General features: G+C 61.7%; 51 protein-coding genes and 1 pseudogene (1 of these 52 running past the window's edge). 32 read left to right on the forward strand and 20 right to left on the reverse strand.

The window, feature by feature from the left end:
- Window positions 1–267, forward strand: a 267-nt coding sequence (locus FHX03_RS15415; RefSeq protein WP_281413123.1) for a formyltransferase family protein, incomplete at its 5' end; no start/stop codon positions are given.
- A gap of 118 nt (window positions 268–385) precedes the next feature.
- Here the strand turns inward: FHX03_RS15415 and FHX03_RS15420 are convergent.
- From FHX03_RS15420 to FHX03_RS15435, 4 genes are all read right to left on the reverse strand, one after another.
- Window positions 386–1,207 carry an oxidoreductase gene (locus FHX03_RS15420; protein WP_097629702.1) on the reverse strand — a complete coding sequence of 274 codons (822 nt, stop codon included), beginning with the start codon at window positions 1,205–1,207 and terminating at the stop codon, window positions 386–388.
- 362 nt (window positions 1,208–1,569) lie between these two features.
- A complete protein-coding gene (locus tag FHX03_RS15425) occupies window positions 1,570–2,205 on the reverse strand; it encodes a TetR/AcrR family transcriptional regulator (protein ID WP_183778287.1) in 636 nt (211 codons plus the stop codon).
- Between the two features lie 18 nt (window positions 2,206–2,223).
- Window positions 2,224–5,334 (reverse strand): efflux RND transporter permease subunit, encoded by a 3,111-nt coding sequence (locus tag FHX03_RS15430; protein WP_183854416.1) that lies wholly within the window; start codon window positions 5,332–5,334, stop codon window positions 2,224–2,226.
- Window positions 5,334–6,449 (reverse strand): efflux RND transporter periplasmic adaptor subunit, encoded by a 1,116-nt coding sequence (locus tag FHX03_RS15435; RefSeq protein WP_183854418.1) that lies wholly within the window; start codon window positions 6,447–6,449, stop codon window positions 5,334–5,336. The genes FHX03_RS15430 and FHX03_RS15435 overlap by 1 nt, the downstream gene beginning before the upstream one ends.
- 98 nt (window positions 6,450–6,547) lie before the next feature.
- On the opposite strand from FHX03_RS15435, the gene FHX03_RS15440 reads away from it, so the two are divergent.
- The 12 genes and pseudogenes from FHX03_RS15440 (at window position 6,548) to minE (ending at window position 16,399) form a co-directional block, all read left to right on the forward strand.
- Window positions 6,548–7,135, forward strand: coding sequence for a TetR/AcrR family transcriptional regulator (locus tag FHX03_RS15440; RefSeq protein ID WP_097629706.1), 588 nt, complete (start codon window positions 6,548–6,550; stop codon window positions 7,133–7,135).
- Between the two features lie 99 nt (window positions 7,136–7,234).
- Entirely contained in the window at window positions 7,235–8,158 is a 924-nt protein-coding gene (locus FHX03_RS15445) for a helix-turn-helix domain-containing protein (protein WP_246699254.1), read from the forward strand.
- Window positions 8,159–8,213: 55 nt separating this feature from the next.
- Window positions 8,214–8,300 (forward strand): annotated as a pseudogene (purU, locus tag FHX03_RS35095) (formyltetrahydrofolate deformylase); the annotation flags it as partial.
- Window positions 8,301–8,414: 114 nt separating this feature from the next.
- Window positions 8,415–9,548 (forward strand): aminomethyltransferase family protein, encoded by a 1,134-nt coding sequence (locus FHX03_RS15455; protein WP_097629708.1) that lies wholly within the window; start codon window positions 8,415–8,417, stop codon window positions 9,546–9,548.
- A gap of 11 nt (window positions 9,549–9,559) precedes the next feature.
- Complete coding sequence (locus tag FHX03_RS15460; protein ID WP_183854420.1) at window positions 9,560–10,165, forward strand: dimethylamine monooxygenase subunit DmmA family protein; 606 nt, start codon at window positions 9,560–9,562, stop codon at window positions 10,163–10,165.
- On the forward strand, window positions 10,162–11,127 hold the full coding sequence (locus FHX03_RS15465) for a PDR/VanB family oxidoreductase (protein ID WP_183854422.1): 966 nt from the start codon (window positions 10,162–10,164) through the stop codon (window positions 11,125–11,127). The genes FHX03_RS15460 and FHX03_RS15465 overlap by 4 nt, the downstream gene beginning before the upstream one ends.
- Before the next feature lie 31 nt (window positions 11,128–11,158).
- Window positions 11,159–12,199: a heme-dependent oxidative N-demethylase family protein gene (locus FHX03_RS15470; RefSeq protein WP_018448675.1), complete on the forward strand. Its 1,041-nt coding sequence runs from the start codon at window positions 11,159–11,161 to the stop codon at window positions 12,197–12,199.
- Between the two features lie 50 nt (window positions 12,200–12,249).
- Window positions 12,250–13,587 (forward strand): NAD(P)-binding domain-containing protein, encoded by a 1,338-nt coding sequence (locus FHX03_RS15475; protein ID WP_183778277.1) that lies wholly within the window; start codon window positions 12,250–12,252, stop codon window positions 13,585–13,587.
- Between the two features lie 126 nt (window positions 13,588–13,713).
- Window positions 13,714–14,316 (forward strand): PAS domain-containing protein, encoded by a 603-nt coding sequence (locus tag FHX03_RS34925; RefSeq protein WP_097629712.1) that lies wholly within the window; start codon window positions 13,714–13,716, stop codon window positions 14,314–14,316.
- A 210-nt stretch (window positions 14,317–14,526) separates the two neighbouring features.
- Window positions 14,527–15,249 (forward strand): septum site-determining protein MinC, encoded by a 723-nt coding sequence (minC, locus tag FHX03_RS15485; protein WP_097629713.1) that lies wholly within the window; start codon window positions 14,527–14,529, stop codon window positions 15,247–15,249.
- Window positions 15,250–15,326: 77 nt separating this feature from the next.
- Window positions 15,327–16,142 carry a septum site-determining protein MinD gene (gene minD, locus FHX03_RS15490; protein ID WP_003594851.1) on the forward strand — a complete coding sequence of 272 codons (816 nt, stop codon included), beginning with the start codon at window positions 15,327–15,329 and terminating at the stop codon, window positions 16,140–16,142.
- A complete protein-coding gene (gene minE / locus FHX03_RS15495) occupies window positions 16,139–16,399 on the forward strand; it encodes a cell division topological specificity factor MinE (protein ID WP_097629714.1) in 261 nt (86 codons plus the stop codon). The genes minD and minE overlap by 4 nt, the downstream gene beginning before the upstream one ends.
- 41 nt (window positions 16,400–16,440) lie before the next feature.
- On the opposite strand, the gene FHX03_RS15500 is transcribed toward minE, so the two are convergent.
- The 4 genes from FHX03_RS15500 to FHX03_RS15515 form a co-directional block, all read right to left on the reverse strand.
- Window positions 16,441–16,821 carry a DUF6481 family protein gene (locus FHX03_RS15500; protein ID WP_097629715.1) on the reverse strand — a complete coding sequence of 127 codons (381 nt, stop codon included), beginning with the start codon at window positions 16,819–16,821 and terminating at the stop codon, window positions 16,441–16,443.
- Between the two features lie 144 nt (window positions 16,822–16,965).
- Window positions 16,966–17,190: a hypothetical protein gene (locus tag FHX03_RS15505; protein ID WP_097629716.1), complete on the reverse strand. Its 225-nt coding sequence runs from the start codon at window positions 17,188–17,190 to the stop codon at window positions 16,966–16,968.
- Between the two features lie 225 nt (window positions 17,191–17,415).
- Window positions 17,416–17,625, reverse strand: a complete 210-nt coding sequence (locus FHX03_RS15510) for a cold-shock protein (RefSeq protein ID WP_003548109.1) — start codon at window positions 17,623–17,625, stop codon at window positions 17,416–17,418.
- 294 nt (window positions 17,626–17,919) lie between these two features.
- Window positions 17,920–20,289, reverse strand: a complete 2,370-nt coding sequence (locus FHX03_RS15515) for a DUF1989 domain-containing protein (protein ID WP_183854424.1) — start codon at window positions 20,287–20,289, stop codon at window positions 17,920–17,922.
- Between the two features lie 252 nt (window positions 20,290–20,541).
- Here FHX03_RS15515 and FHX03_RS15520 point away from each other — a divergent pair, with 252 nt between their 5' ends.
- Complete coding sequence (locus FHX03_RS15520; RefSeq protein ID WP_183854426.1) at window positions 20,542–22,326, forward strand: APC family permease; 1,785 nt, start codon at window positions 20,542–20,544, stop codon at window positions 22,324–22,326.
- 98 nt (window positions 22,327–22,424) lie between these two features.
- Here the strand turns inward: FHX03_RS15520 and FHX03_RS15525 are convergent, their stop codons facing one another.
- Together FHX03_RS15525 and FHX03_RS15530 are read right to left on the reverse strand one after the other, a co-directional pair.
- Entirely contained in the window at window positions 22,425–23,456 is a 1,032-nt protein-coding gene (locus tag FHX03_RS15525) for an aldo/keto reductase (protein ID WP_097629720.1), read from the reverse strand.
- 227 nt (window positions 23,457–23,683) lie between these two features.
- Window positions 23,684–24,952 carry a flavin monoamine oxidase family protein gene (locus tag FHX03_RS15530; RefSeq protein ID WP_183854428.1) on the reverse strand — a complete coding sequence of 423 codons (1,269 nt, stop codon included), beginning with the start codon at window positions 24,950–24,952 and terminating at the stop codon, window positions 23,684–23,686.
- A gap of 115 nt (window positions 24,953–25,067) precedes the next feature.
- On the opposite strand from FHX03_RS15530, the gene FHX03_RS15535 reads away from it, so the two are divergent.
- The 5 genes from FHX03_RS15535 to FHX03_RS15555 all read left to right on the forward strand — a co-directional run bounded on the left by FHX03_RS15535 (window position 25,068) and on the right by FHX03_RS15555 (window position 29,511).
- Window positions 25,068–26,048: a 3'-5' exonuclease gene (locus FHX03_RS15535; protein ID WP_131710790.1), complete on the forward strand. Its 981-nt coding sequence runs from the start codon at window positions 25,068–25,070 to the stop codon at window positions 26,046–26,048.
- Between the two features lie 189 nt (window positions 26,049–26,237).
- A complete protein-coding gene (locus tag FHX03_RS15540) occupies window positions 26,238–26,384 on the forward strand; it encodes a DUF1127 domain-containing protein (RefSeq protein ID WP_011428254.1) in 147 nt (48 codons plus the stop codon).
- A 605-nt stretch (window positions 26,385–26,989) separates the two neighbouring features.
- Window positions 26,990–27,826 (forward strand): 5-dehydro-4-deoxy-D-glucuronate isomerase, encoded by an 837-nt coding sequence (kduI, locus tag FHX03_RS15545; protein WP_097629723.1) that lies wholly within the window; start codon window positions 26,990–26,992, stop codon window positions 27,824–27,826.
- Window positions 27,823–28,587: a 2-dehydro-3-deoxy-D-gluconate 5-dehydrogenase KduD gene (gene kduD / locus FHX03_RS15550; protein ID WP_269465997.1), complete on the forward strand. Its 765-nt coding sequence runs from the start codon at window positions 27,823–27,825 to the stop codon at window positions 28,585–28,587. Before kduI ends, kduD begins: the two co-directional genes overlap by 4 nt.
- A 177-nt stretch (window positions 28,588–28,764) precedes the next feature.
- Window positions 28,765–29,511: a FadR/GntR family transcriptional regulator gene (locus tag FHX03_RS15555; RefSeq protein WP_131710792.1), complete on the forward strand. Its 747-nt coding sequence runs from the start codon at window positions 28,765–28,767 to the stop codon at window positions 29,509–29,511.
- Window positions 29,512–29,515: 4 nt separating this feature from the next.
- On the opposite strand, the gene FHX03_RS15560 is transcribed toward FHX03_RS15555, so the two are convergent.
- The 3 genes from FHX03_RS15560 to FHX03_RS15570 all read right to left on the reverse strand — a co-directional run bounded on the left by FHX03_RS15560 (window position 29,516) and on the right by FHX03_RS15570 (window position 35,578).
- Window positions 29,516–32,818 (reverse strand): cellobiose phosphorylase, encoded by a 3,303-nt coding sequence (locus FHX03_RS15560; RefSeq protein ID WP_183854429.1) that lies wholly within the window; start codon window positions 32,816–32,818, stop codon window positions 29,516–29,518.
- 101 nt (window positions 32,819–32,919) lie between these two features.
- Window positions 32,920–34,458: a DHA2 family efflux MFS transporter permease subunit gene (locus FHX03_RS15565; protein ID WP_183854431.1), complete on the reverse strand. Its 1,539-nt coding sequence runs from the start codon at window positions 34,456–34,458 to the stop codon at window positions 32,920–32,922.
- 211 nt (window positions 34,459–34,669) lie between these two features.
- Window positions 34,670–35,578, reverse strand: coding sequence for a flagellin (locus FHX03_RS15570; RefSeq protein ID WP_183854434.1), 909 nt, complete (start codon window positions 35,576–35,578; stop codon window positions 34,670–34,672).
- Between the two features lie 337 nt (window positions 35,579–35,915).
- Here FHX03_RS15570 and FHX03_RS15575 point away from each other — a divergent pair, with 337 nt between their 5' ends.
- Genes FHX03_RS15575 through FHX03_RS15600 form a run of 6 tightly spaced genes read left to right on the forward strand, consistent with a single transcriptional unit; the run spans window position 35,916 to window position 43,335 of the window.
- Window positions 35,916–37,607, forward strand: a complete 1,692-nt coding sequence (locus tag FHX03_RS15575) for an ABC transporter substrate-binding protein (RefSeq protein WP_246699255.1) — start codon at window positions 35,916–35,918, stop codon at window positions 37,605–37,607.
- An 18-nt stretch (window positions 37,608–37,625) separates the two neighbouring features.
- On the forward strand, window positions 37,626–38,606 hold the full coding sequence (locus tag FHX03_RS15580; protein WP_097629728.1) for an ABC transporter permease: 981 nt from the start codon (window positions 37,626–37,628) through the stop codon (window positions 38,604–38,606).
- Entirely contained in the window at window positions 38,606–39,508 is a 903-nt protein-coding gene (locus FHX03_RS15585; protein ID WP_097629729.1) for an ABC transporter permease, read from the forward strand. Before FHX03_RS15580 ends, FHX03_RS15585 begins: the two co-directional genes overlap by 1 nt.
- Complete coding sequence (locus FHX03_RS15590; RefSeq protein WP_183854435.1) at window positions 39,505–40,320, forward strand: ABC transporter ATP-binding protein; 816 nt, start codon at window positions 39,505–39,507, stop codon at window positions 40,318–40,320. The genes FHX03_RS15585 and FHX03_RS15590 overlap by 4 nt, the downstream gene beginning before the upstream one ends.
- Window positions 40,317–41,261, forward strand: a complete 945-nt coding sequence (locus tag FHX03_RS15595) for an ABC transporter ATP-binding protein (protein WP_131710797.1) — start codon at window positions 40,317–40,319, stop codon at window positions 41,259–41,261. The genes FHX03_RS15590 and FHX03_RS15595 overlap by 4 nt, the downstream gene beginning before the upstream one ends.
- 52 nt (window positions 41,262–41,313) lie before the next feature.
- Complete coding sequence (locus tag FHX03_RS15600) at window positions 41,314–43,335, forward strand: beta-N-acetylhexosaminidase (RefSeq protein WP_097629732.1); 2,022 nt, start codon at window positions 41,314–41,316, stop codon at window positions 43,333–43,335.
- A 174-nt stretch (window positions 43,336–43,509) separates the two neighbouring features.
- Here the strand turns inward: FHX03_RS15600 and FHX03_RS15605 are convergent, their stop codons facing one another.
- A complete protein-coding gene (locus FHX03_RS15605; RefSeq protein ID WP_097629743.1) occupies window positions 43,510–44,178 on the reverse strand; it encodes a haloacid dehalogenase type II in 669 nt (222 codons plus the stop codon).
- Between the two features lie 304 nt (window positions 44,179–44,482).
- Here FHX03_RS15605 and FHX03_RS15610 point away from each other — a divergent pair, with 304 nt between their 5' ends.
- A complete protein-coding gene (locus tag FHX03_RS15610; protein ID WP_183854437.1) occupies window positions 44,483–45,505 on the forward strand; it encodes an SAM-dependent methyltransferase in 1,023 nt (340 codons plus the stop codon).
- Between the two features lie 13 nt (window positions 45,506–45,518).
- Here FHX03_RS15610 and FHX03_RS15615 read toward each other — a convergent pair whose 3' ends face one another.
- The 5 genes from FHX03_RS15615 to FHX03_RS15635 all read right to left on the reverse strand — a co-directional run bounded on the left by FHX03_RS15615 (window position 45,519) and on the right by FHX03_RS15635 (window position 50,302).
- Window positions 45,519–46,721: an ROK family transcriptional regulator gene (locus FHX03_RS15615; RefSeq protein ID WP_183854439.1), complete on the reverse strand. Its 1,203-nt coding sequence runs from the start codon at window positions 46,719–46,721 to the stop codon at window positions 45,519–45,521.
- 75 nt (window positions 46,722–46,796) lie between these two features.
- Complete coding sequence (locus FHX03_RS15620) at window positions 46,797–48,020, reverse strand: MFS transporter (RefSeq protein ID WP_183854441.1); 1,224 nt, start codon at window positions 48,018–48,020, stop codon at window positions 46,797–46,799.
- A gap of 205 nt (window positions 48,021–48,225) precedes the next feature.
- The gene (locus FHX03_RS15625) at window positions 48,226–49,002 is read right to left on the reverse strand and encodes an SDR family oxidoreductase (RefSeq protein ID WP_131710803.1); all 777 of its coding nucleotides are present in this window, start codon (window positions 49,000–49,002) and stop codon (window positions 48,226–48,228) included.
- A 25-nt stretch (window positions 49,003–49,027) separates the two neighbouring features.
- Window positions 49,028–49,891, reverse strand: coding sequence for a MurR/RpiR family transcriptional regulator (locus tag FHX03_RS15630; protein WP_097629737.1), 864 nt, complete (start codon window positions 49,889–49,891; stop codon window positions 49,028–49,030).
- A 21-nt stretch (window positions 49,892–49,912) separates the two neighbouring features.
- Window positions 49,913–50,302: a RidA family protein gene (locus tag FHX03_RS15635; RefSeq protein ID WP_054184612.1), complete on the reverse strand. Its 390-nt coding sequence runs from the start codon at window positions 50,300–50,302 to the stop codon at window positions 49,913–49,915.
- Between the two features lie 111 nt (window positions 50,303–50,413).
- Here FHX03_RS15635 and FHX03_RS15640 point away from each other — a divergent pair, with 111 nt between their 5' ends.
- From FHX03_RS15640 to FHX03_RS15665, 6 genes are all read left to right on the forward strand, one after another.
- On the forward strand, window positions 50,414–50,896 hold the full coding sequence (locus FHX03_RS15640; protein WP_183854443.1) for a hypothetical protein: 483 nt from the start codon (window positions 50,414–50,416) through the stop codon (window positions 50,894–50,896).
- Between the two features lie 30 nt (window positions 50,897–50,926).
- Window positions 50,927–52,402, forward strand: coding sequence for a M81 family metallopeptidase (locus tag FHX03_RS15645; RefSeq protein ID WP_183854445.1), 1,476 nt, complete (start codon window positions 50,927–50,929; stop codon window positions 52,400–52,402).
- Window positions 52,403–53,503, forward strand: a complete 1,101-nt coding sequence (locus FHX03_RS15650) for a D-TA family PLP-dependent enzyme (RefSeq protein WP_183854446.1) — start codon at window positions 52,403–52,405, stop codon at window positions 53,501–53,503. It begins immediately after the preceding gene.
- Window positions 53,504–53,757: 254 nt separating this feature from the next.
- A complete protein-coding gene (locus FHX03_RS15655; protein WP_183854448.1) occupies window positions 53,758–54,429 on the forward strand; it encodes a DUF938 domain-containing protein in 672 nt (223 codons plus the stop codon).
- A 190-nt stretch (window positions 54,430–54,619) separates the two neighbouring features.
- Window positions 54,620–55,729, forward strand: coding sequence for a sulfite oxidase (locus FHX03_RS15660; protein ID WP_246699256.1), 1,110 nt, complete (start codon window positions 54,620–54,622; stop codon window positions 55,727–55,729).
- A gap of 156 nt (window positions 55,730–55,885) precedes the next feature.
- Window positions 55,886–56,677 carry an SDR family NAD(P)-dependent oxidoreductase gene (locus tag FHX03_RS15665; RefSeq protein WP_097629063.1) on the forward strand — a complete coding sequence of 264 codons (792 nt, stop codon included), beginning with the start codon at window positions 55,886–55,888 and terminating at the stop codon, window positions 56,675–56,677.
- A 364-nt stretch (window positions 56,678–57,041) separates the two neighbouring features.
- Here FHX03_RS15665 and FHX03_RS15670 read toward each other — a convergent pair whose 3' ends face one another.
- On the reverse strand, window positions 57,042–57,671 hold the 3' portion of the coding sequence (locus FHX03_RS15670; protein ID WP_097629062.1) for an ABC transporter ATP-binding protein. It continues 504 nt past the right edge of the window; only the last 630 of its 1,134 coding nucleotides appear in the window; its start codon lies off the right edge, out of view; it ends in the stop codon at window positions 57,042–57,044.

Raw genomic sequence — 57,671 nt, forward strand, 5'->3', positions numbered from 1 at the left:
TATGGCCGCGGCGTCAAACTGATCGGCGCCACCGCCCATTACGTCACCGCCGACCTCGACGAAGGCCCGATCATCGAGCAGGATACGGCGCGCATTACCCATGCCCAGTCGCCCGACGACTACGTCTCGATCGGCCGCGACGTCGAAAGCCAGGTGCTGGCCCGCGCCATCCACGCCCATATCCACCATCGCACCTTTATCAACGGCAATAGAACCGTGGTCTTCCCGGCAAGCCCCGGCAGCTACGCTTCCGAACGCATGGGTTGAGCGCCGCCGGCCAGCCGAAAATTTATGCAAGCCTATTCCGCCAGTCGCTCGGGCGCGCTGAACTTTTCGAGCTTGGTAAAGGAGGCCGGCCGACGACATCCGCAAGTTTGGGCAAGACTTAGGACGCAGTACGCTTTCCGAAGCCGAACGTCTTGCGCAGGCTGCTGTCGACCGCGTTTGCCGGCATGAACCTGCGCAACCGGCTTAGAAGCGTCGCCTGGCCGCCGGCCGGTTGACGCATTTTGTATGGTCCGTTGATTGCCGCCAATATCTTCTCCGCAACCTTTACAGGCGACGGCGCGGTTTTGATCTGGGCCTGCACCGTCTTGATGGTCGCGTCCGCCTGCGCTGCGTAGGCTCCCAAGGGTGCCTCGGTCTGTGCCGCGTTTACATCGAGCTTGGTGTTTGTGAAGGTCGGCTCAACCAGCACGACGCGCACGTTGAACTCACGAATCTCATGATCCAGCGACTCCGACAATCCTTCGAGCGCATGCTTGCTGCTCGCATATATTCCCATGAACGGTGCCGGCAGGAATCCGAGGACCGAGCTGATATTGATGATCAGCCCGCTGCGGGCGGCGCGCATGGAGGGCAAGGCAGCGCGGATCATGCGCAAAGGGCCGAAAACATTGGCATCGAATACCGTTTGCGCTTCGGAAGGCGACGTGTTCTCGACAGGGCCGACCAGCGAAACGCCGGCATTGTTGACCAGGATGTCAATCTTGCCTGCCTCGGACAAAACCCATTGAACAAAATTTGAAACCGAGACGTCATCGGTCACGTCGACAGTCCCATAGCGCACACCGGGAATGGCGTTGACACGGTTAGGGTTGCGTACGCCCCCAAAGACCTGGAAGCCGTGTTGTGCGAGAAGGCGGGCTGACGCTTCACCTATTCCGGAGGATGCTCCGGTGATAACGACAACTCTGTTTTGGGACATGCATGCTCCTTGGCTTTGGCGCGACTGGTTGATGACGTACTTCAACAGTAGGTTGGAACTTTCACCCCTGTCGCCAAGGGGCAGTTCCTCAGAACCTGGCATTTCAGCACGTAAGATTTCGATCGCCATCTATTCGCGCTTTAGATGTCAATCGAAATATAAAATCAAGTGTTTTTTTGCTTTACGGAGATTTTTTCCGATGATCGCGCCTCCAAGCGCGCAAGGGCATGGCGCCGAGCCGGACGGCCCGCCGACATTACGGCTCGGAGCAGCATGAGCCTCAACGAGGTCAGGATTTCGGAGCGGCGGTCCCCGCTCGGTTTCGCGCGACCATTTCGTCCCAAAGCCCGTCACGCAGGGTTTCACGCCTTCAGGGACGTCTCGAGGTCCGCTGTGCCGAGCGCTTTCATGATGAAGCGGATTTGGGCGTGGAGGCTGACTGCGGCGGCATCACCCTCCTGGACGCGCTGCTCAACCAGAAGCGGATGGAAGAACGGCAGGAAGGCGGTGATGATGCCGCGCGCGGCTTCGTCAACGTCTTCGACATTGAACTCTCCTGTCTGCAGACCCTCGCGGACAAGGGCTTTGAGGATTGCTAGGATCTGCTCATTATGCGCGCTGATCGTTGACCAACTTCCATCCATGGCGGCGACGAGCAGCTCGTGCATCGGTCTGTCCTCCGCAAGCCTTCTCGTGCTGTGCCGGTGAATGGCGACCAAAAGATCAGCCAGCCTTTTGCTCGCCGGCGCATCCGATCGTGCAATCGCCAGAGCGATTTCAGCAACCTCTTTGACCACAAGTCCGCAGACGGAACTGTTGATCGCTGTCCTCGAGGGAAAGAAGCGATAGATATTGGCGCGGCTCATGCCGAGTTCGGCGGCGATGTCGGCGACCGACGTCTTATGATAGCCGATCCGCCGAAAATATCTTTCCGCCACCTCGAGAATCCGCGTCCGTGACTGCTCGAGATCACCTGCTATCGGATCCGCAAAAGTCATCGCCGCCTCCGGAGAATATCACTCGGCAGCAATTGCCGTCGGTAACTCCACCTCCTTCGATGAATTTTCATGGCTCTCGTTTTTCGTCGGCTTGATGCGGAACCAGGTGGCGTAGAGAGCGGGAAGGAAGAGCAGGATCATCACCGTGCCGACCGCCGTTCCGCCGATCAGCGTGTATGCCATCGATCCCCAGAACACCGAGTGCGTCAGAGGAATGAAGGCAAGCACGGCGGCAAGGGCGGTCAGGATCACCGGGCGCGTCCGCTGCACTGTCGCCTCGATAACGGCGTGATAATCGTCGAGACCGGCGGCCTTATTCTCCTTGATCTGTTCCGTCAGGATCAGGGTGTTGCGCATCAGGATTCCGGCCAGCCCGATCAATCCGAGAATGGCATTGAAGCCGAAGGGTTTGTCGAAGAGCAGCAGGACCGGGACCGCGCCGGCAAGACCGAGTGGCCCCGTCAGCATGACCATGGTCATCGTCGACAGGCTACGAACCTGCAGCACGATAACGATCAGCATGGCGGCAATCATCGTCGGGAAGATTTTCACCAGGGCGTTATTGGCCTTGAGCGATTCCTCGATGTTCCCGCCCATCTCGATCCGATATCCCACGGGAAGCGAGGCGATCAGCGGCTGAAGCGCCTTGAGAATCTGCTCTGATACTTCGGGCGGTTGTGACGCCTCGTTGATATCGGAGCGGATCGTGATGACCGGCGTGCGATCGCGGCGTTTCAGGATCGGTTCTTCAAAGCGGATTTCCGAGTGGCCGATCTGATCCAGCGGAATCTGCCGCCCATCCCGGCTCATCAGCGAGAAGTCTGCCAATCGTGAAGGGTCAAGCCGGTTGCCGCCGGCACTGCGGGCAACGACAGGCACGTTGCGGATATTCTCGCGAACCTCCGTGACCGGAATTCCGCTCAGCAGCAATTGCAGTTGCTGACCTGCCTCGGCCGGCGACAGGCCGATTAGGCCCAACCGATCCTGGTCGGGAACGAAGCGCAGCACCGGCGTGCGGTTGCCCCAATCGCGGTTTGCCTGGCGTACATCCGGCACGCTCTTCATGATCTCGAGGGCTTTGTCGGAAATCTGGTACAGCTGCTCAGGATCCGGGCCGGCGATCCGGAATTCGACCGGAAACGGCGTGTAAGGACCGAAGACCAGCTGCGTGACGCGGACATAGGCTTCAGGCGCGAGCCCGTCGGAAACGGCCGCGCGCAGCCGAAGCTTCAAGACTTCGCGTGTGTGGGCGTCGGGGGTCAGCACGACGATCTTGGCGAAAGACGGATCCGGCAATTCCGGCGCCATGGCAAAGAAGAAGCGGGGAGCGCCCTGGCCGACATAGCTGGTCACGGTCTTTGCCTCCGGCTGTTTCTGCAGCCACCCTTCGAGCTTCGCAACGGTCGCCGTCGTCGTCTCGATGCTGGTGCCTTCGGGCATGCGGACTTCGACGAGGACTTCGGGACGGTCCGACGTCGGGAAGAACTGCTTTTTCACCGATCCCATTCCAACGACGGAGGCCCCCATGGCGATGCCGACCACCGCACAAGTGAGGAACTTGTGGCGCACGGTCAACTCGATCAGCCGCCGCAGGCGCCTGTAATTCGGGGTGTTGTAGATAGCGTGATGGCCACCTTCGACCGGCTTGATCGCCGGCAGCATCTTGACGCCGAGATAGGGCGTGAAGACCACCGCGACAATCCAGGAGACGATCAGGGCAAAGCCGACGACCCAGAAGATGTTGCCGGCATATTCGCCGGCGGTCGACCTGGCAAAGCCGACCGGCATCAGCCCGATGATCGTCACGAGCGTGCCCGACAGCATCGGGGCCGCGGTATGGCTCCAGGCATAGGCAGCCGCCTTGATGCGATCCATCCCCTCTTCCATCTTCACCACCATCACTTCGATGGCGATGATGGCGTCGTCGACCAGAAGGCCGAGCGCCAGGATGAGCGCACCAAGGGTGATGCGATCGAAGAACCGGCCGGTCTCCAGCATGATGAGGAAGACGACGGCAAGGGTGAGAGGAACGGCCAGAGCCACGACGATGCCGACACGCCAGCCGAGGCTGACAAGGCTGACGAACAACACGACGCCGAGCGCCATGGCGAATTTCAGCATGAACTCGCCGACGGCTTCCTCGATGTTGACGGCCTGGTCGCTGACCTTGGCGAGCGTCATGCCGAGCGGCAAGGTCTTTGCAATCGCGGCGGATCTTTCTTCCAGCGCCTTGCCGAGGTCCAGACCGTTCCAGCCCTGCTGCATCACAGCAGCCAGCATGATCGCCGGCTCGCCGTCATGGCGAATGAGATAGGTGGCCGGATCTTGATACCCGCGCCGCACGTCGGCAAAATCCGAGAGCTTTAACGTCCGCCCGGCCGCAACGATCGGCGTGTCTGATATCGCCTGGATGCTGTCATAGGCGCCGTCGAAGCGAATGAACACCTGGGGCCCACGCGTATCGATCGACCCCGCCGGCGTCAGGGTGTTTTGCCGCTGCAAGGCGGCCGCGATGTCTTGGGCCGAAATGCCGAGTGTTGCGAGCTTGGCATAGGAGAATTCGACAAAGATCTGTTCGGGCCGCTCTCCGAGGATGTTGATCTTCTTGACTCCAGGAACATGCAGAAGATCCTGGCGGATCACCTCGGCCTGGCGCACAAGCTCGCGCATCGGCATGCCCTTGGCCTTCAGGGCATAAAGCCCGAAGCTGACATCGGAGTACTCGTCGTTGACAAAGGGACCGAGCACGCCCCTGGGCAGGTTGCCGGCCTCGTCTCCGAGCTTCTTCCGGGCCTGATAGAATTCCTCCTCGACGGCCGTGGCCGGCGTACTGTCCTTCAAAGTGACGGTCAAAAAGGCGTAGCCGGGCCGCGTTGTCGTCTCGACACGATCGTACCAGGTGAGTTCCTGGAGACGCTTCTCGAGCGGCTCGGCGACCAGATCCTGCATTTCACGCGCTGTCGCGCCCGGCCACACCGCTGTCACGGTCAGGGTTTTGATGGTGAAGGAGGGGTCTTCGGCGCGCCCGAGCTTGACAAATGCATAGGCGCCGGCGGCGGCCAGCAGAACGATGAAGAACAGGGTGACGGCCCGCTCGCGAACGGCGAGCGCGGAAAGATTGGAGTTCATCAGTTTGCCGCCTCTGCCTGTTCAACCTTGGTGCGCACGCTGGCGCCGTCCTGCAGCAGATGGGCGCCGAGAGCGACGACCGGCTCGCCTGCTTTGACGCTGGAAACCACCGCGACCTCCTCACCCATCCGTTCGATTTTCACGTGCCGGAAGTGGACGGTCGACGATGTCTGATCGAAAACCCAGACGCCAGTGCGGCTGCCATCGTCCAACACGGCGCCGACCGGCACCGCGGCATGCGATTGGCCACTGCCGTTGGAGATCCTGATCGTTACCGTCGCGCCCAGCGGCGCCGACGCTGCAGCGCCATCCAGAACCCAACGCGCCTCGTAGGTGCGGGTTTGCGGATCGGCAGCGTCGGAGATCTGGCGAAGCTGCGCCTTGTCCTGCCGGCTTTCGTTTCCGTAGAGACTGGCATCGGCGATATCGCCGAGCTGCGGCCTGAGGAATTCCGGAAGCCATACCAGCGCTTCACGCGGGCCGGCCTGTGCGAGCCGGACCACGGTTTGCCCCGCCGTCACGACCTGCCCCGGCTCGCCCAGCGTTTCGACGACCGTTCCATCGGTATCGGCAACCAGGACGGAATAGACCGTTTCGTTTTCCGCGACCTTGGCGTCCGCTTCCGCCGCGGCAAGCTGCGCGGTGGCGGTGTCGAGCGCTGCCTTGGCCTGCTCGTAGCGCTGCGGCGTCGCCGCCAATCCGTTTTTCACCAAGGCGGCGTAGCGTCTCTCGTCTGCCTGCGCCTGGGTCAGCACCGCCCCAGCGGCAGCGACCGCGTTTCGTTTCGCAGTCAGCGCGAGACGCAGATCGGTCTCGTCGATGCGCATCAGCGGCTGCCCGGCCTTGACCTGCACCCCGACGTCCACATAACGCTGCACAATCTTGCCGGGCACACGAAAACCAAGGTTACTTTGCACCCGCGCGGCGATCGTGCCCGTGAAGCTGCGCTCGGCTGCCTCCGGCTTCTTTGCCTCGACCAGTTTGACGAATGGCGCTGCCATTCGTGGATCGGCGGCTTGCGGGCTTTTTTCTGAGGAGGCCCCGACAAAGACGAATGCCGTGGCGCCTGCAGCCGCCAGAAGGCAGAAAGAGGCGAGGAGGATTTTGCGGTTCATATCAGTAAGCCTTATTGACGGGCGCAGCTATTTATTTAGATTGCGATCTAACTCTAATTGGCATATAGATGTCAAATGAAATCTAATTGGAGATCGCTATGAGAGTCAGTCGCGCTCAGGCCGAGGCCAATCGTGAAACCGTGATCAATGTCGCAAGCCGGCTTTTTCGGGAGCATGGCTTCGACGGCATCGGATTGAAGGACCTGATGAAAGGAGCCGGCCTCACGCAAGGCGGATTCTATAAGCAGTTCGAATCGAAGGACGATCTTGTGGCGCTGGCATCGGGGCGAGCCATGGAAAGCGCGGTCCGCAGATGGTCGAGAGTTGCCGCCGGAAGTCCGGATCCGCTTGAAGCGGTTGTCGACCTATATCTTTCCCCCGGCCACCGGGAGGAGAAAGGGGATGGTTGCCCTTTGGCAGCACTGGGCTCCGACGCGGCGCGTCAGAGCGAAGAGGTACGCCTTCCATTCCAGAACGGCATTGAAGCCCATCTTCAGATTCTCGACGAATTAATCCCCGCGTCGGCCGGCTCGAAACCCTATGACAAGGCGATGGTCATCCTGTCCTTGATGGTGGGCGCTGTGACCATCTCCCGCATCATGACCGATCAAGAGATGTCGGAGCGTGTGCTCGAAACCGCGACCGGTGCCGTCAAGCGCATTGCGGGCGGTGCAGACGAAGAATGAGATCGCGCTTCTCAAGCCTCTCGCCTATGAGTTCACCAAACTCTCATGATCCATAACACCGCACGCACTCCACGATGGTCCGGCGCCGACTTCGACGGAATGCAGGAGACCTTCCTCGGACCAGCCCACTTCGACGCATCGCCTGATCATCGGGTTGGTGGCTTTCGTTGGTCCGCCGATGCACGATCTCAGGGTGCGGTGACGGTTGCCGATCTGGAATGCAACGGGGAGTGGAACCTCTGGGCAACCGCAGAGACACCGGAATGGCTTACCATTCACGTGCCGCGCGAAGGTCTCTCCGGCATGACGCGACGGCAAACCACGATAACAGCGTCACCGGGCCAGATACTGCTTGGCCAAAGTCGCGAGGCGGATCGCTTCCTGGTGCGGGGGACGCTGCATCGGTCGCAGAAACTCTTCCTGGATTGGGGTCAGATTTGCCAGACGTTCGGGCAGCTGTTCGAAGCCCCCCTTGTCGGATCGCTGGACCTGTCACCCCTCGTTGAGGGATCGACCCCCTCAGGATATCTCGTCAAGAACCTTGTCGAGACGATAATCTCCGGCATGCTCGGCGACGGTATCTTGCTTCATTCGCCGATAGCCATGGCCAACCTCACCCAGGCTCTCGCTGATTTACTGATCAGACTGGTGCCGCATCGCTACGCTCAGCGACTGGAACAGGCTGCGTTTACACCCGCTCCACGGCACGTTCGCCGGGCAATCGATTTCATGCACGCAAATATTGCTGCGCCGATCACGATCGGGATGATCGCTCGATCCGCCAACGTCTCGGTTCGCTCCTTGGAAACCGGCTTCCGGACTTTCAAAGGCGCGACACCGGGCAGCTACCTGAGAACCCTAAGACTACGCGCCGCCAGAAAAGACCTTCTGGATCGGTCGAACCTGCAGAGCATCAGGGATATCTGCCTGAAATGGGGTTTCGTCCACCCCGGCCGCTTTTCTGCACTATACGGGTCGGTCTACGGTGAAAGTCCGCGGGAAACCCGCAGGCGGAAAACCTAATCTGAAGCCAGCTGACCTGAGTTTCTCCATGTGGCGTAGAAGTCCGGGAATGCTCTCAGCTTCGAGCGCCAACCCTTACAAGCAGGCCTACGGCTGCGGCGTCAAGCTGATCGGGGCAACCGCGCATTACGTCACCGCCGATCCCGGCGGCTACAGAAGTTTTGGGGAAATGCATGTCGGACGGGCTTGCCACGGCGCGAAAGACTTATATAGTCAAGAAATAAATATTCCGTAGAGGAAATAAGAGGGAACGGTAATGGCATTATCATGGCGTTTCTCCGTCTTGGCGGATCGGCACCGCGCTCTGGGATCGAAGCTCGAGGACTGGAGCGGTATGGGAACCGCCTGGACCTACGACAAGGACATGTCGGAAGAGCATGTCGCCGTCCGCACCAAGGCCGGCATCATGGATGTCTCGGGCCTGAAAAAGGTGCATCTGGTCGGCCCGCACGCCATCGCCGTGCTCGACGCCATCACCACCCGCGACCTGACGAAGATTTATCCCGGCCGCTCGGTCTATGCGACCATGCTCAACGACCGCGGCCACTTCACCGACGACTGCATCGTCTATCGCACCGGCCCGAATTCCTGGATGCTGGTGCATGGCTCCGGCTCCGGGCATGAAGAGGTCGTCAAGCAGGCAGCGGGCCGCAATTGCGCCGTGCTCTTCGACGACGACCTGCACGATCTGTCGCTGCAGGGTCCGATCGCGGTCGACTATCTTGCCAAATATGTGCCTGGCATCCGCGATCTCAAATATTTCCACCACATGCAGACGACGCTGTTCGGCGCGCCGGTGATGATCTCGCGCACCGGCTATACCGGCGAGCGCGGCTACGAGATCTTCGTGCGCGGCCAGGACGCGGTCATGGTCTGGGACCGGATCGTCGAAGAAGGCAAGGAGATGGGCATCATTCCCTGCTGCTTCTCCGTTCTCGACATGCTGCGGGTGGAAAGCTACCTGCTCTTCTATCCCTATGACAATTCGCAGATGTATCCCTTCGCCGATCAGCCGCCCGGCGACAGCCTCTGGGAACTCGGCCTCGACTTTACCGTCAGCCCCGGCAAGACGGGCTTCCGTGGCGCCGAGGAACATGCTCGCCTGAAGGGCAAGGAACGCTTCAAGATCTTTGGCATGCTGATCGATGCCGACGGACCGGCCGATCTCGGCGACGAAGTCTTTGCCGACGGCAAAAAGGTCGGCGTCATTACCTGCCCGAGCTATTCGTCGCTGACGCAGAAATCCATGGCGATTGCTCGTCTGGACGTTGACAAGGCAGTGCATGGGACGAAACTCGAAGTCCGCGGCAAGACCGTGATGGCAGGCGCCACCGCCCATACGCTCCCCTTCGACGATCCGGAGAAGAAGAAGAGGACCGCCGTAGGTTAAGGAGCACGCGAATGCTCGTTGCAGGCATCAAGAGCCGACCAGTCTACACGGGCCTGACCATCCAGCCGCGCGCCCGGCGGCACATTTTCGCGCTCGAAGGGGAGGGCGCCAAGGCTCTCCTCGATCAGCAGCCGGCGCTTGACGAAACGGCTCTTGCCCGCAGCGAAATCCTCTATGTCGCCCGCGGCTCTCAAGGGTCCGGCCTCGACGAGGCGCTGCGCCGCCTCGGCGCCGACATGTTCTTCACGGCGCCGACGATCGCCACACTGCTCTTCCGGCTGAAGGGTTCGCTCGCCACCGCTCATATGGGCACGCGGCTCTATATCTCGGGCACGGAAGGTTTCATCGGCCAGGCGATGCTTGTCGGCCTCGACTACGGCATGGATCATGCGTCCGTCATCACCGAGCATCGCGGTTCGCTGGCCCGGCGTGTGCAATGCGTCCATTGCAAGGGCATTACCGACGACGTCACCACCAGCCCCTTTGCCTGCAGCCATTGCGGGCTGCCGCTTCTGGTGCGCGACCATTATTCGCGTCGGCTCGCCGCCTTCCAGGGCGTCAATATCGATGCGGAAGAACCGGGCAGCGCGCCTGATCCGGAGGAGTTGTTCCTTTGAGCGGTGGCACTGAAATTCCTGTCCGCGTGACGCGGATCACGCCGATCGCCGAGCGCGTCAAGCGCTTCCGTTTCGAGCGCCTTGACGGCAAGCTGATGCCTTATTTCTCCGGCGGCGCGCACGTCATCGTTTTGATGAACGATGGCGGCCATATGCGCCGCAACGCCTATTCGCTGATGTCGCCGCCGCATGATTGCGCAGCCTATGAGATCAGCGTGCTGCATGTCGAGGATTCGCGCGGCGGCTCCACCTTCATGCATGAGAAGCTCAGCGAAGGCGACGAGCTGAAGGTCAGCTATCCCGTCAACCTGTTCCAGCCCGACTGGCGCGGGCGCAAGCACCTCCTGATCGCGGGCGGCATCGGCATCACCCCCTTCATCGCGATGATGGAGCAGTTTTCCCGCGAGGGCGCCAATTTCGAGCTGCATTATGCCATCCGCACGCGCGACCGCGGCGCCTATTGGCAGCAACTTGTCGAGCGCTATGGCAGACATCGGATCAAGATCTATTGCGACGCCGAAGGCGACACCATCCCCCTGACGCGCCTGCTGGGCACCCAGCCGCTCGGCACGCATCTTTATGTTTGCGGCCCGTCCGGCATGATCGACGGCGTGCTGAAAACCGGCCTCAACGCCGGCTGGCCGGAACAGAACCTGCATTCGGAACGGTTCCTGTCGTCACTGCCCGGCAAGCCCTTCGCGATCGAGCTCCTGCGGTCCGGCAAGACCGTGAAGGTCGGCCATCACGAAAGCATGCTGGAGGCGATCGAGGCGGCGGGCGTCGACGCGCCCTTCCTCTGTCGCGGCGGCGCCTGCGGTCAATGCGAGACCGGGGTCGTCACCTGCGACGGCAAGCTGCTGCACCATGACGTCTATTTGACGAGCGAAGAAAAAGCATCCGGCCGCAAGGTGATGATCTGCGTTTCCCGCTTCGAGGGAAACACGCTGCATCTCGATCTTTAGCGGCATCGGAAGCGGAACAAGGAGACCGGACATGGCAATCGTCTTCAAGCAGGAAACCTTCCGGAACGATTTCAGCTACCGGAACAGCCCCGAAAACATCCGGCGTTTCCCGTTTCCCTTCGACCGCGACGAATACATGTATTCGGTCAACATGGAGCCGCATGTGCACGGCCGGGCGGGAACCGTCTACGAAAGCCTGATCGACGTCGACGAGCATTATGTCGCCGAGATGCACGACCGGGCCCTGGTCCTGAAGGAAGATCCGCTGCGCTACCAGGCGCTGCCTCATATGATGAGCGCGCAGTGGGACACGCTCGAATTGCTGATGGAAGAGCAGGCGGCAGGGTATCCCGATCATTTCACGCTGATCCGCAACGGCGACCAGTGGCGCTGGATCAACCGCCCGCTCGGCATCGACGACAGCTTCACCTTCGGCGATGCCTCGACGCTGCCCTATGAGCCCTTCGAATATATCACCCGCCAGGCCCAGGGCGACTTCTGCATCGTCGACCAGCGCGACAGCAATCTCTGGATGGACGCCGGCATGGTGACGACGCAGGCCGACTGGTCGCTCGATTTCGATATCGGCATGAACTTCATGGAATGGCACGGGCCGGTGCCGCTCGCCCACCAGATCGGCGTCTTCGACCGTGCGCTGAAATTCCTGCTGAACCTGCAGCAGGGCAAGCCGACACGACGCTTCAACTGGACGATGACGATCAATCCGCGGCTCGACACCAGCCCGGAGAATTATCACAAATGGGGTCCGGACCGCACGACGGTGACGCCGGAGAATGTCGGCGAGAAGGTGCATCTTCGCGTCGAGCTGCAAAGCCTCTGGCGCCTGCCGCGCTCGAACGCCATCCTCTTCGTCATCCGCTGCTACCTGATGAACATGGAAGAGCTCGTCACCGTGCCGAAATGGGCGCGCCGCTTTCCGCGCGTGCTGAAGACGCTGCCGCCCGAGCTCATCGACTACAAGGGCCTCACCCGCTTCCGCGAGACGACGATCGACTGGCTTTCCAAATATGACGACGGGGCGCCGACCAGCCCCGGCATCTATCCGGACTGAGGCGCAGCGATGTGCGAGATAAAACGATATAATCAAGAGGGGAATGCTTCATGACAAGAGTAGCCGTCATCGGTGCCGGTCCTTCCGGGCTGGCGCAGCTGCGCGCCTTTCAATCGGCTGCCCAGAAGGGCGCCGAGATCCCGGAGATCGTCTGCTTCGAAAAGCAGTCGGACTGGGGCGGGCTCTGGAACTATACCTGGCGCACCGGGCTCGACGAATATGGCGAGCCGGTGCATGGCAGCATGTATCGTTATCTCTGGTCGAACGGCCCGAAGGAATGCCTCGAATTCGCCGATTATTCCTTCGAGGAGCATTTCGGCAAGCCGATCGCTTCCTATCCGCCGCGCGCCGTGCTCTGGGATTATATCAAGGGCCGCGTCGAAAAGGCCAATGTCCGCCATTGGGTGCGCTTCAGCACGCCGGTGCGCATGGTTCGCTTCGACGATCAGACGGAGAAATTCACGGTGACGGCGCATAACCGCGTCGAGGACCGGATGTATGACGAGGAATTCGACTATGTCGTCGTGGCATCAGGCCACTTCTCGACGCCGAACGTGCCCTATTTCGAGGGCGTGAAGACCTTCAACGGCCGCGTCCTGCATGCCCATGATTTCCGCGACGCGCTGGAGTTCAAGGGCAAGGATATCCTCATCGTCGGCCGCAGCTATTCGGCCGAAGACATCGGCTCGCAATGCTGGAAATACGGCGCAAAGTCGGTGACGACGAGCTACCGCTCGAAGCCGATGGGCTTCAAATGGCCTGAGAATTTCGAGGAACGGCCGCTGCTGACCCGGCTTGAAAACCGCACGGCGTATTTCCTCGACGGATCGAGCAAGGAGGTCGACGCGCTGATCCTCTGCACCGGCTACCAGCACCATTTCCCCTTCCTGCCCGACGATCTCCGGCTGAAGACCGCCAACCGCCTCTGGGCCGACAGCCTCTACAAGGGGGTGATCTTCGATAAGAACCCGCAGCTCTTCTATATCGGCATGCAGGACCAATTCTATACCTTCAACATGTTCGACGTACAGGCCTGGTGGGCACGCGACGTGATGATGGGCCGCATCACCCTGCCGCCGGAAGAGGAGCTGAAGGCCAATTTCGACATGTGGCGGGCCCGCGAAGAGACGCTTGAGGATGCCGAGCAGATGATCTGGTATCAGGGCGACTATGTGAAGGAACTGCTTGCCGAGACCGATTATCCCTCCTTCGACATCGAAGGCACCAACCGGACCTTCATGGAGTGGGAACACCACAAGGCGGACAATATCATGGGCTTCCGCGACCACGCCTATCGATCGCTGATGACCGGCAACATGTCGCCGACGCACCACACGCCCTGGGTCGAGGCGCTAGACGATTCCAAGGAGGAATATCTGCGCAACTGATCGGACGGCGAGTGCTTGGCCGGACGAAGGTGTTCGTACATTTTCGTCCGGCATAGTATGGCCGGCGCCTTTTTAAACGAGCCGACATAAATCCATCCGCAACTCTTCTCTTCGAACGTGGCCCTCATGGATTTTCAAACGAGCATCCTCGGACGCATGAGCGGTTTTCTCTATCGCTGCCGTGCCGATGAAAACTATACGATGCTTGAGATGACCAACGGCATCGAGCGCATTTTCGGCTACCCCGCCGACGACATCATCGGCAACCGTGCGCGGACCTTCACCTCGATCATGTACGAGGAAGACGTTCCCTTGATGGACGAAATCGTCGGCCGGGCGCTGGAGAAGCGCGCGGACTGGACGATGGAATACCGCATCCGCCATGCGATGGGCCATCTGATCTGGGTGACGGAGACCGGCGGCGGCATATGGGACCCGAAGGGCGAGCTTCTCTACCTCGAAGGCAGCATCATCAACATCGAATCGCTCTATCAGCGAATCGACGAGCGGACCGCCGACATGCGCGTCACCGCTTCGAAGACCAACGAGATCCTGCAATCGCTGCGCTACCTGAAGCTGCTTGCCGTCAATGCCGGCATCGAAGCAGCCCGCGCCGGCACCGCCGGATCGGGCTTTGCCGTGCTTGCCGCCGAGATGCGCATGCTTGCCAACTCCTCCGAAGAGGCCGCGCGCGCCATTTCCGAGGCGCAACGCAAGGCCGAAGGCTGAGCGTTTCCGCTAGCAAGGAAATATTTACGGCTCAGGTCGAAAACGCAGTTGTTAACCGTGCGGCCATATCAAATATGACCACGTATTTTCAATGACTTGCTTCAATTTCGCGGTTGAAAAAACGCTTGTCATTGCCGCTAATATTAAGGCCGCGTTAACTTTTTGTTAACCATAGCAGCGGTAGATATGGTCAACGATTTCTTCACATAGATGACCAAAGTGCTAACAGACGCTCGCTCTATCCGCATCAAGGGCCGCTCCTTTCTGGCCGTCATGTTGTCTCCGGACCTTCCTTTCGATGATTGGTTGGCGAGGCTCGACGATCTGGCCGCGCGTTCGGCCGGCTTCTTCCTCGGACGGCCTGTTGTGCTCGATCTGACGGACCTGCAAATCGACCGGCCGCAGCTGAAAGAGCTGATTGCCGAACTGGCCAAGCGCAATGTCAGCATCATGGGCATCGAGGGCGCACGGCCTTCCATTCTCGGCGCGGGCATGCCGCCGGCGCTCAAAGGCGGCCGCTCCGCTTCAGACATCGAGGTTCAGGCCAATGAGCCCGCCGGTTCGCCGGTGAAACCTGAAGTCGCCGCGATCCGCCCGGCAACGACGCAATCGATCGTCATCAGGGAGCCGGTGCGCTCCGGGCAATCGGTGATCTTCCCGGAAGGCGACGTCACGGTCATCGGATCGGTCGCCTCCGGCGCCGAGGTCATCGCCGGCGGGTCGGTCCATATCTATGGGGCGCTACGTGGCCGCGCCATGGCGGGGTCCATCGGCAACGCATCGGCGCGGATCTTTTGCCGCAAGCTGGAAGCCGAGCTGGTCGCAATCGACGGCGTTTACAAAATGGCGGAAGACATGGCCGCCAATCTTCGTGGACAGGCTGTTCAGCTCTGGCTCGAAGACGATGCGATCATGGCGGAAAAAATGACCTGACGACAGCGCCGCGCGGCTTTGAGAAACGCGTGAAGGATGCTGAGACACTTCGAATTACTGCGGCAAAGGAGAGAGACATGGGGAAAGTGATCGTCGTCACGTCAGGGAAGGGCGGGGTCGGAAAGACAACCTCGACCGCCGCATTGGGAGCGGCGCTGGCGCAACGCAATGAAAAAGTCGTCGTCGTCGATTTCGACGTCGGCTTGCGCAATCTCGACCTGGTCATGGGCGCCGAGCGCCGGGTCGTCTACGACCTGATCAATGTCATCCAGGGCGACGCCAAGCTCACCCAGGCGCTGATCCGCGACAAGCGGCTGGAGACGCTGTTCCTGCTGCCGGCCTCGCAGACGCGCGACAAGGACAATCTCACGGCCGAGGGCGTGGAACGGGTCATCAACGACCTGAAGCGCTATTTCGACTGGATCATCTGCGACAGCCCGGCCGGGATCGAGCGCGGCGCAACGCTTGCCATGCGCCATGCCGATGTTGCCGTCGTCGTCACCAATCCCGAAGTCTCGTCGGTGCGCGATTCCGATCGCATCATCGGCCTGCTCGATGCCAAGACCGCCAAGGCCGAACGCGGCGAGCGGATGGAAAAGCACCTGCTTCTCACCCGTTACGACGCCAACCGCGCCGAGCGCGGCGACATGCTCAAGGTGGATGACGTGCTGGAAATCCTGTCCATCCCGCTGCTCGGCATCGTGCCCGAAAGCATGGACGTCCTGCGCGCCTCCAACATCGGTGCGCCGGTCACGCTGGCAGAAAGCCGCAGCCCGGCTGCGATGGCCTATTTCGATGCCGCCCGCCGGCTCGCCGGCGAGTTGGTGCCGATGGCGATCCCTGAGGAAAAGCGCAATATTTTCGGCAAGATCTTCGGACGGAGGGCGGCATGAGTATTTTCCGTCTTTTCAACAAGCAGAGAACCGCCCCGGCCGCTCGCGAACGCCTGCAGGTGCTTCTTGCCCACGAACGTTCCTCGGCCGGGTCGGACCTGGTCACGCTGCTGCGCGAAGAAATCCTTGCGGTGATCGCCAAGCATGTCGAACTCGATCATGACAAGGTGCAGGTGACGATCGATCGCAACGAATTCGTCTCGACGCTCGAGATCGATGTCGAAATCCCGCTGAACGCAGCCGTGCAGGCCGCTTGAAAGAGGGCGCTGCCTGTTGTGACGACAGGCAGCGCTGACAGTCACGACTTTCTGGCTTTCCGATTGGCGTAACGCAGGTCGCGTGCGGCCTTCCGGGCGGCTTCGTCGGCAATGACGCGAGCGATCCGGTCCTTGTCAGCTGCTTCGCGCGCGTCGGCGTCGGCGCGTGCTGCAGCCTCCGCGGCGGCTTGGCGTTCTGCTTCCGCGGCTTTCGCCTGCTCCAGTTCCTCACGCTTTACCCGTTCGCGCTCGGCGCGGCGTTCTTCCCTGGCGGCAGCGACGGCCTGACGCTCCGCTTGCTTTGCCAGCCGAGTCGGCTCAGCCTTATCCTTGGCGTCACGATACGCATTGAGGAGAGCGGCCTTTGCTTCGGCAGCGGCGCTGCGACGATCGGAAAGCTCATTGTTTCTGGCGTTTTTCAATTCTGTTACCTGACTGTTTGGCTGCGACGTTAGAGCATGATTGCCGAAAACTGTGCGGCTTTCGCATGACCCTATGCTCTATGTATTCGATTGGGATCCGAATGCTATTATGCCAATCCGGCTTGAAATCATCTAGATCTTGAATCACTTTTTCTTTTTTCGCTTCACGGCTGTGCCGGCGGCCGCCATCAAGCGATCCTGCAATTCCTTGGCCTCACGGGCTTCGCGCAATCTCAAGGTCTTTTCCTCGCGGGCGCGCACGGTCTGATCGATCTCTTCGACCGCGCGGCTGCGCGCCAGGAATTGCGACTGTACGTTTCCAAAGGCGATCTCCGCCCGCTGGCGCGATTTGCTGTGTGTGTCTGTCATATCAGTCCTGGATTTTCGTGACAGCGCCGCCCGTCTCAAGACGTGCAAAGGACGCTGGAACACTTTGACTTGCTGCATAATTCCTTAGATCGATTCCGATTTAAGGAATGGTGCAGTGGCCCGCTCGAGCGCAGCAAAAAGGCCAGGCAATGTGCCTGACCTCGCCGGTATCACGCTTTCAACAGTGCCAGTACATCCGTGGTCAAAGGAAAGCCGATATCAATTTCAGGCAGCTTGAAGATTGCAAGCGGACATTTTGCCCGACTTGTTATCGCGCTCAAGCTCGTAGCCGATCTTCTGGCCTTCGACGATTTCACGCATGCCGGCGCGCTCGACGGCAGAGATGTGAACGAAGGCGTCAGCGCCGCCGTCATCAGGCTGGATGAAGCCGAAGCCCTTGGTGGAATTGAACCATTTAACTGTGCCAGTGGTCATAACAAACCCTTTCATAGCAATTGACAGGCCGCACGTGCGGAATGCACGACGGATGATAATCTCGATTTTGAAGAGGGAAGTTCGTCCAGGGCACGTTGTCGGCGTGCGATAACAAAAGTCAAACAAGCAATATCGACAATGCCGATATAATCACTCAACCCGAATTTGTCAACTTTCAGTTTTTTGAAACTCTATATTCTCTAAAAGGTTGCATCGCCGCCGCTTTACATTGTCGCCGGTGCGTGACGCGTCATCGGCAAGGCCCGGAACGGATCGGCGTCACCAATGCATGCGTTACGAGCGAGGGCGCGTCTTCTGCGGATCATAATGCGACAGCGGCACGATCGTCGCCGGCAGGCGCTTCTGGTGACCGTCGAGCTTGCCGATTTCGACCTCGGTGCCGGGGTTTGCATGCATCACGTCGATGCGGGCGAGCGCGATCGTCTTGCCTAGGATCGGCGAGCGGGCGGCGCTGGTGACGACGCCTATCTGGGCCCGACCGATATGGATGCAATCGCCATGGCCGACGGCCTCGTTGGCCTTAATGTCGAGGCCGACGAGCAGATGGCGCGGATGCTCCTTGCGCCGGATCAGCGCTTCGCGGCCGATGAAATCATCCTGCTTGGATTTCAGCGGCACGGTGAAGCCGATGCCGGCCTCGAACGGGTCCGTCTGGTCGGTGAATTCGTGATGGGCAAAAATCAGGCCCGCCTCGATGCGGACCATGTCGAGCGCCTCCAAGCCCATCGGCTTCAACCCGTGCGGCTGCCCTGCTTCCCAGACGGCGTCGAACACCGTCAGCGCATCCTTCGGATGACAGAAGATTTCGTAGCCGAGCTCGCCTGTATAACCCGTGCGCGAGACGACGACCGGGGCGCCCTCGAAACCGCCGATGCGGCCGACGGTGAAGCGGAACCATTCGAGTTCGCCGATCGTCGGTTGGCGCGGCGCCGTCCAGATCATGTCCTCCAGGATATCGCGGCTCTTCGGGCCCTGCAGGGCAATATTGTGCATCTGATCGGTCGACGAGCGGACCCAGGCCTTGAAGCCCTTTTTCTCGGCCTGCTGACGCAGCCATACGCCGCTGAAATCATCGCCGCCGATCCAGCGGAAATTCTTATCGCCGAGCCGGAAAAGCGTGCCGTCATCGATCATGCCGCCGTTTTCATAGCACATGGCGGAATAGACGACCTGGCCGGTCGACAGTTTGCGCACGTCGCGCGTCAGGCAGTACTGCAGGAGCTCCTCTGCATCCGGCCCCGTCACCTCGAACTTCCGCAAGGGCGAGAGGTCGATGACGGCGGCGCGCTCACGGCAGGCCCAATACTCCTCGACCGGCCCTTCGGCGGAAAAGCGGTTCGGCAGCCAGTAGCCGCGATATTCAGCATAGTCCCGCGTCAAGGCGGAGAGACGGGGATGGAAGGCGGTTTCGCGCGTCAATTCGGCGTCGGCATCTGGGGTCATGCGATAGGCCACCGCTCGTGAGAATTTCTCTTTTCCGGAAAAAGTGCGGACGTGGATATCCGTCGGGTCCCAGCCGTTCGCCGCGTCGATATCGTCGGGGCAGGACGAAGAGACGCAGACGAGATCAGTCAGCGCCCGCATCAGCACGTAATCGCCTGGGCGCGACCAGGGCTCGTCGAGGTAGAGCTGGTTGTTGTGGTCGATATTGGTGTTGTAGAAATAATTCAGCGCTTCCCAGCCCTTGCGGCCGGCAATGCCGTAAGGCGCCAGCACCGCGTTGAAATTGTCCGTGCAGTTGACGTGGCCGGGATACCCCATGTCATCGTAATAGCGCGAATTGCAGGCGGTCGCGAAGGCATCGTGGCGCCCGACCGTATCCTGGACGATCTCAACCAGCGGCTCAAAGTCGCGGTCGAAGGCCTTGGAGGGCAGGCCGGGCATCGGATAGCTGCGGCTGAGCAGCGTGCGGGTCACCGTGGAATCCAGCGCGAGATCGAGGCCCTTGTCGACCTTGCGGGCGGCGAAAGCCTGGAAATCGGTGCATTGGCGTCCATAAACATCAATGATCTGGATGAATTCGCCGGCACGCACGAAATAGGCTGCGGCGGTCGCCGCCCGGATGCGGATATCCTCGATGGGGTCGGCGGCCGGTTCCGGCAGGGCGGAGGCATAATCGCGGATCAGCAGGCTGCGCTTGATCCTCACCTCGATCGGCGTCGCCGTATCCTGCGCCTCCGGAGACATCGCACCGGCGGGTGCTGCGACGATCAGCAGTCCCTTCATGGCAACAGTGAATTCAGCCCGGTTGCCCGGGCTCGATCCCGTCCCGAAAATGCTGAGCGCTCCAGCCGCCGCAAGATCGGCGCCGCGCCGCTCAAGCGCTGCGCGCGTGCGGGCGGCACTTTCATCCTCTTCTTGAAGAATGGCCTTTAACCCGTCGGCTGAATTGCTGAATGTTGTTCCGAGGCCTGCCGCCAGGAAACGGCCTTTCTCATCGAGGAAGGAGATCTCGCAAACCTGTCCGCCCTCGCTGTCGATAACGCTGACGCCATCTCCGGACTCGACACGCACGACGACCGATCCGCCGCCCTTTGCTCTGTAGCGTTCCGTCCCCTCCGGCAGGGCAGGGATGCCGGGATAACGCACGAGGCTCGGAGCCGCGGGCCGCAGGCCCGTCATAACAGGATGAAGTTCTCGCATTCTGCCCTCATTGGGGAGGATCGGGATGCCCCTCGGCGCCCACCCATACAGGTTACAAAATGGCGAGGGAAAGTAAAGTCGAGTTGACTAAAAAGAAAATATCTTCACTATGCATAAAGGGTCGAGACTCGGGAATCCGTCGGGACACGGATCGCCAAAATCATCCGGGCGGGCTTGAGACTGTCAGGGAGACACGTTCAGGGAGACGTACAAAGATACGTCCGGGAACAAATCGAATGGGGAATTTCACCGATGACAGACGTTGTGGAGGCCGGGATTCCATCCGGCACCGAAGGTAAGCTTGTACGCGCGCTCGACTGGAAGGGCGCATTCTGGGTGGCGGCGGGCGTGCCACCGCTCGTTCTCTTCTCCATCGGCGGCATTGCAGGCACGACGGGCAAGCTCGCCTTCGTCGTCTGGATCATTTCGATGGTGATGGGTTTCCTGCAATCCTTCACCTACGCCGAAATCGCCGGCATGTTCGCCAACAAATCCGGCGGCGCCTCGGTCTATGGCGCCACCGCATGGCTGCGTTATTCGAAGTTCATCGCGCCGCTGTCGGTCTGGTGCAACTGGTTTGCCTGGTCGCCCGTGCTGTCGCTCGGCTGCGCCATCGCCGCCGGTTATATTCTCAATGCATTCTTCCCAATTCCGGCGGCAGATTCGCAGATGGTCCTCGACTGGATCTCCGCGCATGCCGCGTCCATCACGGCCGATAGCCCCCGCGTCGCCGAATATATTGCTGCCCATGCCGGCACGACGCCCGATGACGCCGTCAAGGCGTTGCTGAGCACCGACGGCGTCGCCGCGCTGACGCCGTGGATCCGCAGCTGGTCGCTCGTCAGCTTCAGCATTCCCTTCCTCGCCACCGCCAACGTCAATGCCACCTTCTTCATCGGCGGCATCCTGATGCTGATCATCTTCGCGATCCAGCATCGTGGCATCTCCGAAACCGCCAGCGTGCAGAAGTGGCTGGCGATCATCGTGCTGGTGCCGCTGCTCATCATCGGCCTCTACCCGATCGTCAGCGGCCATATCCTTGCCGCCAACGTCACCGGCCTCGTGCCGCCGACGGCCGCCTATTCCGGCGCCGACGGCAGCTGGAGCAACGGCGGCTGGACGCTCTTCCTCGGCGGCCTCTATATCGCCGCCTGGTCGACCTACGGCTTCGAGACCGCCGTCTGCTACACCCGCGAACTCAAAAACCCGAAGACCGACACTTTCAAGGCGATCTTCTATTCCGGCCTTGCCTGCTGCCTGTTCTTCTTCCTCGTGCCCTTCGCCTTCCAGGGCGTTCTCGGTCATGCGGGCATGCTCGCGCCCGGCATCGTCGACGGCACCGGCGTTGCCGAAGCGCTCGGCGGCCTGATCGGCGCCGGCCGGGTGATCACCCAGCTGCTCGTCGTGCTGATGATCATGGCGCTCTTCCTCGCCATCATGACGGCGATGGCCGGTTCCTCGCGCACGCTCTACCAGGGCTCGAAGGACGGGTGGCTGCCGAAATATCTCGACCACGTCAACGAACACGGTGCGCCGACACGGGCGATGTGGACCGATTTCGCCTTCAACCTCTTCCTGCTGGCCATCGCCTCGGATACCGGCGGTTACTTCTTCGTGCTCGCCGTCTCGAATGTCGGCTACATCATCTTCAACTTCCTGAACCTCAATTCCGGCTGGATCCACCGGATGGATTCCGGCCATATCGAACGCCCATGGAAGGCGCCGACCTGGCTGATCGGCCTCAACACCGTGCTTGCCTTCGTCAACGCGCTGTTCCTCGGCGCCGGCGCCAAGGTCTGGGGTTATTCCAACGCACTCTGGGTCGGCTTCATCTTCGCCGCCTTGATCCTGCCGGTCTTCGCCTATCGCCACTATGTGCGCGACGGCGGCAAATTCCCGGCAGGCGCAATGGAGGATCTCGGCCTCGTCGGCCAGGATCTCGGCGTCAAGAAAGCCGGCATGCTGCCCTATCTGGCACTCGCCGGCGGCCTGGCAATCGTCCTGATCGCCAACGTGATCTTCCAGCTTCCGGCCTAAATCGTCTCCCAAGCAGAAAAGCCGCCATGAAAAAACATGGCGGCTTTTTGCGTTGGTGGCTGCAGATCTGAGACAGCTTGTTGCTTATGGACCGAAGCTCAGCGGCCGCCTTCGATTTTGCGATGGCGCTGGTTGATGCCGCCCTTGCCATAGGGATAGTCGAAGGGCCGCGGGGCGCTGACCTCGTTGAGCCTCGTCATGTCATCATCAGAGAGCTTGAGCTTCATGGCGCCGAGATTGTCGGCCAGTTGCTCCGGCGTGCGGGCGCCGAGGATCACCGAGGTGATTGCCGGCTGTGCCGCCGTCCAGGCGAGCGCCACCTGCGCCATGCTGACGCCGTGCGCCTTAGCGATTTCCTCGACAACGGCGATGATCGCCCAGGTTCGTTCCATCGCATTGCGCGGCGCATAGGATTCGCCGCCACGATTGGGATTTTCGCCGAGACGGGTGGCGCCGGTCGGCATCTCGTCGCGCTTGTATTTGCCGGTCAGCCAGCCGCCGCCAAGCGGCGACCAGGGCAACAGCCCCATGCCGGCGTCCTGGCAGGCGGCGACGATTTCAAGCTCGATGTCGCGCACCAGCAGGTTATATTGCGGCTGCAGCGTCACCGGGCGCGTATAACCGCGCGCCTTGGCGATCTCCGAGGCCTTGGCGATATGCCAGCCGACATAGTTGGAAAAGCCGTAATAGCCGATCTTGCCTGAGGAAACCGCATCGTCAAGGAAGCGCAGCGTCTCCTCGATCGGCGTCAGCGCGTCCCAGGCATGCATCTGGTAGAGATCGATCTGCTCGAGGCCGAGGCGGCGCAGAGAATCGTCGAGCGCCTGGCCGAGATGCCGGCGAGACAGGCCGATATCGTTCGGTCCGTCGCCCATCGGAAAGCGGCCCTTAGTGGCGACGAGCGCCTGGCGGGCTTCGGTCGGTCGGGCCTTCAACCAGCGTCCGATGATCTCTTCCGACTTGCCGGCACTATAGACATCGGCGGTATCGATGAAATTGCCGCCCCAGGCGAAATAATCGTCGAGCAGCTTGTGCGAGGACGCTTCGTCGGCCTCCGCGCCGAAGGTCATGGTGCCCAGGCAATAGGCGGTGACGACGGTCCCGCTGGGACCGAGCTTGCGATAATCCATTTCTTCCTCCTCATGCGGATGCCCGCAGCCGACGCGCAAAATCGCCTTGGGTAGAAGCCGGGGCTTCCGCAATCTAATGACAATATCGAGCTTGAGGCGGCCGCGTGCCGCCGGATGACGTCTGGCGCCCTGGGCTCAATCTGGCGCAGGGGCGAGGGCAGCATAACCAATCCCGCCCGTGCCACAAGTGGGAAAAGATATTCCCGCAGGCCGTCGCGGACTGCGGCTTACGCTTTTGTCGAAAACGAACCGGCGATCAAATCGGCTGCGGCAACGCCGGTCTCGTAGGCGCCGTGCGCCGTCGAATAACGCGAACGCGAACAGGCTTCGCCGGCAAAGAAGATCCGTTCATCATGCGGTGCTGCGAGGACCCCGCGCAGATCGGAGGCGCCCGGCTCGGCATAGGAATAGGAGCCGCCGATATGGGGTGCCGCGGCCCAGGCCGAGATCGCCGCCACCGACAATTGCTTGCGGATATCTGCGCCGAATTGTGCCGCCAGTTCATCCCCGGCGAAGGAAAAGGCGGCCTCGCTGCCCTCACGCTCGAGATCATGGGCGAGGTCGCCGGCAAAATAAGCCTCGACGACAGGAGCGCCGAGCGGCCGGAGTTGATAGGTGCCGGTGGCAGCACGGCTGATAGAGCCGAGCATATGGGTATCGGCCGGCAGCGCCTCCGGTGTTGCAAGCCCGAGGAAGAGCTTGTCGGCGAGCCCGAGCGGCAGGCGCGCCGCCGCCTCGATCTTCTCAGGCAAGGGAGGGTCGAAGGCGATCTTGCCGGCGGCAAGGACAGTAGTGGAAACAGTCACCAGCACCGCACGGGCGCTGAGCCCACCCTGGCTCGTCTCCATGTCGATACGGTGGGCATGGCGGTGGTCGATGCGCGTGACCTCGACGCCAAGCCTTACCGGCACCGGCCTGCCGTAACGGGAGATCAATGTTCCATAGCCCTCGCGCACCCGCCAATCGGGGCCAGGGCCGGGGTCGTATCTCGTGTAGTCGACGACCGACGAGCGTTCCAGCTCGGCGCCGGTGATATAGGTGCCGATCGCCCGGATCTGGCCGTTCCAGGAATTGCCGGGTTCGAGCATCGCGGCCAGATTTGTGTCATCGCCTTCATGACTGTCGAGCCGGTCGAAATAGGCGCCGATCGCCTGTTGCGCGGCCTGGGTTACCGCATCGTCGCGCTGCAGCCGCCGGCCGCCGTTCCAGGGCGCCGGTGTGCGGTCGACCCTCAATCCGACCTCGTCGGCAATACCGGTCCAGGCATTGGTTCGCGCGCCGTGCAGCCAGCCGCAGCCGAGATCGAGCGCGATGTCGGATGCTCCCGGCAGTCCGACCGACCAGGCCCTGCCGCCGAGACGGTCGCCGGCTTCCAGAAGCAGGATCGACAGATCCGGACGGATCGCCTGCAGACGCCGGGCGGCGGCAACGCCGCCGGCGCCGGCGCCGATGATGACGACGTCCTGTTCGACACTCGTACCATTATCACCGGGCATGGCTTTTCCTTTGGCTGCTCGCGCTCAGCTAAGCTTGCATGTCCAGGAAAGGCAAGGGCTGGGGATAGAGCCGCGCGCGATGGATTAAACCGCGTCTGCGTGACATACAGGTTCGATGAGCGTGCAGAGAGATTCGCAACTCGACATGTTTGCCAAGCCGTCGCCGGCAGTCGCCAGGGCGCGCGCTCCCTCGCGCCGGCCGACGTCGCAGCCGGCCGCCAGTTCCGATGAGGACATGGCGCGTACGCTTGAAGAAAGCGGCAACTACCGCGTCCTGCGGAAACTGACAGCCCGGCCGATCGCAACGGTCAGACGGCCGGAATTTTCGCGGCTTGGCGTCATTCTCGATACGGAAACAACAGGTCTCAACCACCGCAACGACGAGATCATCGAAATCGGCGCCGTCGCCTTCACATTCGACGATGACGGCGCGATCGGCGATATCGTCGGCATTTATGGCGGCCTGCAACAGCCGTCGCGGCCGATACCGCCGGAGGTTACCCGGCTGACGGGGATCACAGATGCGATGGTCGAAGGCCAGGTCATCGATATAAGGCCGTTGAGCGCCCTGATCGAGCCGGCCGATCTGATCATCGCCCACAATGCCGGTTTCGACCGGCCGTTCTGCGAGGCCTTCTCAAGGATTTTCGCCGGCAAGGCCTGGGCGTGCTCGGTGTCGGAGATCGACTGGAGCGCCCGCGGCTTCGAAGGCACCAAGCTCGGCTATCTCGTCGGCCAGGCCGGTTATTTTCATGACGGCCATCGCGCGGTGGACGACTGCCACGCGCTGCTGGAAATCCTCGATCGGGAGCAGGGCGACGGTGAAAGCCCGTTCGCCGAGCTTTACCGCGCCAGCCAGCGCTCGCGTATTCGCATCTTCGCCGAACACAGCCCGTTCGAGATGAAGGACCATCTAAAGGCGAGGGGTTATCGCTGGTCGGATGGCAGCGACGGCCGGCTGAAGTCCTGGTGGATCGAAGTCGGCGAAGACGATCTCGACGACGAGCTTTCCTATCTGCGCTCGGAAATTTACCGGTGGAAAGAGGCGGAGCCGCCAGTCGTGCGGCTGACGGCCTTCGACCGCTTCAAACTCTGACCGCGAAGCGGTTCGGACCCTGATCGAAAATACACCCAAATATGCCGACCCATGCAAATGTCGCATAGGTGCAGTGATGCATTGGCGCTGCAACTATCGAAGGGCTCGTACTATATACCTCTCATCGAAGCGAACGAAGCGCCAAGGACTGGCAGCTAGGCTTCGAAAGCCCGCGGAAAGGGGATCATCATGAACGTAGCACGCTCTTTCAATAACTGGCGCAAGTACCGTCAGACGGTCGCTGAACTGGGCCGTATGTCCACGCGCGAACTGGACGACCTCGGCATCGGCCGCGGCGACATCCGCAACGTCGCGCGCGCTGCCATCGCCCGCTAACGGACTGTAGACTAAGCATTTATTAAGAGTTTGGCCGGCGCCTGCTTTCTTCAGAAGCGGGCGCTTTGCTTTTGCGCTTCAGTCGGGCCTGGACCGCGTGATCAAGCCGCCCGCTTTTCGCATAACGCATAGCTGCCCTGCAAAGAAATGCCTACCAACTGAGCAAGAAATAAGTATGATTATTTCTATCGAAGCGATGCACCTCCTCCCGCATCCCTTCGAGATGCAGGCGCCCCATCCTCCTCCCAGGGTCGTCTGCGGGAACGGCAGCACTCCTCCTCCCAGCTGTCGTTCGGTTTTTTTCGAAAGCCTGCCGCACCTCCTCCCGCGGCAGGCTTTTTCGTTTTTGGTCAATAGCGCCGAAAACCGCGGCTCGCCATCCGTTATCGGGCGATGGTGGCTCTTTCCTGTTTATCCCTGATTTTGCTGGTGATTTCCGAGATCGCCGCCGGTTGTGGCTGCGTGCTGCAGAAACATATTGACTCCGAATTTGTCGTACAACTATGTAACCATTCGGTTCACTTCCGAGCGAAACGGATCGCCGAACGGGTCCGGCTTCGCTGGAGCACGACGCTTGACGACAACGAAACTGAAGGAATTTTGACATGCAGATCGACGTGAGGCACGCCTCCCATCCCGAGGCCGTGCGCAATTACGACACCGAGACGCTGCGGCGTCACTTTCTGGTGGAAACCGTCTTTGCGGGCGGCGAGATCCGGCTGACTTATTCCCATTACGACCGCATGGTCATCGGCGGCGCCACACCGCTGGCGGATGGATTGCCGCTGACGGCGCCGACGGCGATCGGCCAGGAAACCTTTCTCGCCGAGCGTGAACTCGGCGCGCTGAACATCGGCGGCGCCGGCCGCATCATCGTCGACGGCACGAGCTACGATCTTGCCAAATATGATTGCCTCTATGCCGGCAAGGGCGCCAAGGACGTGCGGTTCGAGAGCGTGGATGCCGCCAATCCGGCCAAGTTCTATCTGGTCTCGACGCCGGCTCATCAGACACATCCGACGGTATTGCTCACCCGCGAAAAGGCCCGCCACCTGACACCCGGCGACGCCGCGACGGCCAACAAGCGGTCGATCTACCAGTTCATCCATCCCGAGGTTTGCCAGTCCTGCCAGCTCACCCTCGGCTTCACCATGATCGAAGCCGGAAGCGTCTGGAACACCATGCCGGCCCATACGCATGACCGCCGCATGGAAGCCTATCTCTATTTCGATCTGGAAGCCGAGCAGCGCGTTTTCCATTTCATGGGCGAGCCGCAGCAGACCCGGCATATGCTGGTCGCCAACGAGCAGGCGGTCATCTCGCCGCCCTGGTCGATCCATTCCGGCGCCGGCACCAAGAATTACAGCTTCATCTGGGCAATGGCAGGCGACAATAAGAGCTTCACCGACATGGATCACATCGCTATTGCGGATCTGAGGTGAGCGCCGTGGCAAATCCCTTCGACCTCACAGGCAGGACTGCCGTCGTCACCGGCGCCAATACCGGCATCGGCCAGGCCATCGCGGCAGCGTTGGCCGAGGCCGGCGCCTCGATCGTCGCGGTCGGGCGATCCTCGATGGAGGAAACCGAGGCGCTGGTGAAGCAGGCGGGAAGCCGCTTTCATGTCGTCAAGGCCGATCTCGGCACCATCGAACCGGTCAAGGGTATCGTCGCCGAGGCCATCCAGACCTTCGGCGGCCTCGACATCCTCGTCAACAATGCCGGCATCATCCGACGCGCCGATGCGCTCGACTTCACCGAGGAAGACTGGGACGCGGTAATCGACGTCAACCTGAAGACGGCCTTCTTCCTGTCGCAGGCGGCCGGCCGCCACATGGTCGAGAAGGGCAGGGGCAAGATCATCAATATCGCCTCGCTGCTCTCCTTCCAGGGCGGCATCCGCATCCCGTCCTATACCGCCTCGAAAAGCGGCCTTGCCGGCCTGACCAAGCTGCTTGCCTGCGAATGGGCCGGCAAGGGCGTCAACGTCAACGCCATCGCCCCCGGTTACTTCGTCACCAACAACACCACGGCGCTACGCGAGGATGCCGACCGCAACGCCGCGATTCTTTCGCGCATTCCGGCCGGGCGCTGGGGAACGCCTGCCGAACTTGGAGGGGCCGCCGTCTTCCTGGCATCCTCGGCCTCCGATTATGTGCATGGAACGGTGCTGCCCGTCGATGGCGGCTGGCTGGCGCGGTGATCCGCCTCGGAACGACGGCTGCATATTCAAAGTACTAAGCGCCGCGCGTCTGAAGAAACGCGCGGCGCGGTCGCATAGAGCTGCCGTGATCGAGGTCGTTTTGCCTTTCCTACCGGCATGCGTTAGCAAAAGGACATGAGGCCAGCGCAGCCGCATCGAGGGCAGGATTCGACACAAATGACGGACAGGGACAACGCGGTCTTCAACACCATTCGCCAGCCGTCGAACCTGCGCAGCGGCCTTGCCGATACGTTGATGGCGCAGATCGAGTCCGGCGATCTGAAGCCCGGCCAGCGTCTGCCGACCGAACAAGCGATCATGCGGACGACCGGCGTCAGCCGGACGATCGTCCGCGAGGCGCTCGCCACGCTGCGCGCCAAGGGCCTGATCACCACGCGGCAGGGGCTTGGAGCTTTCGTTTCGAACGATCCCAACCCGCGATCCTTCTCGATCATTCCCAACGACCTGCAGTCGATCGACGAGATCCTTCGCGTGCTGGAGCTGCGCATGGGGGTCGAATACGAAGCCGCCGGTCTTGCCGCGCTGCGGCGCACGCCTGAAGATCTCGCCCGTATGCAGGCTCGGCTCGATGCGCTCGACAAGGCGCTGGAGGAGGGCGGATACGGCGCGCAGGAGGATTACGCCTTCCACCGGTCGATCCTGGTCGCGACGCAGAACTCCTATTACGGCCGCCTCTTCGATACATTCGGCGACCTCATGGTGCCGCGGCAATGGGCGCGCTTGGACAAGATGACGGCGGCCGAGCGCAAGCGCCATGCGGCCCGCATGCGCCGGGAGCACCATGCGATATTCGCGGCGATCCGCGACGGCGAGGAAGCCGCCGCCCGCCGCGCTATTCGAACTCACCTGTCGAAGAGCGCCGCCCGCTTCGAAGAACTGCGCGACGCCAGCACTTCCTCTTGAAGTATTAGACCTTTGGATTCGCCTTCATCAGCCGCCGCCAGCCTGCGTGATCCGTCCGCAGCTCGACGGAAGCGTGAGCCTCGGGCAGCAACGGTTTGCGTCTGCGCCGGCCGAAGCGTCGTTTGAAGCCGAGGATATTTTCGACGAAGCTCCTGGCATAGAGCCCGGGCCCGCTCGAATAGATGCGCCAGCCGCCGTCGACCGCGACCTTTCCGGCCTTGACCCGCGCCCATTGCGCCGCCGCCTCATAGCGGTCATGGAAGGCCGCGTCGCTGCTGCTGAAATAGGTATTGCGCTGGCGCAACGACGCCTGCGGCAGGGCCGTGGTGACCGCGATAGGGTTGACGACGGAAATCGCCTTCCAGAGTTCATCCGCCTCGCCGTCCAAAGCAAGCGTCTCGCAATAGCGCAGATGCGCATGCACATACATCAGCCCGATCTCGCGGCCGAAGAAGGACGAGGATTCCGCCCGGCGAAACAGCGTCTCAGGACCGCCGGCATAGGTCGCCGGCTTCTCCATCAGCCGCACGCCGTCTGGGAAGAGCAGATGCTCTTCGATCAGCTTCATATGATCGCGTCGCTGATCCGGCGAAAACAGCCCGCCGAGCATCGCCTGCGTCATCGCAATCAGCGAGTAGGAGAGACCGGTGCGCCGGTCGCTCGGGTGCAGCAGCAATTCGACCCCATCATGGGCGGGATCGAAAATGCCGTAACCGGCAACGATACCGTCTCGCACGAGATGGCGGTTGAAATCCCGCCGCATCGCCGTTGCGATTTTCCTCAGCGATTTTGCCTTGTTATTTCTGGCCTTTTTCCCATGGCCGAGTCGGCGCAGGATCGCGGAATAACGGACGATCTGTTCGTAAAGCAGGGCGACGGTCCAGCTGCTGACCATCCAGTCGCGCAGATGCGGATCGGCCGGCTGCAGGGAATCGTTCCAGTCCCCCTCGCCATAACGGATCAGATGCGTTCCCGGGATGAACTGGCCGCGGACGGTATCGAGCAGCTTGTCGACATGGATCGCGATGCTGTCGGCCTTCGGCGCCTTCTGCATGGTCTTTTCGTCGCGCCAGGAGACCTTCTCGCCAAGAATGGCGAGATCGCCGGTCGCTTCGATATAGTCGCAGAGCGCCTTCAACGGCCAGACGATCACGTCGCCATGGCTGTCGCCCGCCCGGATATTGGCATAGGGCTCCAGCATGAACCATTGCGGCCAGTCGCCCTTCTCAAGGTACTGCTCGCTGAAGACCGTTTTCACCACCTCCTTGGCTTCGCGGTCATGCTCATAGGCGAGCAGGAATTCGATCGGCCCCTGACAGGCGTCGCGTGTGCCCCAGGCGGCACCGGTATATTGCTCGAGGCCGTGCGGAACGCTCAGATGCACGATGGCGTCATGCGCGAGCCAGGGCAGCAGCGTCGTCTGCGCGGCCAGGTCCGGCGAAGGGCTATCGATCGTCAAACCACGAACGGCGTTCCGCCAGAATTTCGAGGCCGGCGCGAGCATGGCTGCATCGGTGACGCCAGCCTCATAACGCTGCGCCAGCCGCTCGGCTTCTTCAGCATTCGTCATCGAGCCGACCACGGCGAACGAGAAGGCCTGGGTCGGCCGGGAGCGCAGAGCGACGAAGGCGCCGTGGCGTGCAATGCCATCGGTATAGAGCAGTTCGTCGCCGCCGATCTCCTCGATGGCATCTGGCGTCGAACTCACCAGCCAATAGCCAGCATCGGGATAACGCTCGCCCCAGAGCCAGGCCGGATCCGGCCGGAAGGCGATGCGTTTGCGTGCGGCATCGACCGCGATCTGCCCGCCCGCGTCATATTCGCGCTCGCCGAGGACGACATGACCGAACACCAGGAAGCGGCACGGCTTGCCCTCAACGGAGACGGTCCATTGCATGGCCGCATCCTCGCCGGAGGCGACCGCCGCAACGGTGATCGTGCGTTCCGAACAGCGGTAGATCCAGCGGCAGTCGTTGAGCCCCATTTCGAATGCGGACGGCACCGCAAGCAACTGCCAACCCGCCCCGATATCCGCCATGATGCGCAGCCCGCTGGCGCGCGTGAGGTTATAGGGGTCGCGGGAGACAGAAAAGAGCTTGTGGAACGAGGTATTGCCGATCGTCAGCTGCGCGGCGAAAATGCCCTGCATCCAGCAGGTGGCGGCAAGGGTGGAATCGTCGAGCAGCATATTCTCACCGCTTCGGACGATCGCGCCGTGACGGCGGGCCACCAAAAGCTCTTTCTCGCGCAGCACGACGTGGCGGTTAAGGACGCCGTCCCGCGTGAAGAACGACAGCAGCTTTCCGCCGGCGCGCTCTTCCAGGCTCCGCTCTGGATAGAGCCGGCCGATCGCCTTTTTGTCGAGCGCTTCGACCTCCAACAGCGACGCGTCCTGCAACAGGCTGCGGACCGGCGTCACCTCTTCGAGACCGGCGGCAACTCTTTCCGCAGCTGCAAGCCCGTCGAGCCGCGCAAGATCGGCATCGCTCGACGCCTCGGGATGATCGGCGGCAAACACCGCAAAGAACGTCGCACCAGCACCGCTTGCGGAAATGGCGAGCGGTTTCGATTGAATGGCCGGGCAGGCCGTTTCCTGCTGCCGCCGTTCGCTCGGCAGGCTGGCGCCGAAGGGGCCGACCAGCCGATCGCCGAGGCGGTCTTTCGCCTGCACCAGCTGGATTGCATCCGTGGCATAGGCCGCCGTCCCGTCGAGGCAGCCCTGGGCGAGCCAGGGACTGCGGGCGCCACCCTGTTTGAGATTTTGCCGGTTCATCACCACGGGCCCGAATGCCGGATGATCGGCGATATGATGATCGACATATTGCGAGGCATAGGCTTCGCTGTTCATCAGGAAGCCGCGATCACCAAGGCCGACATCCTGGATCAGCACCAGATCCGCCGGCAGGGTTTTCTTTTCCGGATGCCGGAGGGAGGTGCGCCAGAACCATGCCGTTTCGGAGGGATGGAGTTCGAGCCGGACGTCATAACCGATATCGCCTGTCTTGCCGTTCCAAGAGAAGCTCGTCGCATCGTATCCGAAGCTGCCATTGGCACGCGGGCCGACAATCTCGACGACATCAGGCCGAGCGCCGCCGATGCGCAGATAAAGGCGGCCGATGCCGCCGATGAGCGGCGAACCCTGGATCTGATTGATCTGCACCGAGCCCTTGTCGTCGGCATATTCGATGGCAAACAGCGTGCCGTTCGGCAGCGCCGATATCGACAGGCCGGAGCCGTTGCTGATCGTGAACAGGCCGAGATCTTCGCGTCGGGGCATTTGAAAGCTGCGGTCAAGGTTCGGGGCCATTGAGATCTCGTCGATTGATCAGAGGGGAATCGAAGGATGACGCAAAAAGATTGAGAGAAATCTTACCGGTGGCCGACCGATCGGCAACATATCGCCATGTGTCACGTTGACGCCGGCCGCCTGGCGAAGGGCACGCAGAGCAGGGCGCAGCCGGTGAGGATGGCGACGACCATCCAGGCTTCGTTGATCGCCTGGACGCTGGCCGCGGTCTGGACCAGCGGATCGAGCAGCGCCGCGGTATCCGCATCGAATTCCCCATTGTGGCCCGATATGGCCTGAAGAGGTGCGCCGATGAATGTGGCGGCATCGATGTCGCCGGCCCGCAGACGCGCCCAGAGGCCCTGGCCCAGCGGTTCGGAGCGCGTGTAGATGATAGTGTCGATCAGCGCGATGCCGATGGCGCCGCCGAGATTGCGCATCAGATTGAAAAGCCCGCTCGCATCGGGAATGCGATCGGCCGGCAGCGTGCCGAGCGCCAGCCGCGTCGGCGGCAGCAGGCAGAACATGATGGCGACGCCGCGCACGATCTGCGGCCAGAACATCGCATCGTAATCCGAACGCGGATCCTGAAAGGCGCTCATGCCGACGCCGATCGCAAACAGCGCGAAACCGGCGGCCGACAGCAGTCGTGCATCCATGCGCTTCTCCAGCGCGACCGCGATCGGCGCCGTCACCAGCTGGGCGATGCCGGTGACCAGCATCGTCATGCCGATTTCGAGCGCGTCGTGGCCTCTGACGAAAGCGAGAAACACCGGCATCAGATAGACCGAGCCGAACAGGCCGATGCCGAGCACGAAGCTTAAGGTCGAGCCGACGAGAAAATTGCGATCGGCGAAATTGCCGAGATCGACAATCGGCCGGCGCCGGCTGAGCGTGCGAGCGATGAACACACCGCCCGAGACAAGACAGATCGCCAGCAGGCTCAGCACATAGGCCGAGGTCCAGCCGCTGGTCGGCGCCTCTTTCAGGCTGAGTTCCAGCGTCGTCAGTGCGGTCGCCATCAGGAGAAGCGACAGACCGTCGAGATGCCTGAGTTCGGACGGGTCGGCCGGCTGCCGCGGCAGGAAGAATGCCGCCAGGATTGCCGAGGCAATGCCCGGAAGGATGTTGATCAGGAACAGCCAATGCCAGGAATAGGTCTCGGTCAGCCACCCGCCGACGATCGGCCCGACCGTTGGCGCCAGCACCGCCAGCACGCCGGCAATCGTCGTCGCCAGCGCCTGCCGCTCGTTCGGGAACAGGATGAAAACGGCCGAAAACACCGAGGGGATCAGGGTTCCGCCGGAAAAACCCTGCAGCACCCGCCAGGCGACCAGCTCGCCGAAGCTGCCGCTGGCCGCGCAGCCGGCGGAAGCCGTCACGAACAGGCCGATGGCGGCAACGAACAGCCACCGCATGGTCAGAAGCCGCGTCAGCAGGCCGGTGAGCGGGATCGCCACCACCTCGGCAATCAGATAGGCCGTCTGTATCCAACTCATCTGATCCGGATCGATACCCAGCGCCGACTGGATGGTCGGCAGCGACGTCGCTACCACCTGAACGTCTAGGATCGCCATGAACATGCCGATGCACATGGCGAGGAAGCCGAGCCAGACGATGGCGGGCCTTGCATCGGGATGGGCAGGCTCAACTCGTTCCATGCGATGGTCCCGCGCGCGCGGCAATTCTGCCGCGGTTGAGAAGATCGATCATGTTTGCTGTGGAGACGATCGACATGTCAACCGGCATGTCGGTGCAAGAGGGGTCCCAAATGCGATCGAGCCTGACCGGGAAGGCCAGGCTCGATCGTTGATCGGCGGGGGTGAGCCGGGCGTTTTATGCGCCGGGCTCCCTTTGCGTCTTTGATTGCGATTAGCCGCGGAAGAGCGACAGGATGTTCTGCGACGAGGAATTGGCGATCGACAGCGACTGGATCGCCAGTTGCTGTTGCGTCTGCAGGGCGGACAGCTTGCTCGATTCCTCCTCCATATCGGCATCGACCAGCCGGCCGACGCCCGAGTCGATCGAATCCGACAGCGCTCCGACGAAGTCTTCCTGCAGATCGATGCGTGTCGAGATCGAACCCAGTTGTGCACCGGCCGATGTCATCGCCGACAGCGCCGATTCGATGGTCGACAGCGCCGACTGGATCTGACCGGTGGTAAAGTTGGTAATGTCGAGCGAGTAGACGGAATCGCCGTTTGCATCGGCCGTTCCGAGGATACCCGTCGAGGTTTCGATCGAACCGCCGCTCATGCCGAACAGCACATTGCCGGCGGAGCTGGTATCCAGAACGTAATCCGTCATCTTGACGGAAACGGCGCCGGAGCCGTCGCGAACGAAGGAGGATACGACGTTCTTCGTGCCGTCGGCACCGGCGACCCAGTTCTCGCCCGAGAACGACGCCGACTGGGCAATGCTCATCAGCTGCTCTTGCAGCTGGCTGATTTCTTCCTGGACCTTTGATTTGTCGACACCGTCTTCGGTCGCTGCCACCAGCTTGGCTTTGATCTCGTCGACGACGTCGATCGCGCTGTCCATTGCCGTGTAAGCCGTATCGACCTTTGCCGCACCGAGGCCGAGCGCATCGGAGACAGCAGACAGCGCCTTGTTGTCGGAGCGCATCGTGGTGGCGATCGACCAGTAGGCGGCATTGTCGGATGCAGTATCGACCCGATAGCCCGTGGAGACGCTGTTCTGTGTCGTTTCGAGATTGGAATTGATGCTGCGCAGCGTCTGAAGGGCAGCCATCGCGGAGTTGTTGGTATTGATGCTCGTCATCGGAAATTCGCCTGTTTCGGTGGTTGCATATGGTGAAACCCGGGGAAACATCCCGGCCGTGGCGAGCAGCCTCATGCTTATCGACCTGGAGTTTCCGATCAATTCGCCATCGTTGGATTAATTATCGTACTTAAAAGTACCTTAATGGTTAACGGGGCGAGCCCGGCCCTTGTTTTTTTGTTCACCATGAAATTGCGCCTCTCAATGCCTGCGAAAACGGCTCAGGCTGCCGCCTGCAAAAATTTGAGATCGGCAATTGACGCAAAGGCGGGAAACTGACTATCAATATTAAATCAATTTGATTGACTTCAAAAATAAATAACGAGGGAACGTTGGAATGAGATCGAGCAAACGCATGTTTCACAACATTTCCGTGCACGCCGGCTGGGCAGCGGCAACCGCGCTGACGGCGCTCGTCGCTTTCGGGGCGGGCAGTGCGGCCGCTGAATCGGTGCTGACGATGCACATCGAGGAGCAGACCAGCTGGGTTCAAAATTTCAATCCGTTCGATCTTGCCGGCCGCCGGCAGAGCACGATGGATTTCATCTACGAGCCGCTGGTCATCTTCAATGCCGAGGATGGCGGCAAGCCGGTCTTCCGCCTGGCGACCGGCTATAAATTCTCCGAGGACATGAAATCGGTTACCTACACCCTTCGACCCGGTGTGAAATGGTCCGACGGCCAGCCGCTGACCTCGGCCGATGTGAAATATACGATCGACCTGATGCTGAAGAACGCCGCCCTCGACACGGTCGGCGTCGGCGAGACCGTCGCCTCCGTCGAGACGCCGTCGGCGACCGAGGTGAAGATCGATCTCAAGGCCGTCAACTCCGATTTCCCGGAAACGCTGGCGGACCTCGCGATCGTTCCCGAGCATATCTGGAAGGACGTTTCCGATCCTGTCGCCTTCAAGAACGAGAAGCCGGTCGGTTCCGGCCCGATGACCGAGCTGCGCCGCTTCACGCCGCAGGTCTACGAGCAGTGCCGCAACCCGAACTATTGGGATGCCGCCTCGCTGCATGTCGATTGCTTGAGACTGCCGCAGATCTCCGGCAACGACCAGATGCTCGCCATCCTGCCGGAGGGCAATATGGACTGGATCGGATCCTTCATTCCACAGATCGACAAGACCTTCGTCTCACTCGATGCCGACCATAACGGCTATTGGCAGCCGCCGGCCGAAACCGTCGCTTTCCAGATGAACTTCAAGAGCGGCAATGAAGGCAACCTCGAAGCCTATAAGGACCTGAACTTCCGCCATGCCTTCAGCCTCGCCATGGATCGCAAGTCCATGGTCGATATTGCCGGCTTCGGCTATCCCGTCGTCAATGAGCATGCGACCGGCCTGCCGCCGCGCTTCGAAGTCTGGCGCAACAAGGATGCCGAGGGCGGCAAGGACGCCTTCATGGGCTTCGACACCGAGAAGGCCGGTAAGATTCTCGACGATGCTGGCTACAAGAAGGGTGCTGACGGCTTCCGCACGACGCCGAGCGGCAAGCCGATTGCCTTCCCGATCATTGTTCCGAACGGCTGGACGGACTGGATCGATGCGGTCCAGATCGCGGTCGAAGGCCTGCGCGCCGCCGGCATCAATGCGTCGGTCGCCACGCCTGAATATGAACAATGGCGCAAAGAGATCATCGACGGCAGCTTCGAGGTCGTCATGAACTCCCGCGCCGACGGCGCAACGCCGTTCCGCGGCTACTACCAGAGCCTGTCGACTCCCTATGGCGGACGCATCACCGGCGCCCCCTCGCGTTATTCGAACCCGAAACTGGACACGCTTTTCGATCAATACCTGCAGGCGACGTCGGACGACGACCACAAGAAGATCTTCAACGACATTCAGCTGCTGATCGCCGACGACTTCCCCGTCGTGCCCGTCTTCAACGGGCCGACCTGGTATCAGTTCTCCAGCAAGCGCTTCACCGGCTGGGTCACAGATAAGGATCCGGTGATGAATCCCGAGGATCACGATAACAACCGCATGCGCCTGATGCATCTGCTGCGTCTCAAGCCGGTCAGCTAAACCCAGCGAGGGACTGAAATGCGCATTTCGAGCCGGCGCCTCGGCGTCTATGCGGTCGCGCTGGCCTTTGCCATCGTGGTGAACTTCATCCTTCCCCGGCTGATGCCGGGGAGCCCGGTCGATGCCATGGTTGCCCAGCTCGGTCCGCGGGCAACGCCGGCGGCCGTCGAGGCGATCAAGGCGCGCTTCGGCGCGGTCGACCAGCCGATGCTTTGGCAATTCGTCGATTATCTGAAGGGGCTCGTGACCCTCGATCTCGGCGTCTCCGTGAAATATTACCCCCAGACCGTCGTCCAGGTGCTCGGCCGCTCGACGCTCTGGACCATCTTCCTTGTCACCACAGCGATTGTCTTTTCCCTCTGTGTCGGTGTCGTGCTCGGCGCTGTGTCGGCCTGGCGCCGCGGCGGGCGTTTCGACACGATCGTCTCGCCGCTCTCGGTGATCATGATTTCGGTGCCGCCGGTCATCGTGGCGCTGACGACGCTTTTCGTCTTCGCGGTCTCGCTGCGCTGGTTTCCAGTGGGCTATGCCTACGATCCCAATCTCGATCCCGCCTTCAATTTCACCTTTATCGGCAGCGTTTTCGCCCATGCGATCCTGCCGGTGCTGACGCTTTCGCCGTTTCTGATCGGCGAGTTCCAGACGACGATGCGATCGTCGATGATCTCGGTGCTCGGCGAGGATTATGTGACCATGGGCCGCGCCAAGGGGCTTAGCCACCTCACCGTGATGTTCGGCTATGGCGCGCGCAATGCGATGCTTCCTGTTCTGACCAATCTGGCGCTGATGCTCGGCGCCGTCTTCGGCGGCTCGATCGTCACGGAGATCGTCTTCAACTATCCCGGCCTGGGGCTGACGCTCTATACCGCGAGCATCGCCCGCGATTACCCTGTTATCCAAGGGCAGCTGCTGCTAATGACGCTTGCGACCCTTGGCGCCAACTTCCTCGTCGACATCATCTACGGCTTTGTCGATCCGAGATTGCGGGAGGCGGCGTGATGAGCTTTACGCTGTGGCCGATCCTCAAGCAGAAGAAGGCGCTCGCCGGCCTGATCATCATCGCCGCCCTGTGGCTGATGGCGCTGTTTGCGCCGCTCGTCGCTCCCGGAGAGCCCGGAGCGCGTGTCGGACGCTCGCATCAGCCGCCGTCGATTGAACATGTTCTCGGCACCACCAAAATGGGGCGGGACGTCTATCGCCAATTCGTCTGGGGCGCCCGCAGCTCCCTTTCCGTCGGCTTTGCCACCGGCATTGCCATCACCGTTCTCGGTACGGCGATCGGGCTGGTCGCCGGTTATGCCGGAGGCAGAACGGATGCCTGTCTCGACCTTGCGACCAATGCCGTGCTCGTCATCCCGAACATGCCGCTTCTGATCCTGCTCGCCTCCTTCGCCGGCACGGTGGGGCCGATGACGATCATGACGATCATCGCGCTGACCTCCTGGCCCTGGGGCGCCCGCATGACCCGGTCGCAAACGATGGCGCTGCGCAATCGCGATTTCGTCACCGCTTCGAAGATGATCGGCGAGCCGGCCTGGCGCATCATCTTCGTGGAGATCCTGCCGAACCTGACGACGCTGATCGGCATCAACCTCGTCGGCAGCATCATCTACGCCATCGTTGCCCAGACGACGCTCGAATATCTCGGCTTCGGCGATCCGCTGAAAGTTTCCTGGGGCACGATGCTCTACAACGCCCAGAATTCCTCCGCGATCATGGTCGGCGCCTGGTGGGACATCGGGGTGCCCGCACTTGGCATCGCCCTGACCGGCCTTGGCCTTGCGCTGTTGAATTTCACCTTCGACGAGATCGCCAATCCGCAGCTCCGCTCCGGCCCGGCGCTGAGCCGCTGGTTCCGCCTCAACCGCGCCCGCAACAGGGAACTGGAGCTTGGCCGATGAGCGACAATCTCCTGGAAATCGAAAAACTCAATGTCGATTACCTCGTCGACAAGGGAGAATTCCGCGCCGTGAAGGACGTCTCCTTCACCATCGGCCGCGGCGAGATCTTCGGGCTTGCCGGTGAATCCGGCTGCGGCAAGAGCACGATCGCCTATGCCATCACCCGTCTTTCCAAGGCGCCCGCCTGGATCAGCGGCGGCAGCATCCGGCTCACCGGGCAGGATCTTTTGAAGCTGCCGGAACGCGAGTTGCAGACAATCCGCTGGAAGCGCATCGGAATGGTCTTCCAGAGCGCGATGAATTCGCTCAATCCGCTGATGCGGGTCGAGGCGCAGTTCCACGACGTCCTGCGCCGGCATACCGGCTGCTCGCAGGCGGAATCCCGGGCACGGGCCGAGGAGATGTTCCGCCTCGTCGGCATTCCCACCCATCGCCTCGGCGATTACCCGCACCAGTTCTCCGGCGGCATGCGCCAGCGCATCGTCATCGCGATCTGCCTGGCGCTGAGACCGGAACTGATCATCATGGACGAGCCGACGACGGCGCTCGACGTCGTCGTGCAGCGGGAAATCCTCGAACAGGTCGTCGACCTGCAGCGCAGCTACGGCTTCTCCGTGCTCTTCATCACCCACGACCTGCATCTGATGGCACAGCTCTGCCGGCGCATCGGCGTCATGCTGAAGGGCGAGCTCGTCGAAGTGGGCGATGTCAGCCAGGTCGCTCATGCGCCGAAGCACGAATATACGCAGAAGCTATGGAATGCCATTCCGCAGCTTCCGGACAATCGGCATCTATCGGGAGTCGTGGCATGAAAGCGGAGGCAAATCCCGTTATCGCCGAAGCGGTGATCCGGCTCGAGGATATCAAGCGCGATTTCGGCCCGGTGCGGGCGCTGAAAGGCGTGTCCTTCTCGCTTTTTCCCGGCCGGGCATTGGCGCTCGTCGGCGAATCCGGCTGCGGCAAGACGACCTGTGCCCGCATCATCGCGCGGCTGGACAAGCCGACCGGCGGCAGGCTGTTTTTCCGCGGGCAGGAGCTGACCGCCCGCGGCGAGGCTGGGGCTGAACGCAGTTACCGCCGGGAAGTGCAGATGGTCTTCCAGGATCCATTCTCGTCGCTCAACCCGGCCTTCACCGTCAGCCATCATCTGGCGCGGCCGCTGCAACTGCATCGGCAGAGCGGCGTGAAGGCCGATCTCGCCCAGGAGATTACCCGGCTGCTCGCAAGCGTCGGGCTGGAACCCGAAGTGACCCGGCAGAAATTCCCGCATGAACTTTCGGGCGGGCAACGCCAGCGTGTCAACATCGCCCGGGCGTTAGCCGTCGCACCGAGCGTGCTGGTCGCTGACGAGCCGACCTCGATGCTCGACGTTTCCATCCGCAAGGATATTCTCGATCTGCTCGCCAGGGTGAAACGGGAAAACGATCTCGCCATGCTCTATATCACCCACGATATCGCAACGGCGGCGCATGTGGCCGAGGAGATTGTCGTGATGTTTGCCGGCCAGATGGTCGAATGGGGCGACACCGAAAGCGTTCTTTCCGACCCGCGCCATCCCTATACCAGGCTGCTGCTGTCCGCCGTTCCGGACGGCAGCAGGCCGTTCGTGACCGGCGGAAGCGCGCGTTTCCTCGAACAGGCGGAAAAGGTGCGGTCGCTGAGCCGCCCTGAATCGGCTGACATCGAGCAGGTCGGCCCCAACCACTTCATCCGCGCGCTCGGCGTTTCCAATGCCAGACTGCCCAAGAGCTGATTTTCAAAAGCCCGCTTCTCAAGAGGCCAATGTTCAAAAGGAAAGAGTGACCATGTCCACACCGCGACCGAAAACCCTGCGGCTTGAAACCCTTTGGAACCCGCCGGCCGACGGCAAGGAGTTCTCCTATGTTCTGCGTCTCAAGAACCTCGGCAGCGCGCCGATTTCGGGCTTCTCGCTTTGCATCAGCGGTCCGGGCCGGGTCGATCCGGCCGGACGGGTCGAAGGCGCCACGGTCTCAAAGCGGCTCTCCAATTTCACCGAATTCCAGCCCCCGGCCGATTTCGTTCTCGCCGCCGGCGAGACCTGGACGATCTCGGTCTACGCGCTGAGCTGGCAGTTCCGCCATTGGACGGACGGCGCGACAAGCGCCTATCTCGCGCTTTCCGACGGCGGCACCATCGTGCTCGGCATCGAGCCGACGCGCTCTTCGGTCAGCAACGCGGCCCTGAAGCGAGGCGCCGAGATCTATCCGGTTCCCGTCAATGCGCCGGTTCAGGTGTCGATCATTCCCTGGCCGAACCATGTGGCGGTCGCCGCGCGCCGTCCATTGCCGGCCGGTTTTGCCCCGCGGGCGCAGAGCGCCGAAGGGGAGGCGGCAGCGCAGAGCTTCGCGGCACTGGTGGACCATCTCTTCGCCGTCGAAGGCATCGTGCGCACCGAAGCGGAAGGTGCCGTGCCCGTCGCCCTGAAGGATGCCGCCGGCTTCGCCCCCGAGGCCTATCGGCTGAGCTTTGACGAGGAGAGGCTGACGGTCGAGGCGAGCAGCCGGACCGGCTTTCTCTACGGCCTCGTCACCCTCGGCCAGATTTGGCGCGGTGCAAGGCTGCATCCCGGCGTCTTCCAGTTTCCGGCATCCGGCGAGATCGTCGACGAGCCGGCGATGGGCTGGCGCGGACTGCATCTCGATGTCGCCCGCCAGTTCTACGGCGCGGCCGAGGTCAAGAAGCTGATCGCGGTGCTTGCCTGGAACAAGCTCAACCGCTTCCACTGGCACCTTTCCGACGACGAGGCCTGGCGCGTCGAGATCGACGCCTATCCGGCGCTGACCGCGGTCGGCGCCTGGCGCGGCCACGGCCTTGCGGTGCCGCCACTCCTCGGTTCGAGCCCGGCCCGCACAGGCGGCTACTATCCCAAATCGGTCATCCGGGAGATTGTGGCTGAGGCAAAGAGCTTCGGCGTCGAGATCGTGCCGGAGATCGACATGCCCGGCCATTGCTACGCCATGCAGCAGGCGATACCCGAACTGCGCGATCCGGCCGAGGTCGGCAGCTATTATTCGGTTCAGGGCTTTCCCGACAACTGCATCAATCCCGCCCTCGAGAAGACCTACGAGATCGTCGAGACCATCCTGACCGAACTCATCGAGCTCTTTCCATTCAAGACAATCCATCTCGGCGCCGACGAAGTGCCGCTCGGCGCGTGGTCCGGCTCGCCGGCAGCGCTCGAACGGCTGCGCGCTGTCGCCGGCGACGCGGTTGCCGACGCCCATGCCAAGCGGCTGAACGTCGTGACCAATACCCATGGCGCCGACGATATCCACGGCTCGGGTGCGGCCATCCTGCAGGCGGAATTCCTGGAGCGGGTCCAGCGCTTCCTGGCGAGCAAGGGCTGCATCACCGGCGGCTGGGAAGAGGCGGCCCACGGCGATGTCATCGACAAAGCGAAGAGCTATCTCTGCAGCTGGCGCAATGTCGAAGTCTCGGCCGAACTTGCCGAACGCGGCTACGAGATGGTCGTCTGCCCTGGCCAGGTCTATTACCTCGACATGGCGCTGAGGCCGGACTGGGACGAGCCCGGCGCCAGCTGGGCGGGAACGTCGGATGCGGAAAAACTCTATAATTTCGATCCGGTCGGCGGCTGGACAGCGGCGCAGAAAGGCAAGCTCCTCGGCATCCAGGCCTGCATCTGGTCCGAACCGATGACGGATCGCGCCGTTTTCGACCGCCTCGTTTTCCCGCGTCTTTCCGGGCTTGCCGAAACCGGCTGGACGAAGCCGTCGGCGAAATCATGGGAGCGCTTCAAGGCGCTGGCCGGGCTGATGCCGCTGCTCTATGGTTTGCAGGAGTCGTAAACCGGGCCTCGCACCGCCATGGGATTTGCGGATCGTCGCGCGCGCCGAGAAAGGTGCGCGAACGACGACGCTGAACTATTGGTCAATCCCGGCGGTCACTTCGCGACGGCCTGCTGAAGCGCGCCTTCCATGGCTTGCAAATTGAGCTGCGAGACGAGATAGGTTCGGCCCTCGTTAGAGCCCGACGACACCTGGCAATTCCGAGATATCGGCGATCTCGGTGTAGCCGTAATAGGGATTGGCCGGCTCATGACCGCGATTGACCCAAACCTTGTGCTTGATCCCGAGGTCATGGGCGCTCATCAGATCGTAGCGGAACGAGGAGGAGCAATGGAGTATGTCTTCCGGACCGCAGCCGAGCATGTCCAGCATATATTCGAAGGCGCGGAAATGCGGCTTGTAGGCACCAGCTTCTTCGGCGGTATAAACTGCGTAGAAGGGGGCGCCGAGCTTTCCGACGTTCGACACGATCTGCGCGTTCATGGCGTTCGAAAGGATGACAAGCGGAATTTCCTTGGCGACCTTGGCAAGACCAGCCGGAACGTCGGCGTGCGGTCCCCAGGTCGGTACGCGTTCGTATACGAGCCTTGCGTCTTCGTCCCTGAAGTCGATGCCGTTGCGTTTGCAGGTTCTTGAGAGCGCGTTATGGACCACGTCGGCATAGGGCTTCCAATCCCCGATGACTTCATCGAGTCGGTATGCGGAGAAGTCCTTGATGAACTCGAGCATCTTCTGCTCGTTCATGCGGTCGCCATAAAGGTCGCGTGCGGCCTCCGCCATCTGAAAGTTGATCAGCGTGCCGTGGCAGTCGAACGTGATGTATTTCGGGCGGAAAATAGCCATGCGCTTCGTCCTTGATTTGGCTTCGGGAAAGCCGTCTGCTTCGAGAGAAAGCATAGGTCAGCGTCGGTCGCTGAGAAGGCTGAATTCCCCGACGTCTTGAGCAGGAAATTCTGAATTTGCAGGTCCGAATGCGTTTTTGATTGCGATGGACAGTGAATCTCCTGCCCTGACTGTCGGTGACGGTCGGCCGTTGGGGCACCCGATCGGGTTAACGCGGTAAGTATTGTAGAATATGCGAATGCACGCATAATTCCCGCGGCTGGCGCTGCCAGGCAAGACCGATCGAGGGCTGTTGGGGGATACCATGGAAACGATCGCCGAAGACGCCGATGCTGGCGTCGTGTCACCCGAGCTCGTGGTCGATGCACTGTTTGCCTGCCGCAAGACGGCAGCGATCAGGGCGGCCATCGAGCTCGATCTCTTTACCCATATCGGCAAGGGCAAAACGGCAGCCTTGCTGGCATCGGCAACAAGTGCTGCGGAGCGTGGGGTGCGCATCCTCTGCGACTACCTCGTGGTCCACGGTTTCCTGACAAAGGAGAGCGGAGAGTACCGGATGACCCCGGCGACCAGAATGTTCCTCGATCGCAATTCTCCGGCCTATATGGGCTCCGCAGTCGAGTTCGTCGCCGCACCTGAAATACTGGATAATTTCCTGCGCGATCCGGCCGCCGTCGTGCGAAACGGCGGTTCGCCCGGGCTCGCGAACATGTCGCCGGACAATCCCGTCTGGTTGAAGTTTGCGCGCGGCATGGGCTCCTTTACCGGCCTCAGCGCCAAATTACTGGCTGGCGAAATCTCTGGCTTGGGAAAGCCCTTCAAAAAGGTTTTAGACATTGCGGCAGGTCCGGGCTTGTTCGGGATCGAAATTGCAAAGGCCCTTCCGTCGGCGGAGATCGTCGCCGTCGATTGGGCCGCGGTCCTGGAGCTGTCGCGGCAGAATGCGGATAAAGCCGGCGTGGCTGACCGGTACCGCACGATCGCCGGCAGTGCCTTCGATGTCGACTGGGGCACGGATTACGATCTCGTCCTGCTGCCGAATTTCCTGCACCACTTCGATCTGCCGACATGCGCGGGGCTGCTGCGAAAGATCATCGCGAGCCTTGTAGAGGGCGGCAGGATCGTCGCGGTCGATTTCGTGCCGAACGAAGATCGGGTGTCGCCGCCTTTCCCGGCGGCCTTCTCCTGGGAGATGCTCGCCAGCACGCCGGCCGGCCAGGCCTATACGCGAAATGAGCTGAGCGAGATGGCAAGACTGGCCGGTCTTGCCGGCGTCACAGTCAAACCGATGCCGCCAACGCCGGCAAGTCTCATTCTGTTTGAATAGCCGCGACCGTCGCTTAGCCGACCGGCTTTTGCAGAACGTCGAAGCGCGGATTGGTTTCGGAAAAGATCGGCAGGGCGGCGGCGCCGAGGATGGCCGTGTCCTTGCCGGTCATGCCGATCATCACACGGGGCAGATTACGCGTCCGGTTGGGATCGATCGGAACGTGCAGCGGCTCCAGCCGTTCGGCCAGCCGGCGCATCAGCGATGTCGATATGCTGCCGCCGAGCACGATGGTCTGCGGATCGAAGGCAAGTTCGAGGAAGTCGAGCGTCTGCCGCAGCGGCTGGACGGCCTGATCGAGCCAGGCATCCAGACCTTCGCCGCCCTCAGCGATCAGCGTGTCGAGATCGTCTGAAGACAGTTCCTCGGCATTGGCAATGCCCATGAATTCGTAAGCGACGGTTGGCGAGATGTAGCGGTCGAGGCAGCCGCGCTTACCGCAACTGCAGAGCTTGCCGTGCGGCTCGACGATGATATGGCCGATCTCGCCGGCATTGTTGCGGCTGCCTTTGTAGAGATGGCCGTCGAGGAACATGCCGGCGCCGATGCCGCCGCCGCCGGCAAGAAACAAATAGACGAAGCTGCTCAAACCGCGCGCGACGCCGTGAAGGCGCTCGCCGATCGCGGCTGCGGTTGCGTCGTTTTCGACGAGCACCGGTACCTTGACCCGCTGTTCCAGCTCATGCCCGACCGGAAAATCCTGCCAGCCCGGCAGGTTCTGCGGGCTGAGAGAGGTGATGCCGCCGTCGGCATAGCGGCCGGGCAGGGCCATGCCGACGCCGAGCAGCCGGTTTCGGTCGAATGTGAAGGCCTGCTGAATGTCCTCGACAATCGATTGCAGAACCGGCATCGCCCGCTGCGGATCGGGATGTTCGATAGGGCGCTCGATACGGGCGCGGACGGCGCCGGAGAGATCCGTCAGAACCCCGCTGGCGCGCTGGCGGCCAAGCTCGAGACCGATCGAATAGGCGCCGGCGGGATTGATGGAATAGGGAATGATCGGCTGTCCCCGCGCCAGCTTTTGCGCCTCGGCCGGAACGAGCAGATGCGACCGTTCCAGTTCCTCGACGATATTCGACACGGTCTGGGCGGTCAGCGCCGTCATCCGGGCGATCGCCGCACGCGACAAGGGACCGTTGGTCCGCACGGCCTCGATCACCACACGCCGGTTGTGAGACTTGGCCTGCTCGAGATTGGTGCCGGAGATCGCCTTCATGTCGCCTTCAAAGGAAATGGTGCCTCACCCTTGTCATAAGACCGATAGTGATGAAAGCCACATTCTTCGTCAGGTCTATTGAACCTCGGCATCGGCGGGCGCAACGGCATTGCGCCGCTGCAGGAGGCCGAGGATGGCGATGCCCGAGAGGCCGGTTACGGCGCTCAGCATGGCGGTTCCGGAATAACCGGTCGCCCAAGTGCCGGCGGCAAAAACCAATGCGCCGATCCCTGCACTCGCGAAGATATTGACGGAGATCAGCGCGCTGCCGAGCCCCGGCCGATCGGCGATGAGATCCTGCAGATAGGTGATCGGAAAGCTGATGATCGCCGCAGCACCGATGCCGGCGAGCAAGGTCAGCGCATAAAGATGCCATGGCTCGGAGGCAAAGCCGAGAAGGCTGAGGAATAAGGCATAGATGATGGTGCCGGCGGCAAGCGCCGTCATCTGGCCGGTCTTCCGCGCAATCCGCGACCAGACGATGATGAAGACGACCTCCAGCAGGGCGACGATGCCGACCAGAATACCGACATCGCTGAGCCGGCCATGGGCGGCGCCGGTGGCGATCAGCGGCAGAAGCGCGTCGTTCAGATGCAGGGTGCTGGTGATCAGCGCCACGCCTGCGATATGCGCCGAAATCCGCGGCGAAACCACCTGCCTGAGCGCGCCGAAATAGGTGAGGTGATGAGCCGCGGCCATTTTCGCTCCGGCCCGTTTCGGCAGCGCGAAGAGGATGATGCCCTGGCACACAAGGCAGGCGATGGCGGCGAAGAGATAGGCCGGCAGCATGCTCGACGCACCGGAGAGCACAAGGCCGGTAATGCCCGGAATCAATACCCAGGAGAGCGAGATCATGGCGCGCACGCCCGAGTTGGCCGTCACCATGTCATTGCGGTTCATGCCCTGCATCGCGGCGCGCGCATTGGCAAACAGCAGCGAATTCAGCGCTCCGAAGATCGGCAGCGGCAGCAGCCCGCTGATGGCGAAAATCGCCGCACTTGGAAAGGCATAGACCATGCCGTAACCGACGATGCCGAAAATGCAGGCGCCGATCATCGCCGAGCGGTATTCGCCGAGCCGGTCGGCAAGATTGCCGAGCAGAACGCTGACAACGACGTTCACCGCCGCCGAAGCGAAGGCCAGGAAGGAATAGAGACCGTCGCTCAGGCCCAGTTCGCGGATGCCGACGATCGAACGATAGGGTGCGGTCATCGCCCCCGCCATCCCGAAGGTGAAAATGGCGATCATGCTGGCGCGGATCGCCGGATTGCGAAAGACATCAGGAAAGAGGCGGCTCATGGAGTCATCAATCGTCAGGGAAATCGGCAGGCGCAGCCGCGGCGGGCAGTCCGGAAGGTCATGTCATGCTAAAGCGCGTCTCAATCTGTCAGATTCGCTTGTCGCGCTTTAGCTCTTTGTTTTTCCGCATGTCGTTGCCGCAAAACCGCGGCCCACTTTTGCGCCACATGCTGTCGTTTCGGCTCGGAGATCGCAGCCCTGAATTTCAATAATGCTCCGATTGCGAGAAGGTCCGCGCCAGTTCGGCCTGGCCGGCGGTGAGGCCGCAATCGACGGGCAGGCAGACGCCCGTAATGGCGGCGGCGAGCGGACCGGCCAGGAAGCCGACGGCATTGGCGACATCCCGGGGATCGACGACCCGCTGCAGCGGATACCAGCGGCGCGCTTCCTCGAAGACATTCGGATTGGCGGCGGCGCGTTTCTCCCAGGCCTGCGTCTTCACCGTGCCGGGCGCGACCGCATTCGAGCGGATGCCGAACTTGCCGTATTCGACGGCGACCAGCCGGGTGAAATGCAGCAGGCCGGCCTTGGCGGCGCTATAGGCCGGGTGCCCGAAGACATTCATGCCGTTGACCGAGGCGATGTTGACGACGGAGCCCTTCGACGCCTTCAGCATCGGTTCGAAGGCGCGGAAACACAGGAAGGCGGCTTCGAGATTGAGCGCATTGTCCGCCCGCCAGATCTCCGGCGTCGTCTCGTGCAGGCTGGTGGCCCGCGCCGCACCGGCATTGTTGACCAAGGTTCGCACCACGCCGGCCTCGGCGGCGCGGCTGACCAATTCCGCTATGCTCGCCTCGCTGGTCACATCACAGCCGGCAGCGACGAAGCGATCGGCCGGGCCGAGCTTCGAAGCGACGGCCGCCGCCGCCGCGGCATCGATATCGGCGAGCAGCACGACATCATGGTCATCGGCGAGGCGGGCGGCAATCGCCGCGCCGATATCGCCGGCCGCACCGGTGACGGTGGCTATCGACTGGGTCATTTTCCGTCGCTCCCGTTCATGAGCCTCAATCTCCAAGCAATTGCCGGTCGTCGCCGTCGCGGTGGATGACGAGCTGCTGCTTGATACGCCGCAGCGTGGTCGTCGCCTTCGGCTGAACGGCGTAGGCGACCAAGCTCGACAGGATATCGACCGTTGCGATGTAGGCGATGCGCGTCGAAGTCGGGCGATAGATGTTGTTGCCTTCGGGCAGGTCGATCGGCACGACGATTTCGGCCGCCTTGGCAACCGGGCTTGCCGTTTGGGTCAGCGCGATCGTCTTCACCTTGGCGCCGCGGGCAAGCTCGAAGGCCCGCACCAGCTCCAGATTGCGCCCCGAGAAGGACGAGCCGATCAGCACATCGCCCGGCCGGGCCGCAGCCGCCATCATCAGCTGCATGCTGTGATCGGAACTGGCGGTGATGCGAAGCCCGAGACGGAAGAGGCGGTTCTGCAGCTCGTCGGCAATCATCGACGAATTGCCGCCCGAGCCGAAGGCGTAGATCATATCGGCCTTGGCGATAAACGAAACGGCGGCTTCGATCGCGGCCAGATCGAGCGACCGGTGCAGCAGAAACAGCGCATTCTGCGCCTTGGTGATGATATCCTGGGCGACATCGGCCGGATCGGTGCTTTTCGATTCTGGCTTCAGATAGCGCACGCCGATATGGGCGGTGCGGGCGAGCTGCACCTTGAAATCGGAAAAGCTCTCGCAGCCCAGCCGCCGGCAAAAGCGGGTGACGGTCGGTGGCGATACCTCGGCGCGTTCGGCCAGCTCGATGATCGAGGCATTCACGGCGAACTCGAAATCGTTGACGATGATCTCGGCGATGCGGCTTTCGGAGGGAGAGAGCCGGCCCTTGTCTTCCTGCAATGTCGAAAAGATATCCAAAGCCGCTCCCGCCCTTATTCTCTATGCACCCTTCTTCTTATAGGCCACGCAGTCGATCTCAACCTTGCAATCGACCATCATCGACGATTGCACACAGGCGCGCGCTGGCGGATGTTCGCCGAAATACTCCTGATAGATCTTGTTGAAGGTCCAGAAGTCGCGCGGATCATCGAGCCAGACGCCGACGCGCACGACATCCTCGACGCCGTATCCGGCCTCATCGAGAATCGCCAGCACGTTGGCGATCGTCTTGTGGGTCTGGGCGATGATGTTGCCGTCGATGATCTCGCCATCTTCCATTGCAACCTGGCCGGAAACATAGAGCCATCCGTCAGCCTCGACCGCACGCGCGAAGGGCAGCGCCTTGCCGCCGGCCCCCGTTTGAACAGTGCCATAGCGCTTGATGGGCATGCTGAAGTCCTTGCAAATTATTTTCTTGATAAGTTGACAAATGACCATAGAAAGCAGAATTTGACCAGTGAAAAACATGGATTATGAAAAGAATTTCAATCCGGGGCTAATATGCGCGACCCTTTCCAGAATCCCTTCCCCTCCGACAGCGCCCGGCAGGCGATCTGGGAAATGCTCGTTCCGCGCGATATCGATGCTTTTCTCGCCGCCGACTGGTCGAAGGTCGAGCATGATTTCGTCGAAGAGGGTTTCATCGGCATCGACGCCCAGAAGCAGGTCAGCCCCGACAGGTGGCGCCTGGCCTTTCCGACGCTGTCGGCCTATCGCCAGGAATGGCTGAGACAGGCGAAGGATTTTGCCGAGCAGCGCTTCGCAGAAGATGCGCGCACGGCGATCTTCACCACGACGACGCTCGAGGATATCGAGATCGAAGGCGAGATGGCGCTGGTGCGCAAGAAATTCGACGGCGGCATTACCAAGGCTGACGGCACCCGCGACGTCCTGCAATGGCAGACGCTCTATTATTGCCGGCTGCACCAGGGGCGCTGGAAGATCTCAGGTTTCACCGGCTACCTGCCGAACCCGATGGGGTGACGCGGGGCCGACAACACGAAGGCCACTTTCTTGCGCATTTTCACGGCGGCATTGGCGACCGAGACCAATACTTTCTCCCCGATCTGCGTGGATCGCCGCGCATTCGAAGCCTCGCTTTATGCGCCGCCCGGCGAGCATCCGGAAACGCCGACGCTCTGCACCGCGCCGATCACCGTCGGCAGGCGCGTCACCAAAGAAAAAGGTTGGCAGCTGATCGAGGGAACCGCCACCTGGGCCGATCCTGCCGGCCTTGTCAACCGGGCGACCTATGAGGAATTGCGCGATGAAATCCTCGACCAGCTGAGAGCAGCAATGCCGGTCGATGCCGTCGTCATGGGCCTGCATGGCGCCATGGTGGCGGCCGGATATGAGGATACGGAAGGCGATCTTCTCCAGCGCATGCGTGAGATCGTCGGTCCCGATGTTCTCATCTGCGCCGAGCTCGATCCGCACAGCCACCTGACGGCCAAACGCGTCGCCGCCCTCGATTTCGCCGTTTATTTCAAGGAGTTTCCGCATACGGACTTCGTCGACCGCGCCGAGGATCTCTGGCGCATCGCCGTCGACACGCTGGAAGGCCGGGTCAAGCCTGTGATCTCGGTGTTCGACTGCCGGATGATCGACGTCTTCCCGACCTCGCGCGAGCCGATGCGCTCCTTCGTCGACAAGATCATGCGGATCGAGAAGGATGATCCCGATATCCTGTCGATCTCAGTGATCCACGGCTTCATGGTCGGCGACGTTCCCGAAATGGGAACGAAGCTGCTGGTTGTCACCGACAACAAGCCGGAAAAGGGCGCCGCCCTGGCGCGCGACCTCGGCCTCGAACTGTTTTCGAAACGTGGCACTTTCATGGTGCCCCAGATCGACGAGAAGGAAGCCGTCGCGCGCGCGATGGCTGCGACCGCATGGCCGGTCGTCATTGCCGATGTCTGGGACAATCCGGGCGGCGGCACGGCCGGCGACGCGACCGTCATCCTCGCCGAGTTGATGGCCCGCGGCGTCACGAGTGCCGCGATCGGCACCATTTGGGATCCGATGGCGGTGCAAATCTGTTTTGCGGCGGGCGAGGGGGCGGAAATTCCGCTGCGCTTCGGCGCCAAGTCGGCGCCCGGCACCGGCAATCCGATCGACGGCACGATCAAGGTCGTCAGGCTGGTGAAAAATGCCGAGATGCAGTTCGGCGAGAGCCTCGCCCCCTTCGGCGATGCCGCCCATATCGTGCTCGACGGCATCGACATCATCCTCAATTCGACGCGCGCCCAGAGCTTCGATCCCAGCCTGTTTTCGGTGATGGGCATCGATCCCGAGAAGCAGAAGATCCTGGTGATCAAATCCACCAATCACTTCTTCGCCTCCTTCTCCAGGATCGCCGCCGAGATCCTTTACTGCTCCGCCGGAACGCCCTATCCCAATAATCCGGCGACGACGCCGTATCGGCGGGCGCCGAAGACGATATGGCCGATCGTCGCCGATCCACATAGAAGAGAACGCGGAGCCGCCTAGATGCCTGATGCCAGCTTTGCCGTCGTCGCCAAGGCAGGCGACAGGATCGCCGATCTCTCGACGCCGCGCCCGGTGATCGATGAGGACCGGCTGGCTGCCAACATCGCCCGCGTTCAATCCTATATGGATGAGCACGGCCTGAACTTCCGCCCGCATATCAAGACGCACAAGATCCCGGCGCTCGCCGTCGCCCAGGTCGCCGCCGGCGCCAAGGGCATCAACTGCCAGAAGGTCACGGAGGCGGAAGTCTTCGCCGAAGCCGGCTTCAACGACATCCTCATCACCTTCAACATCCTCGGACAGCAGAAGCTCGAGCGCCTCGCCAGGCTGAACGCGCGCATTTCGGCCCTCAAGGTCGTCGCCGACAGCGAGGTGACGGTCGATGGGCTCGCCGCGCATTTTTCCGGCCACAAGCCGCTGACCGTGCTGGTCGAATGCGACACCGGCGGCGGCCGCTGCGGCGTGCAGACACCGGAGGAAGCCGCCGCGCTCGCCCGGCGCATCGCCGCTGCCGACGGCCTCACCTTCGGCGGCATCGTCACCTATCCCAAACCGCAATCGGCCGCCGCCATCGAAGCCTTCATCGCCGAGACGCTGGACCTCCTGCAATCCGACGGCATCGCCTGCCCGATCGTCAGCAATGGCGGAACGCCGAGCCTGTTCGAGGCGCATCTCGTCACCTCCGCCACCGAACACCGCGCCGGCACCTATATCTATAACGACCGCCAGATGGTGCGCATGGGCCATTGCAGCGAGGACGATTGCGCCATGCACGTGCTCGCCACCGTCGTCTCCCGCCCAACCGCCGACCGCGCCGTCATCGATGCCGGCTCGAAAGCCCTGACCTCGGACCTCCAGGGCTTCAGCGATTACGGCCTGATCGTCGGCTATCCCCAAGCGCGCATCACCAGCCTCTCGGAAGAACACGGCGTGATCGATCTTGCAAACTGCACCGGCCCCCGGCCGCAGATTGGCGAGAAGCTCTTCATCGTCCCGAACCACACCTGCGTGGTTTCCAACCTGTTCGATACGATGGTGTTTCATCGGGGTGGGGTGGTGACTCGGGTCGAGGAAGTCGCGGCCCGCGGGCTGGTTTGGTAGGGGGCGGCTGCGGTTGAGGGCGAAATGCCTCTGAGCGGCGCAGGGCGCTGTATTCGTGACTTGTTGGCGATCTCGGTATCAGCAAGGATGCAGTTGCTGATATCGCAAAAACGTGCGCGCTGCGGGATGACTTCATTGCGCCTAGGATAGGTGGACAGGTGAGTCGACGCCCCCTTCGTAAGTCCGAAATTCTTGGTTTCAGTCTCATCATTTCAGCTATAGGGTGGGAGACATCGCCCAAAGGGGAAAGGCCAATGCCCCCAGAGAAGAAGGACCGTTCGTCCGTCGCGCTGGAACAGCGCGACGTAAGCGCCGACCAGCGCATGTTCTCACCTTCCGTTGCGCGAAATTCGGTGCCGATCCTCGCGGTCCTAAAACGTGTCCTTCCAACTCGTGGCGTCGTGCTGGAGATTGGATGTGGGACCGGCGAGCACGCCGTGTGTTTTGCGGGAGCAATGCCCGACCTCACTTGGCAGCCGAGCGATCCGGATGCCGACGCCCGCACCAGCACGTCTAGCTGGATCAAATTTGCAGGACTGAAGAATGTGCTGGCACCGCGGGATATTGATGTGTGCTCGGGACAATGGGGCGTCGAACAAACGGGGCATTTTGACGCCATCGTGTCGATCAATATGATCCATATCGCGCCATGGGGAGCAAGCTTAGGATTGTTCGCAGGAGCTGGCCGTTTGCTTCACGCTGGTGGGCTTCTTCTTCTCTACGGCCCATTCATGCGCGACGGGGCACACAACGCCCCCTCGAACGCTGCTTTCGATGCGGCTCTAAGGGAGCGCAACCCATCCTGGGGGGTGCGTGATATGGCTGATCTTGAAAAAGTGGGTGAGGCCGCTGGACTTAGTCTCCGCGAGACGATCGAGATGCCTACCAACAATATGTTGCTGGTCTTCTCCAGCGGTATTGCGTGAACGGTAAGCGGGGCGCGACAGAGAGTGGGCCTATTGCAGCATTCGGGCACTTGCTGCCGTTCGAGGTTGATCCGAGGAACTTGCGGTATTTGCTAGAATGCGGTCGAAGGCGGAATGCGACAGATGCACTGCGAGGGGCGGTGTGATCGCACCGGAATTCGCGCGACCTCTTGGAAGGGAGACGAGGACGATGCCGACACCAGAGCGGCCCAGCCTAATAGTTCGACAGAAATCCCCTGAGAATATCGAGTTTCCGTTTGCGTCGCTCTCCGATTGGCTGATCCCAACCGAGCTGTTCTTCGTGCGAAACCATTTCCCGTCGCCGGACCTCGATGCCCGAGACTGGAGATTGCGCGTTAGCGGGGCGGTGGAGCGGCCGATCGAACTTGACCTCGACAGCATCAAGGCGATGCGGAGCACGACTTTGACTGCCGTCGTTGAGTGCGCAGGGAACGGGCGCGTCTACTATGTGCCGCCGAAGGAGGGTTTGCAGTGGCAGAACGGAGCCGTCGGCAATGCCGCGTGGACAGGTGTTCCTCTGCGCGAGATTTTAGAAATGGCGGGCGTTAAGCGAACCGCACGTGAGGTTCTGCTCGTAGGCGCAGACAGCGGCGTCGTCGACACGAGCAAGAAAACGGCTTCTCCGGGCCCCATCGCTTTTGCGCGCAGTTTACCGCTTGAGAAGGCCATCGCTGACAGCACGATCCTTGCCTATTCGATGAACGGGGAGCCGTTGACGCGCGATCACGGCTACCCGCTACGCGCGGTCGTGGGTGGCTGGTTCGGCATGGCTTGGGTCAAGTGGATCACGCATATCACCGTTGTGGAGCAACCATTCCTTGGCTACTGGCAGGCGCGCGACTATTTCCGTTGGGAGCGCAGCCTCGGGGAACCAAGGCTGGTCCCCCTTGCGGAGATGGAGGTCAAAGCGCAGATCGCGCGTCCCGTGCAGGGGACGCGTCTCGTCGCCGGCCAACCGTATCGGATTTTCGGGGCCGCCTGGAGCGGAGAGGCTGCCATCCGGCAGGTGCAGGTCTGCACCGGAGATGGCAGGGGCTGGCGCGAGGGAAGGCTCCTCGAAACAGAAAGTCCCTTCGCATGGCGCTTGTGGGAATACATGTGGACCCCTGAAAAAGTGGGGCGATATATACTGCGATGTCGCGCGATCGATGCGGAGGGGTGCGTGCAGCCCGACCTTCCGCGTTCCGACTGCGAGAGCTACGCGGCCAATTGGATCGTTCCGGTGGAGGTTACGGTCGTTCCCGAGCCCCAGACATACGAGGAGGAATTCGTGATCTAAGCACCCGCATGGGGCGGAATGGCGGCTTTTGGCGCAACGGCGAGCCGCGTTGTCACTGCGTCATGTCCGCTTTGCAGCAACAGCGACGGGTGGCTCGATGACCGAGACCGACCGCAAGTTCAAACGTTCTCTATCCAACCTCACAAGGAGCAGCAGATGCAGATCGACCTCGTAGGCAAGACCGCTCTTATTACCGGATCGACCGAAGGTATCGGCTACGCGATCGCCCGCCAGCTCGCAAGGGCTGGCGCGGACGTGGTGATCAACGGGCGGTCAGAAGAAAAGACCGCAAATGCCGCCAAACGCCTGAAAGGCGAAGGTGCCGGGGGCACCGTAGCCGCCGTTGCAGCCGATGTCGCAACCGCTGAAGGGTGTGACGCTCTCGTCGCCAAGGTTCCTCATGTGGACATCCTCATCAACAACGCGGGTATTTTTCAACCGCTCGACTTCTTCGAGGCGAACGACGAGGTGTGGGATCGCCACTGGCAGGTAAACGTCATGTCGGCCGTCAGGCTTTCGCGTGCCTACCTTCCGGGCATGCAGAACGTCGACTGGGGTCGCGTCATCTTCATCGCGTCGGAATCCGGCTTTAACATTCCGGTGGAGATGATTCACTACGGCGTCAGCAAGACCGCCGATATCGCGGTTGCCCGCGGGCTCGCCAAGCGCATGGCTGGTACCGGCGTTACCGTGAACTCGGTCCTCCCCGGCCCAACACTGTCCGAAGGCGTCGAGGCGATGCTTGCCGAAGAGCGTGCGAAGACGGGCAAGCCGATCGAGGAGGTAGCGGCGGACTTCGTCAAGAAGCATCGTGGCAGTTCGATCATCCAACGAGCTGCAAGCGTCGAGGAAATCGCCAACCTCGTAACCTATCTGGCGTCGCCTTTGGCATCCGCGACGACCGGGGCTTCCATGCGCGTCGATGGAGGACTGATCGACACGCTCTGAGGTGATGCCTCGCCTGCTGGTCGTGATTGCCGGTCTGCGAAAGTCGGAGCACGACCGGGGCAGCGTTGGCGTGTCGATTGGATGACCGCAATCGTGTCCAGATGCTCTAACGTCAAAACGAACGGAAGTCCGCTCTGCGGCAATGGCAAGGTCTGCCATTGCGACTGATAAGGAGGCGCAATGCAGTCATATCCCCCGATGACATCCCAAATGTGCACGCGAGATTCTGCTATCTGCGGGAGATCCGCCAATAAGTTCGTTAGTGAAAAACAGCCCTCCTGCCGACGGGGCAAGCAATTGCTTCGAGTGTCACGTCCCCCCGCTTGGCCGACTGGCAAGCCGAACCGCCGACACACCGTCAGCTTCAAGCCGCCGTCGGGTTGATGACGTTCATATCGATTTCAGTCAATTCCACCCGCCGCTCAAACGCAATACCCGCCTCGTCGAAGAGATGGCAGTCGGCGGCATTGATGCCCGTGGCAACCGGGGCATCGGCGCGGATGCCGACGCTGCCGGGCAGCATCGCGCAGAAATTCTCGGCCTCGCCGTTGAGCGAGGCATAGGCGACCGTATTGGCGCCGAGGCGCTCGATGACGGTCGGGGTCACGGTGAAGACGATATCGCCGCCGTTCAGCTGGATATGCTCCGGGCGGATGCCGAGCGTCAGGGTTTTGCCGGCCATGCCGTCGCGCGCCGTCACCGGCAGGACGGCGGTCTGGCCGAGATAATCGACTTCGACGCCGGCGGCGCTGACGCCCCTGCAGGTGACGGACAGGAAATTCATTTTCGGGTTGCCGATGAAGCCGGCGACGAACTGGTTGGCGGGCTTGTGATAAAGCTCCAGCGGCGCGCCGGTCTGCGAGATATTTCCGGCATCGAGCACGACGATGCGGTCGGCCATGGTCATCGCCTCGACCTGGTCGTGCGTCACATAGATCATCGTCGCCTTCAGCTGCCGGTGCAGCTTGGCAAGCTCGATGCGCATGTCGGCGCG

The organism is Rhizobium sp. BK456 (assembly GCF_014194045.1).
GTDB classification, from domain to species: Bacteria; Pseudomonadota; Alphaproteobacteria; order Rhizobiales; family Rhizobiaceae; genus Rhizobium; species Rhizobium redzepovicii.

Bases quoted from the DNA above. Each gene is read 5' to 3' on its own strand.
- FHX03_RS15555 (WP_131710792.1), top strand. From the start codon at position 28,765: ATGACGGACAGGGACAACGCGGTCTTCAACACCATTCGCCAGCCGTCG.
- FHX03_RS15515 (WP_183854424.1), bottom strand. From the start codon at position 20,289: ATGCGAGAACTTCATCCTGTTATGACGGGCCTGCGGCCCGCGGCTCCG.
- FHX03_RS15665 (WP_097629063.1), top strand. From the start codon at position 55,886: ATGCAGATCGACCTCGTAGGCAAGACCGCTCTTATTACCGGATCGACC.
- FHX03_RS15590 (WP_183854435.1), top strand. From the start codon at position 39,505: ATGAGCGACAATCTCCTGGAAATCGAAAAACTCAATGTCGATTACCTC.
- FHX03_RS15650 (WP_183854446.1), top strand. From the start codon at position 52,403: ATGCCTGATGCCAGCTTTGCCGTCGTCGCCAAGGCAGGCGACAGGATC.
- FHX03_RS15580 (WP_097629728.1), top strand. From the start codon at position 37,626: ATGCGCATTTCGAGCCGGCGCCTCGGCGTCTATGCGGTCGCGCTGGCC.
- FHX03_RS15640 (WP_183854443.1), top strand. From the start codon at position 50,414: ATGCGCGACCCTTTCCAGAATCCCTTCCCCTCCGACAGCGCCCGGCAG.
- FHX03_RS15595 (WP_131710797.1), top strand. From the start codon at position 40,317: ATGAAAGCGGAGGCAAATCCCGTTATCGCCGAAGCGGTGATCCGGCTC.
- FHX03_RS15615 (WP_183854439.1), bottom strand. From the start codon at position 46,721: ATGAAGGCGATCTCCGGCACCAATCTCGAGCAGGCCAAGTCTCACAAC.
- FHX03_RS15520 (WP_183854426.1), top strand. From the start codon at position 20,542: ATGACAGACGTTGTGGAGGCCGGGATTCCATCCGGCACCGAAGGTAAG.
- FHX03_RS15525 (WP_097629720.1), bottom strand. From the start codon at position 23,456: ATGGATTATCGCAAGCTCGGTCCCAGCGGGACCGTCGTCACCGCCTAT.
- FHX03_RS15540 (WP_011428254.1), top strand. From the start codon at position 26,238: ATGAACGTAGCACGCTCTTTCAATAACTGGCGCAAGTACCGTCAGACG.
- FHX03_RS15600 (WP_097629732.1), top strand. From the start codon at position 41,314: ATGTCCACACCGCGACCGAAAACCCTGCGGCTTGAAACCCTTTGGAAC.
- FHX03_RS15660 (WP_246699256.1), top strand. From the start codon at position 54,620: ATGCCGACACCAGAGCGGCCCAGCCTAATAGTTCGACAGAAATCCCCT.
- FHX03_RS15575 (WP_246699255.1), top strand. From the start codon at position 35,916: ATGAGATCGAGCAAACGCATGTTTCACAACATTTCCGTGCACGCCGGC.
- FHX03_RS15440 (WP_097629706.1), top strand. From the start codon at position 6,548: ATGAGAGTCAGTCGCGCTCAGGCCGAGGCCAATCGTGAAACCGTGATC.
- minE (WP_097629714.1), top strand. From the start codon at position 16,139: ATGAGTATTTTCCGTCTTTTCAACAAGCAGAGAACCGCCCCGGCCGCT.
- FHX03_RS15420 (WP_097629702.1), bottom strand. From the start codon at position 1,207: ATGTCCCAAAACAGAGTTGTCGTTATCACCGGAGCATCCTCCGGAATA.
- FHX03_RS15510 (WP_003548109.1), bottom strand. From the start codon at position 17,625: ATGACCACTGGCACAGTTAAATGGTTCAATTCCACCAAGGGCTTCGGC.
- kduI (WP_097629723.1), top strand. From the start codon at position 26,990: ATGCAGATCGACGTGAGGCACGCCTCCCATCCCGAGGCCGTGCGCAAT.
- FHX03_RS15505 (WP_097629716.1), bottom strand. From the start codon at position 17,190: ATGACAGACACACACAGCAAATCGCGCCAGCGGGCGGAGATCGCCTTT.
- FHX03_RS15560 (WP_183854429.1), bottom strand. From the start codon at position 32,818: ATGGCCCCGAACCTTGACCGCAGCTTTCAAATGCCCCGACGCGAAGAT.
- FHX03_RS15570 (WP_183854434.1), bottom strand. From the start codon at position 35,578: ATGACGAGCATCAATACCAACAACTCCGCGATGGCTGCCCTTCAGACG.
- FHX03_RS15470 (WP_018448675.1), top strand. From the start codon at position 11,159: ATGGCAATCGTCTTCAAGCAGGAAACCTTCCGGAACGATTTCAGCTAC.
- FHX03_RS15535 (WP_131710790.1), top strand. From the start codon at position 25,068: ATGAGCGTGCAGAGAGATTCGCAACTCGACATGTTTGCCAAGCCGTCG.
- FHX03_RS15585 (WP_097629729.1), top strand. From the start codon at position 38,606: ATGAGCTTTACGCTGTGGCCGATCCTCAAGCAGAAGAAGGCGCTCGCC.
- FHX03_RS15565 (WP_183854431.1), bottom strand. From the start codon at position 34,458: ATGGAACGAGTTGAGCCTGCCCATCCCGATGCAAGGCCCGCCATCGTC.
- FHX03_RS15425 (WP_183778287.1), bottom strand. From the start codon at position 2,205: ATGACTTTTGCGGATCCGATAGCAGGTGATCTCGAGCAGTCACGGACG.
- FHX03_RS15610 (WP_183854437.1), top strand. From the start codon at position 44,483: ATGGAAACGATCGCCGAAGACGCCGATGCTGGCGTCGTGTCACCCGAG.
- FHX03_RS15530 (WP_183854428.1), bottom strand. From the start codon at position 24,952: ATGCCCGGTGATAATGGTACGAGTGTCGAACAGGACGTCGTCATCATC.
- FHX03_RS15475 (WP_183778277.1), top strand. From the start codon at position 12,250: ATGACAAGAGTAGCCGTCATCGGTGCCGGTCCTTCCGGGCTGGCGCAG.
- FHX03_RS15435 (WP_183854418.1), bottom strand. From the start codon at position 6,449: ATGAACCGCAAAATCCTCCTCGCCTCTTTCTGCCTTCTGGCGGCTGCA.
- FHX03_RS15655 (WP_183854448.1), top strand. From the start codon at position 53,758: ATGCCCCCAGAGAAGAAGGACCGTTCGTCCGTCGCGCTGGAACAGCGC.
- FHX03_RS15430 (WP_183854416.1), bottom strand. From the start codon at position 5,334: ATGAACTCCAATCTTTCCGCGCTCGCCGTTCGCGAGCGGGCCGTCACC.
- minD (WP_003594851.1), top strand. From the start codon at position 15,327: ATGGGGAAAGTGATCGTCGTCACGTCAGGGAAGGGCGGGGTCGGAAAG.
- FHX03_RS15605 (WP_097629743.1), bottom strand. From the start codon at position 44,178: ATGGCTATTTTCCGCCCGAAATACATCACGTTCGACTGCCACGGCACG.
- FHX03_RS15445 (WP_246699254.1), top strand. From the start codon at position 7,235: ATGCAGGAGACCTTCCTCGGACCAGCCCACTTCGACGCATCGCCTGAT.
- FHX03_RS34925 (WP_097629712.1), top strand. From the start codon at position 13,714: ATGGATTTTCAAACGAGCATCCTCGGACGCATGAGCGGTTTTCTCTAT.
- minC (WP_097629713.1), top strand. From the start codon at position 14,527: ATGACCAAAGTGCTAACAGACGCTCGCTCTATCCGCATCAAGGGCCGC.
- FHX03_RS15620 (WP_183854441.1), bottom strand. From the start codon at position 48,020: ATGAGCCGCCTCTTTCCTGATGTCTTTCGCAATCCGGCGATCCGCGCC.
- FHX03_RS15625 (WP_131710803.1), bottom strand. From the start codon at position 49,002: ATGACCCAGTCGATAGCCACCGTCACCGGTGCGGCCGGCGATATCGGC.
- FHX03_RS15460 (WP_183854420.1), top strand. From the start codon at position 9,560: ATGCTCGTTGCAGGCATCAAGAGCCGACCAGTCTACACGGGCCTGACC.
- FHX03_RS15455 (WP_097629708.1), top strand. From the start codon at position 8,415: ATGGCATTATCATGGCGTTTCTCCGTCTTGGCGGATCGGCACCGCGCT.
- FHX03_RS15635 (WP_054184612.1), bottom strand. From the start codon at position 50,302: ATGCCCATCAAGCGCTATGGCACTGTTCAAACGGGGGCCGGCGGCAAG.